Genomic DNA, 57,613 nt, shown 5'->3' with positions numbered 1-57,613 from the left:
TTATTCATCAAATTTTTGTTATCAGTTGAGAAAAATAAGTGCAAATATATTTAGTTAAGAATTATGAATTATGAATTATGAATTATGAATTATGAATTATGAATTTAGGATGAAAGTGACAACCACTTTCTAAAAATGATTTTAAAAAATCTATTAATATAATTTGCTTTGGAAATTTATAAAAAAGTACGTTGAGAATTACTAGGAACGAAGTGAGTAGCAATAACCACAACTGTTCACTATTCACTCTTAACTTTTAACTAAAATAATTTGTTAGTTACTGATAAAACATTAATTTGAATTTTCTCATTTGATAAATGAATAAGTTTAAGATTTAATTTGGAACCCTATAGCACATTAAGTAGTTGTATATGAAAATAATAGGGAGATAGCAATGAATATTTTTACAATTGGTCATTCAAATTATACGATGGAAAAACTGATAAATATGTTAAAATACTTTAAAATTGATTGTGTAGTAGATATTAGGGGAACGCCTTACTCTAAATATAATGTTCAATTTAATAAAGAGGTTATAGAAAAATCTTTAAAAGATGCAGGTTTTATTTATATTTATATGGCAAAAGAGTTAAGCGCAAAAAGAGAAAATAAAACTTCATATAACAAAGAAGGTTATGCAGATTTTGAAAAAGTTATTTATGAAGATGAATTTAAAAAAGGAATTGAAAGATTGAAACTAGGGTGTGAAAAAGGATATAATGTAGCAGTTTTAGGTGCGATGCAAGATCCTATAAGGTGTCATCGCAGTATATTAGTTGGCAGAGCTTTAAGAAAAGTAGGATTTAGTGTTAAACACATATTAGATGATTATTCCTTGGCTACTCAAGAAAAAATAGAAGAAAAGTTATTAGAAAAATATTTTTCTAATAGGGATCAAATAACGATAGATTCACTAATTGGAAAGAATATTACAAAAGATGATATGGTTTATGAAGGATATAAATTAGCTAATAAAGAAATAGGATATAGAATAGAAAATTTAAAAAATAGTAATAATTAATTTGAAATTTATTAGTTAAACATCAAAGAATAATCTTTGATGTTTTTTTATACAATAGTTTCTGTGAAATTTCATTAAATATATTGACTAAAATAATTATAGGAGTATAATAGTTCGCATAGGAACTATTTAGTTCTTATGCGAACTAAAAGGAGGGTATTTTATGAAAGACACTATGAATTCTTTTCAAATAGCCATGTTAATTAAAGAAATATATTCAATGACAACTAATAGCATTAGTAATAGTTTAAAACCATGTGGACTAACACATCAACAGATTATGGTAATGAAATTAATAGGTCATAAAAAAAAGATTACTATTTCTCAATTATGTGAGGAAATGTCTTTAGCAAAAGGAACTGTTTCGGGAATTGTACAAAGGTTAGAAAATGCAGGGTATGTAAAAAAAATTAAAGATGATAAAGATAAAAGAAATACATATGTAGTTTTTTCAGAAAAAGGATTAGAGTTTGCTAAAGAATTTAGAACATCTATAAACAATACTTTTGATAAGCTATTTGAAAGTTTAAGTATTGAAGAGCATAAAAAAATAGAAGAAGCTCTTAAATTATTATCTAAAAAAATGAAAGAGAGTGAAGAATAATGGATATAAAATTAATTTTTGCAATAATAACAATTACATTGGCATTAGTATTTTATACTACAGGTGTATTTGGGGAAAGAAAGTCTAAAATGCTTCAAAAAAAGCATGTGGTTATATTTTGGTTAGGGTTAGTATGTGATACAGTAGGTACATTAACCATGGGGCAGATAGCCAAATCTCAAACAAACAGTATCTCAACAATATCTCAAAACATACATGGCATTACAGGGGCTTTAGCTATATTTCTAATGTTATTTCATGCTTTATGGGCAACATGGGTTTTATATAAAGATGATAAAGATAAAAAAGTATCATTTCATAAGTTTAGTATATTTGTTTGGTTAGTTTGGTTAGTACCTTATGTAGTAGGCATGGTTATTGGAATGAGTAATTAAGTGTACATATAGATATTTAAAATAATTGATAAAACATAATTTTAAATCCAATAAAAACTATAATAACTAATATTAAAGCTAAGAATCAGATAAAGACAGGATTCTTAGCTTTAAATTTGTTAATACATAAAAAGCAATATTTTTAACTTATAGATAATAAATGTATAATAAATGTATGTTTAAATTTATTGTAATAAATACAGGGGGAACTTATGAAAATACTAAGTGTAAAAGATGTGCATTACAAAAGAGAAAATACTAATATACTTAATGGAGCAACCTTTAATGTGGATAAAGGGGATTGTATATCCATTATAGGGCCATCGGGAAGTGGAAAAAGTACATTGCTTAAAATTTGTGCGGACTTATTACCGATAAATAGAGGGGAATTATATTTTAAAGGAGAGAATTATTTAAACTATAATCCTTTAGAAATTAGAAAACAAATAAGTTATTGTGTTCAATTACCATATTTATTTGGTACAAGTGTTTATGATAATTTAGAATTTCCATTTAAGGTACGTAAAGAACCTTTTGATAGATATAGGGTTATAGAGCTACTTAAAAAGTTTAATCTAGAAGAGGAATTTTTACAAAAAGATATAGTTAATTTATCTGGTGGAGAAAAGCAAAGGGTTTCAATTATAAGAAATTTAATTTATATACCCGAAATAGTGTTATTAGATGAAGCTACGTCAGCTTTAGATAAAGAAAATTCTAAGTGTGTTGAAAATTATATTAAAGAATTAAATATTCAAGGGCTAACTGTTTTATGGGTTACTCACAGCTTAGAACAAAGCACTAGCATTTTTAATAAAAGAATATTGGTTTCAGAAGGAAAAATAGATAGAATGGAGGTTATTAAATAATGAGTACAATGTCACTTATTATAGCATCATGCTTGGTTGCAATACCTATATTTATATCTTATAAAGAACATTTAAATTTAGAAAAAGAAATATTGATAAGTATTTTAAGAGCAATTATTCAATTGGTCATAGTGGGGTATATTTTAGATATAATATTTGGGTTGGAAAAGCCAATATTTACAATTTTGTTAATATTAATTATGATTATAAACGCAGCTATAAACACTAAAAAAAGAGGTGAAGGAATAAAAAATGTGGTTTTAATATCTTTTATATCTATGGTTTCTGGAACCATAGTAACTATTACTGTACTTGTAGCATCAAAAGCTATAGTATTTACACCTAATGAAGTTATACCTATAGCAGGTATGGTGGTAAGCAATTCTATGGTGGCTATTGGATTAAGTTATAGAAATTTAATTAATTCTTTTAATATAAGAAGATCAGAAGTAGAAGTTAAATTGTCTTTAGGTGCGGATATTAAAGAAGCGTCTAGAGATATTTTGAGAGAAAGCATAAAAATGGCACTATCTCCAACTATTGATTCAGCTAAAACTTTAGGAATAGTTTCATTGCCAGGAATGATGACTGGACTTATTTTAGCAGGTACTGCTCCACTTATAGCAATTAAATTTCAAATAATGGTTACTTTTATGATTCTATCTTCATCATCGATATCCACAATGATAGCTACATATATGAGTTATAAAGACTTTTTTAATGATAGAAAACAATTAAAAATATAGTTATAAAAAACTGTTTTAAAGTAGAATTAAAATGTTACTTTAGAACAGTTTTTTATATTATAGTAAATTTTAAATTAGAATAAAGTTTGAGAATATAGTGAATTAAGATTTTTACAATAAATTGAAATGGATGGTTTAAAATAGTAAATATATGTTAATGATATAAATAAATATATATTATAAAGGGGATGAAGTCAATGAAAATAGTTGATTTAAGAAAATACGACTTCTACTTTGGAAATGTGACAAAAGTAAATGATGAAGAGTTTATATTTGGACATATGAATAAAGAATGTGGAAATGTCTATCTTAATTTTTATAAATATGATTTGATTAAAGATAGCATTATAAAACTAAATAAGTACGGCATACCAATGTATGATTTTGCAACTACACTAAGTACTATTGTAGAGGATGGATATATTTATACTAATGTTTTAGGAATTTCCAATTACTATGATTTTTATAAGATGTCTATTCAAGATGGTACTGTAGAAAAGTTATATAGCTTTGATAAAAGTGGAATAATAAATATGTTAAACAGCAGATATGTCTTAGCTTACGGAGAAGATTATAAAGATGATGAAGAGATGTATGAATCTATATATGAAGAAGATGGAATTTTATATTTAATAGATTTAATTGAAAGAAAGACATATGTTATAAAGGATAATGTAATTAGGCTTGAAGATGGTGGATATTTTAAAGTTTACAAGTATAATAATGAGGAATGGATAGTTTTTGAAACAGATCAAAATATAAACGATAATTCAGTAAAACTACATATTCATAAAGATGGTTATGGTGTTAGTTTAATGAGAATTAGTGTGAATCAATTAGTAGAGGATGTTAAAAATAATGAAGAAAGTTTAAAAGTAACACCTATAATGGAATGTACAGAAAATATTGGAGTAAGATTTTTAGAAATGGATAATGATAATATTTATTTTAAAGCCACTGATTTTAAAAATAACATTGAAAAAATTTATGAAATAGGTAAAGAAAAATTTCATATAAATAAGATTAAAGAGTATGATTTTGAAGTAGACAAAGAAGGAAGAAAATACACAGTTTATGATATTAATAGTAAACAATTGATTTGTAAAAAGTTAAAAGGAGAGAATGTTTTTTATTGTGAAAAAAGTAATAAAGAAGTAGCATCTAAATGGGAAAAAGAAGAGTTTATAAAAATTATAGATAATAATATGATATTAGAGTCTGTATATGAAGATAAAATAAGGGTTATAAATTTAGAGGATTTAAGTGAAAAAGAGTATGAAAATAGTTATGAAATAATAGGAAACAACCTTATACTATTTGAAATTATTTAAAATCGAATAACATGTTTTGCGGATAAAAGAAATATACTGTATTAAGTATATTTCTTTTGTTTTGAGGTGATATTATGAAAAAAATAAATATAAAATTAATTTTATGGGTAGTATTTTGGATAATAGCAGGATTATTTGTATATACTGCGTATAATGTACTTATAGGTTTTACTATTTAAAAAACAGAATTATATATAATTCTGTTTATGATATAATGTTTTAGATAATTTAATTATTATATACGGAAGATGAGGAGTTAAACAAATGAAGAATAAGTGGAAAATTAGAACTATAATAAGCTTGCTATTAGTGTTTATGGTAAGTTTTTTAATGATTGGTTGTGAAATAGAAGGGGATATTTCAGATAGAAAAAACACTAAAGAAAATAATTTAACTGTAAGTTTTATAGATGTAGGACAAGCAGACAGTATTTTAATACAATGTGGAAATGAGACTATGTTAATTGATGCAGGAAATAATGATGATGGGAAAATAGTAGAAAATCACTTAAAAAAGATGAATGTATCAAAAATAGATTATTTAGTAGGAACGCATCCACATGAAGACCATATAGGAGCTTTGGATTATGTGATAGATAATTTTAAAATTGGTACTGTTTATATGCCTAAAAAGACAGCTACAACTAAAACTTTTAAAGATGTTGTAAATTCTTTAAATAAAAAGGGATTAAAACCTATAGCACCTAAGGTAGGGGAGACTTTTAATATAGGTTCAGCAAAGGCTACAATTATTGCACCAGCAGAAGATTATAAAGATGCCAATGAGTCTTCTATAGTTATAAAAATTCAATATGAAGATACAAGTTTTCTATTTGCCGGAGATGCAGAAACTCTTTCAGAAAATGATATGCTTAAAAGTGGAACAGATTTAAGTGCAGATGTTTTAAAGTTAGCACATCATGGATCACGTACTTCTTCTAGTGATAAGTTTTTGGATAAGGTAAATCCTAAGTATGCAATTATAAGTTGTGAAAAAAACAATGATTATGGTCATCCACATATAGAAACTATAAATAAAATGAAAAATAGAAATATTATAGTACATAGAACAGATGAAGAGGGTACAATAATTGCTACCAGTGATGGTAAAAATATTAGTTTTGATAAAAATAATGGAACTTATAGTGAAGGTGCAAAAGTTAACCTAGAACAAAATGATGAAAAAGATATAGAGGCAGATAGTATATCAGAAAATAAGAATGAAAATGATATGAAGGTTTATTTTACTGAAAAAGGAAAATCATATCATTTAGATAAAGATTGTTCTAGTCTTAAAAATAGTAAAAACATATTAATGGGAACATTAAAAGAAGCAAAAGATAAGGGGAAATCTGATCCTTGTGATAGATGTGCATTATAATATAAATAAAAAAACAGAATGACAAGTAAAAAGTCATTCTGTTTTTTTATATTGAATTCTTATTGTCTAAGATCTTTTTAGTTTTAGTTTGTTTTGTGAAGTTCCAAATGTTAATAATTAAAACTTTAAATATATTATATATAGGTACTGCAACAAATGCTGCAAAAAAACCTCCAAAATATACACTAGCAGTAATAACAATTATAGTTGTTAAAGGATACATGTTAAGTTGGTTTCCTGTTATATTAGGAGTTATTACATTTCCTTCTAATTGCTGAACAATTATCGCTAATAGTACTACTTTTATAACCATAGGGAAACCCATACCTAATGCTAAAATTAGTGCTGGAAATACTCCAAGTACTGCACCTAAAAAAGGTATAAATGAGGTTATAAATGAAAAGAAAGATAATACGAAAGCGTTAGGCATTCCAAGTATCAAATAACCAATAAACATTAAACTGCCAAGTATAAATGCTACCATTACTTGAGCAGAAATGTATTGTTTTAAAACAGTATCAATGTCTTTAAGAATTTTTATGATAAATGTTTTAGATTTGCTAGGTAAAAAATTGCAAAGGGAGTTATATATCTTATATTCATCTTTTAATATGTAAAACATTATTATAGGAATTAATATAAGTTGCGCAAAAAAGTTACCTACAGAGCCAACTACAGAAAAGGCACCCATACTAATATCTAAAAATGAGGTTGTTATAAATGATGATAATCTACTTAGCATATCATTAAATTTAAGAATATCATTTAGTTGTGGAAATAAATAGCTATACTTATTAGCCAAATTTTCTAAAGTTTGATTTAAAGATTCTATTAGTGAAGCTCCCTCATTAGCTACTACTGAGCCTGTAAATATACTCATCATAACAATTAAAACTATTATAGAAACTATAGTTATAATCGTTGCTAAAGCATTAGGCACATTATGATCTTTTAAAAATCTATTTATTGGTCTTAGAATATAGTAAAGAAATATAGCTAATATCATAGGTATCAGCATAGCATCCTTTAAGCTCACAAGTGGAGTTAATATGAAATTAACTTTTGTTAATAAAAATATACCTAATAATATTAGATTTAAAATTACTAGATAATATATAGGTTTTTTATTTACCAATATGTACACCTCCTTATAAAATTTATTATATAAATATAGAAAAACAATCTCGCATTTAAATTTATTCAATAATTTAAAAATATTTTCATACAAAATATGGTGTTGAATTTTAAGTATTTCCGAGGATGTCTTACTATTTTAAGTATCCAAGTTTTCAAATAATTATTTTAAAAGTAAACTTGGAATTTGATATTATACCAATTATAGCAAAAGCTTTTTATAATTTAAACTGCTTTTAAGTTATAAAAGTTATTTATCTTTAAAAATTAATTATTTTAAGGATAAATAACTTTTATAATTAATTAAAACATATCTTTTTTATTGAAAAGTAGTGCTACACATACAGTGATAACTAATATTATTAATACAGTGATAAAAAAACCAAATTTACCATCAGTGAATGGGATTCCACTAACATTCATACCAAATACACCAGAAATAAGGGTTGGTATAGAAAGTACAATTGTAACAGATGTTAAAAATTTCATAACCATATTTTGATTGTTAGAAATAATAGAAGCAAAAGTTTCTGTAGTACTACTTAAAACATCACTATATATGTTACACATTTCAATTGCTTGACGAGTTTCTATTATTACATCTTCTAATAAATCAGTATCTTCATCGTATTTTTTTAACATTTCTAATTTAAGTAACTTTTGCAATGTAACCTCATTAGATTTTAAAGATGTTGAAAAATATACTAGTGATTTTTGTAAAGATAAAAGTTGAAAAAGTTCCCTATTTCTTATTGATTTATAAAGACTCTTTTCTACTAATAGGCTCTTTTTATTTATTTGTCTTAGATATAATAAGAAATATTTAGCTGCTCTAAATAAAATTTGCAACATAAATCTTGAACGTTTAAAGGAATAAAAAGATTGGATTTTTCCTTTTTCAAAATCACATATTATATTACTATCTTTAAGAGATACAGTTACTATAGTATCTTTTGAATGTATGATTGCTAAAGGATAAGTATCATAAGTTAACGAGTTATCATCTATATCAGTAATAGGAATATCAATAATAACTAAAATGCAACCATCTTCAATTTCAATACGGGAGCCTTCTTCTTCATCTAATGCTGCTTTTAAAAAATCTAATGGAATATTAAGTTTACTAGATACAAAATGAGCTTCTTCATCAGTGGGGTTAATCATATTAATCCAGCATCCATTTTGAATAGTATTTATTTTATTTAAATTACCGCTAAGCTCACTTTTGTAAATTGAAAGCATAAATTAACACCTCATTATTAAGAGCCTAGGAAAATTATATACTTTTATTATATTATTGACAATAATTACTCAATAAATCATAATAATTATTATTATAATAAATATACATATATATATATGTATATAGGGATACAAGTTTAAATGAAAAATTATAAGTGAAAATTTTGATTTAAATTAAGAATAGTAAAAAACTAGTCACTAATATAGTTTTTTATTTATATAAAGATTTCTAGAGTGATAGATGTATATAATAAAACTTTAGATTAGAGCCTTATATACGTAGTTTTTCATGTTTACTAATTAATTAAATGGAGGCTTAGATGAGCATTGTTCAACTTTTGTGGATAGCCATTGCTGTTGGATTAGATGCATCAGCAGTAGCATTTGGAATTGGTTTAAATGAGAAGGTAGAAATGAAAGATAAATATTGTTTAACATTATCCTTTGGTTTCTTTCAATTCTTATTTTCCTTCATAGGTGGAAGCCTTGGAAAAACTTTTTCAGACAATATAATAACAGTACCAACTATTATAAGTGGAATGGTTATAGCTATAGTTGGTATAATGATGATTAAAGAGGGCATGGAAAACCAAGGAGAATATCCACTGCTAAGTGGAAGAATATACTTTATAATTGGAATATCAGTGAGTATAGATGCAATGGTTGTAGGTTTTATAACTTTAATAAATATTACTTATGGTATTTTAATGATATATAGTTTAATTATTGGAAGCATTGCTTTAATTATGAGTGTAATATCCTTCATAATTTCAAAATATTTAGGCAGAATAAATTTAATAGGTAAATATGCAAACTATATAGGTGGGGTGATATTAATTTTATTTGGATTAAAGATGATTTTTTTATAAGAGAGGATGAAGAGAATGATTAATGAATTAAAAGGATTAAAATCTTATTCAGCATTTAAGTTTTTTAGAGAAATGAATGAAATTCCAAGAGGATCTGGTAATGAAAAAGCAGTAAGTGATTGGCTTGTAAAATTTGCAAAAGAGAGAAATTTAGAAGTTATTCAAGATGATGCTTTAAACATAATAATTAAAAAACCAGCAACAAAAGGATATGAAAATTCAAAAGGAATAATACTTCAAGGTCATATGGATATGGTTTGTGAGAAAAATAAATCCACAGAACATGATTTTGAAAAGGACCCTATTGCCTTTATTATTGAAGGGGATATATTAAAAGCGGATGGAACTACATTAGGGGCAGATAATGGAATTGCAGTAGCTTTTGGTTTAGCAATATTAGATTCAAATGAAATACAGCATCCACCAATAGAATTAGTAGTGACTACAGAAGAAGAAACTGGTATGGGTGGTGCTATGAGTTTAAATCCTGAAAATTTAGATGGAAGAACACTTATAAATATAGATTCAGAAGAAGAAGGTAAATTTTTAGTAAGTTGTTCAGGTGGTGTTAGAGTAGATATTTCAATACCAGTTAAAAAAGAAGAATTATGTAGTGATAAAGAATTGCTGAAAATATCTGTAAAAGGATTAAAAGGCGGACATTCTGGAATGGAGATTAATAAAGAAAGAGGAAACTCTAATAAATTAATAGGAAGATTTTTAATGGATTTAAATTCTATTATAGATTTTAAATTAGCTGATATAAATGGTGGAGCTAAGATGAATGCTATTCCAAGAGAAGCAGAAGCAACTATAGAAGTTTCTAAAGAAGATATATCTAAAGTAGAAGTCAAAGTTTCAGAATGGTTTAAAACATTTAAAAATGAATTCCAAGGAATAGATGATGATATAGAATTAATTTGTGAAAAATCCACAGAAAATATAGAAAAAGTTTTTGATTTAGATTCAACGCTAAAAGTGTTAAGAATGTTATTTTTAATTCCTAATGGAGTTCAAACCATGAGTATGGCTATAGATGGTCTTGTTCAGAGTTCAACAAATATAGGTGTTGTTACAACTGAAAACAACTCTGTTAAATTTGACAGCGCTGTAAGAAGTTCCGTTAAATCATTAAAAAAAGCTATATGTGATGAAATGATAGTTTTAACAGAAATGATAGGTGGAACTATTGATTTTCAAGCAGATTATCCAGAATGGCAATATAAATCAGAATCAGCAATAAGAAATATATTTACAAAAGTATATAAAGAAATGTTTAATAAAGAAGCAGAAATAACAGCAATACATGCTGGACTTGAGTGTGGATTAATAGGAGATAAATTTAATGGAGAATTAGATCAGATTTCTTTTGGTCCCAATATATTTGATGTGCATACACCAGGTGAACATTTAATTGTATCTTCAACAGAAAGAATGTTTAATTTCTTAGTAGAAGTATTAAAAGAAGCAAAATAATTATAGTTTATATAAAAATAAATTATATTATTTAAGATAAAATTGAATATTTAAAATGTTAAATGAAAATTCATTTTTCTTATATTTTTTAATAATTTTAAAATAAGGTTAATAAACTTTTTGTGATAAAATAAGTTAGAATTTCATTATTGAAATTCTAACTTTTAATTAAAAAAGATAATAGTTTAAACTATTATCTTTTTTAATTAGTGGAGTTTTATAAATTATTTAAAATATAGGAGGTATTTTTATGGTAAATATTTTATTTGGATTAATTGCTATAATTTTGTTATTAGGCTTAGCTGTTTTATTTTCAAATAATAGAAAAGCAATAAAGTATAAAATAATTATTCCAGGAATCTTAGTTCAAGTATTTTTAGCAATTTTTGTATTAAAAGTGTCAATAGGCCAGAAAATTTTGATGGCAATAGCAAATGGACTAAATAGTATATTTAACAATGGATTTGAGGGTATAAAATTTGTATTTGGAGATTTATCTTTAGGATTTGTATTCGCTATTAATGTATTAGGACTAATAGTATTTACTTCAGCATTAGTTTCTTTGCTATATTATCTTAAAATTTTACCAATTATAGTTAATATAGTTGGTAAAGCGGTATCAAAAATTATGGGTACAACTTTAGGTGAAAGTTTTAATGCAGTAGGTAATATATTTTTAGGTGGTACAGAAGCACCTATACTTATAAAACCTTATTTGAAATCTATGACCAAATCTGAATTATTTGCAGTAATGGCAGCAGGATTTGGTAGTGCATCAGCAGCTATACTTGGAGGATATTCTATGATGGGGATAGATTCGAAATATCTTCTTATAGCTATATTTTCCGTTCCATTTAGTACTCTTATGGTTTCTAAAATATTATATCCAGAAGCAGAAGACGTTGAGATTAAGGAAATAAAAATAGAAAATAGTACAGCAAAAAATGTATTTGATGCAATAGGTGAAGGAACAGGTCAAGGATTACAGTTAGCATTAAATGTTGGTGCTAGTCTTATAGCTTTTATAGGATTAATGGCATTGATAAACAGTGTTTTGGGTGTAGTGGGGTTAAGTATAACATCTATATTAGGATTTTTACTAAGACCATTAAGCATATTATTCCATATTCCTTCAAGCGAAGCAGCAAGTTTTGCTTCTTTGATTGGGACTAAGATGGCAGTAAATGAATTTGTTGCATTTAGTGATATGTCATCTATAATAAATACACTTTCACCAAGAACTATAGCTGTATTATCAGTTGCGTTATGTAATTTTGCTAATTTATCATCTATAGGTATTCAAATTGGAGGATTTTCAATTTTAGCACCTGAAAGAAGAGAAGAAGTTACAAAAAATGGATTAAGGGCGTTGCTTTCGGGAACTATATCTACATTAATAACTGCAGCTATAATAGGAATGATAGTATAAGTACATATAATAATGACTGTTTTAAAGTAGGACATAGATTTCTATTTTGAAACAGTTTTTTATTAATATTTTTTATTAGTAAAAAACATAATAATTTATAATTATGGAATTTGTTGTTTAGTTAAAGAAAGATGTGTAAAATATACTAATGAATATAATTTATATCCTTATATAATATTAAATAATAGATTAATGTTCTTTAAAATTTTGTGTAATATATGTGTAAGAATATGCATAACGGTATCGATAGCGTTTATTTACACAAATATACTTGGAATTTTTGAACTGTTATTTTTAAAATATGTCTAAAATGATATAATTATTGTAAGTATATTAGTTAAATAATATATTTAAAAAAGAATTAAGGTGATATATTGGATGTATGTAAAGATCTTAAAGAAAAAAATTTAAAAGTTACAAAGGCTAGAGTTAGTATATTAGAGTTGCTTTTTAAATCAGATAAATGTTTATCAGCTAATGAAATATGGGAAAATATTAGAAAAACATTAATAGGAATAGATTTATCAACTGTATACAGAAATTTAGATGTATTAGTAAATAAAAATATAATTGAAAAAGATATTTTAGACAATAATATATATGTTTATTCTATTCAAGAGGATATTCATATGCATACTATAATTTGTGAGAGATGTAATAAAGCTTTTGAAATTGAATGTCCTATGCCTAAGCTTAGGGAATATATTAGATTGAAAACAGGTGTAATAATTACAGATCAATGTATAAATGTAAAAAATGGAATATGTAAGGAATGTAATAAAATAAATGAGAAGTAAAAATTTATTTAAGGAAGATAGTATTGAACTACCTTCCATATACCATTTTTATTTAGTTGAAGTTCTAGTTTGTATTCAATAATGTTATAAGGTGCTTTATCAATAATTCCTGTTACTTTAACAATTGCAATACGATTGTCCATAAACTCTATAGTAGAGCTTTCAAGTTTGAATAGTTTATATTTATTAAATAGACCTTTAGTGGTATATTTTTTTATGGCATAGTTTATATCTTTGCAATTATTTTCACAATAATTATTATAAACAGTTAATGAAAGAAATAGTATTACAATTAAAAATAATGTTATAATGATATACTTATTTAATTTATAGCTATTATTAAATTTGAGACGTATAAAAATCACCTCTAATATAATTTTTACATTAAATATAATATTAAATATAATACAAAATATGCATAAAGGAAGGTATTTTAAATGGAATTTTCATCTTTAGTACTTATGGAAAGAGAAAAAGAAACAAATTATTTAGTTAAGGAATTAGGAAGTTATGAAGTAGGGGAAGGGGCTGAATATGTTACCAAATTATTTTATGATGGTGACGAAATAAATTTATACTTCGATACTCAAAGGGATGTAGAAGAGTGGGAATACACAGCGATATATGATGTTTTTAATGAAGGTAAATTTGAAGAGAAAGGATTTAATATAGACGTGTACGATGAAGAATATAACCCTACATGGATAATTAAATTCCAATATGATGAAGAACATGAAATAATAAAAGAAAAATTAGAAAAAATATGTTTATTAATAAAACAAGAGATGGAAAAAGCTTTTAGTGAAATAAAAACTATGAAAATAGATTAAAAATAAATTTAAAGGTGTTAGGGTAGGGGAAAGATGCGTTTAGAGTATATTGGAAATGTAACCGACTCGGAGGTTTTAGGTAAAACTGTATTTGATAATGATGGTAGAATACTATTAAAATCTGGAGTTAAATTGACAAAAAGATACATAAAGAATCTTGAAAAATTAGGAGTTTATTATATATACATTGAAGATAAAAGGTTAGATGATGTAGATGTTGAAGACTGTAAATTAAATGTATTAAAACAAGACACGGTTAAATCTTTGAATAAAGTTATGAATAATGTAGGAATGTTTAATAAAACAACCACAAAAGAATATTTAAATAGGGTGACAGATTTAATTAACTATATATTAGATGATGGAGATATAAATAAAAGTTTATTTGATATTAAGACCTATGATAATTATACTATGATACATAGTGTAGATACTGGTGTGATGGCGGCATTTATGGGAATTGGTATTGGACTTAAGAAAAATGAATTAAATGATTTGGTAGTAGGTGGTATACTCCATGATGTTGGGAAAGTAAAAGTTCCAATATCAGTAATAGATAAGAAAGGGCCATTAACTTCAGAGGAATTTGAAGAAATAAAAAAACATCCATTATATGGCATAGAAATTTTAGAAAAAAATATAGCTATACCAGAAAGTGCATTAAAAATTGTAGAGCAACATCATGAAAAAGTTAATGGAAAAGGGTATCCATATGGGTTAAGTGATTTACAAATAAATAAAAAAGCTAAAATTGTATCTGTATGTGATGTTTATGATGCTGTAAGTAGTGATAGAAGCTATAGAAAAAGATTTTCACCTAAGGAGGCTTATGAACTTATATTATCGGATTCTGGAAGAAGTTTTGATGAAGATGTTGTAAGAACCTTTAGAAAAGTGTTTTCTGTTTATCCATTAGGGAGTTGTGTAAAATTATCAGATGGAAGAGAAGGGTATGTAATAAAACAAAATGAAAATTTCCCTGATAGACCAATTATTAGGATGTTATATGATTATAAAACTGGAATGCCAATCAAGTTTTATGAAATTGATTTATTAAAAGAACTAAATTTAGTTATTGTAGCTGTAGTTTAGTTATGATATTCTATTAAAACAACATTTATAGGATAAAGATTATTATAATATCAAAATTTAGGAGTGAGTGTATGAAAGTAAACAAAGAGCAGGTCCTAGAAAATTTTAAAAAAGGTCCTAGTGTAACATATTTACTGATAATGATAAACATTATTATGTATATTATCACTGCATTTACGTCTTTTTATTATTTTCATGGTGGAATATTAAATATAGATACGAGAGCAATTATTGTACTTGGTGGTATGGTGAATCTTTTAGTTAAAAATGGAGAATATTATAGGCTGTTTACTGCTGGATTTTTACATGCATCAGTATTACATTTAACATTGAATATGATTGCATTGAATGCCATAGGAAGTATTGTTGAAAAAATATTAGGAAAAGGCAAATTTATAATAATATATATTTTATCTTTGATGTTTGCATCATATGGAAGTTATGTAGTTGCTAATGTAAAACTTGGAGTAGGTATATCTGTAGGTGCATCTGGAGCTATATTTGGACTTTTAGGTTCTTTATTAATTATTGTATTTTTAAATAAAAAAATCTTTGGGAAAACTGTATTAAGAGGAATAACAGAAGTAATAGTTGTAAATTTATTAATAGGTTTTTTTGTGCCTAACATAGATATAACAGCTCATATAATAGGTGGAATCGTTGGAGCAATAATAACTTTTATAATAATTATAATTGAAAGAAAAAAGTTAAGAAAACAATAATAGAATAATTATTAGACATATTATAATAGACAATAAAAGATAGTAGAGTTACTGCTATCTTTTACTATTTTTTATTTGTGAAATATATAAATATGAGTAGGGGAATGGTATGCGTTTTGAGTTAATAACCAATGTGAAAGAAAATGAAATATTAGGGAAAAGCATATTGGATACAAGTGGAAGGATTTTATTGAAATCAGGAGTAAAACTAACAAATCAATATATAAATAGACTTGAATCTTTAGGCGTTATATATATATATGTAAAAGATGAAAGACTGGAAGATATAGAAATAGAAGATACAATGTTGAGTGGGTTAAAACAAGATATAATTAAGTGTTTAGGGAAGGTTATGAAAAATGTGGGATCATTACCCCAAACACATGTGAAGGAATATGTTGAAAGTGTTAAAGAAATGATAGACTATATAGTTGAGTTAAAAGACATAAATAAGAGTCTATATGAGATAAAGACACATGATAATTATACTATGCTTCATAGCGTAGATACAGGTGCTAATGCTGCATTTATGGGGTTAGCATTTAGAATGAATAGGGATATGTTGAATGAATTAGTTATAGGCAGTACATTACATGATATAGGAAAAGTAAAGGTTCCTATAAATATAATAGACAAAAAAGGTCCATTAACAAAGGAAGAATTTGAAGAAATAAAAAAGCATCCTATATATGGTGGAGAGGCCATAAAAAAAAGCTTTAATATATCAAATTCAGCGTTACGGGTTATATTAGAACATCATGAAAAAATAGATGGTTCTGGATATCCATATGGGTTAAAAGATGAACAAATAAGTATATACAGCAAAATAACAGCGGTTTGTGATGTGTTTGATGCGTTAACTAGTGATAGAAGTTATAGAAAAAAATTTAATCCAGCAGATGCTTATGAAATGATATTATCAGGATCAGGAACAAGTTTTGATAAAGATGTTGTTAAGAAATTTAAAAATGTATTTTCTATTTATCCCTTAGGTTGTAGAGTAAAACTTTCTAATGGCTATAGTGGGTTTGTAGTAAGACAAAATCAGGGGTTTCCGGATAGACCAATAATAAGAGTTATGTGTGAAAATAATGAAAAAGTACTAGGAAGTTATTATGAAATAAACTTATTAAGGAAAACTGATGTTATTATTATTGGAGCATTTATGTAAATATATTAAAATACCATATAGAAAATGTTATAAGTAAGGAGTTAGAATATGGCAAAAGTAAAAAAAGTATATGCAATTAAATATGGATATGATAATTTGAAAAATTGTGAAGTGAAAAACATCATAGTAGATAATTGGAATGAATGTTCAAGGTTAATAAAAGGGGTAAAGGGAGCACAGTATAAGAGTTTTGAAATATTACAAGAGGCAAAAGACTATTTGAGTAATGATAAAAAACTTTTAAAAAAAGGGGTAGATAAATATCCAATGGATATATTACATATATATGTAGATGGAAGTTATAATTCAAGTAGTGAAAAATTTTCTTATGGGTTAGTGGCAGTTAAAAATAATGTTATAGAGTATATGGAAAGTGGTGCATCAGAGGATACATCTCAAAAACAAATAAGACAAATTGCAGGAGAACTAAAGGCTACGATACAAGCAGTAGAATATGCTAAGTTAAAAGGAGAAAAAAAAATAGTTATATTTCATGATTATGAAGGAATATATCATCATGCATTAGGAACTTGGGAGAGAAAAGATTCATCATCAAAAGAGTATTATAATGCTATAAATAAATATATTAATGAAGATAAAATAGAAATTGTATTTGTAAAAGTTGATAGCCATACAGGGGATGTATACAATGAAATAACTGATAGTATAGCTAAAAAAGCAATTGGAGTGCCATTAACTGATGCAGTAAATAAATATATAAAAGAAAATGAAATAGCTGTAAGTGGTATAGAAGAAGAAATAAAATTAAAAGGGATAACTAATGAAAGGTATTATTTCAATATAAAAAATATTAAGGAACCGTCCAAAGAAAATAATATAGAAATAGAAAATTCAATAGATATGTTAGATAGAAATGAGTTAATAATTAAAAGAAAAGAAATAAAAGAAATTTATTTGAATTTAGGGACAGACAAATTAAAGTCAAAACTTAATAAACTAAAAAAACAGGAGCTAATTAATTTGCTAATAGAATTTGTTAAATTAGATAATGAATAATAAAAGTATAAGGTGGATGGTAACATATGAATAATATAGACGTTAAACAATTGATGGAAAAAATAATTAGCAAAGAAAATATAGTTGTATTGGATGTTAGAAGTAGAGTTCAATATAATGAAGATCATATTAAAGGAGCGATAAACATTCCCATGTCCAATTTAGCTATAGAGGCAGATAATTTAGATATAGATAAAGAAATTGTAGTTTATTGCAATAGCGGAAAAGTTAGTATTGGAGCAACACTTTTTCTTTTAGATAAAGGATTTAATGTAAAAAATTTAAAAGGTGGATTTGAAGTGTATAAAAAAATTACTAATTAAATATTATATGAAATGTTTAGCTTATATTGGATTCAATAAATCATAGTATAATTAAAACTTAGGTTATTAATTTTAAATTTTATTTATTTAGGAATTAATTTGATAAAATCGTACAAAATAGTACTATTAGATTTAATATGTATTAAATTTTTTAGGAGGGATAAAGTTGAAATTAATAAAAGTGATGGCAAAAATGGTTTTGACTGCAACAGTGACTATGGTAGCTATAGAATCTATGAAACCTAATATAAATAGAAGAACAAAAAGAAAAATAAAAAGATGTATGAAAGTTACTAAAAGTATGATAGATACATTTTATAATAATGCTATGCTATTATTGGATTAAAAATATCATATATAATAAAAATACTTTTAAATTTAAAATTTAAAAGTATTTTTAATTTTAAACATATTAACAAAAAGTTAATAAAATAGTTTATAATAATAAATATAACAAATAAATTATAATTTAATTATAATTTGTAAAAAAACATAAAAAAAACTAAAAAATTGTTATAATTAATTTTAGAATCTTAAAAATGGATTAAATATTTTGTGCTACTATAATATTTTATGTAATAAATATATATCTTTTAATATATTTATTTCATAAAATAATAGTTTATCTATAAATTTTATGAAAAAATCAGATGTTTCTTTATAAAAATATAAATTTAAAGAATAAGTTCAGAAAATCTACAAAAATTGTTAAAATTTCTATATATTCTTAGGAAATCTTTTATACATATGTTATAATTAAATATGAAAATTTATAAAATTCAATAAATTATAAAATTAATATAAAATAACTAAAAATTATGTTAATAATGGTCAATTAACAATAATAAATTACTTGTAAAGGGTGCGTGATTTATGAAGATATTATCTTTGGGAGAGAAAGTTAAGCTTAGAAGGAAACAGCTAGATTTAACATTAAAGAACTTAGCAGGGGATAGAATAACTGCAGGACAGATAAGTTTAGTAGAATCAGGAAAGTCTAATCCAAGCATGGATTTATTAGAATATTTAGCAAGTGCTTTAGATGTAACAGTAGAGTATCTAATGGAAACAGAGGAAACACAAGCTCAAAAAATATGTACCTATTATGAAAATATAGCTGAGTCTAAAATATTAATTGGAGAATTAGAAGAGGCTCAAAATCATATAGAAATATCTATAAAATATGCAGAAGAATATAAATTAGAGATGCAAAAGGGGAAAAATTTATATTTAAAAGGTCTCATTCATACTAAAAAGGGTGAGTATGATAAGGCTCAAGAGGATTTACTTACTTCAAATAATATTTTTATAAAGAATAATTCAGTAGATAACATAATAGCTACATTCATATTATTAGGTAAAATAACTTTAGAGTTAAAAGCATATCATTCAGCTTATAGTTATTTTCAACAGGCAGAAAAAGTGTATGAAGATAGTAATATAGGCAATGATTTTTTAATTGGAGAAATTAATTATTATATATCATTAACGTATTTTAAAATAGGAGAAATGGACAAGTCTTATGAATATGCTTTAAGAGCCGAGGAGACCTTTAAAAATTTAGACAACAAAAAAAAGTATGGTAAAAAGATGTTAGAGTTAGCACAACAATATTGCGAAAATAATAATATTAATGAGGCTATTAAATATTCGGAATATAGTTTAAAGATATTTAGTGGGCTAAAGGATAATTATTACTTTTCAAAAATAGAAAATAATTTAGGGAAAATATTTTCAGATTTTAATAGTCTAGAACAATCTTTTGATCATTTATATAGGGCAAAGGATATGAGGGAGAAGACTAAAGATTCTAAAATAATAGAAACACTATGTAATATTTGTGATAACTATATAAAACTAAAAAATGAAACTAAAGCAAAAGAAACTTTAGATGAAATATTAATGCACATAGAAAAAGGAGAAGAAAAATCTTTATGTGATTACTACTTATTAAAATATAAAGTGGAATTATTAGAAGGAAAGCTAGAAAGTGCAGAAAATACTTTAATTCAAACTCTTAATTACGTAAAGAAATTGAACTTCTTAAAAGAATATGCAGAAATATCTTTAATATTAGGGAAATTTTATGTGGATAATGGCCGAGAAAATGAAGCTGAGAAATGTTTAAATGATGGTATAAAAGTTTTAAATGAATTAAATTTTTTAGAGAATTAGTGAGTAGGTGAGAAGATGACATCAGAAATATTATCTATAGGAGAGAAAATAAAAAGGTCAAGAATATACAAGGGGTTAACTTTAAAAGAAATTTGTGAAGAGAAAATTTCAGTTTCTAAAATGAGTTGTATAGAGAATAATAAAGTAGATGCTGAAGAATGGATATTAGAATATATAAGTGAAAAGTTAGAATTAGATATTAACTATTTAAAACATGATGTAAAAAAGCAGTTAATAGACAATATTGAAGTTTTTCGAAGCTGTAAAGAAACCAATAATTATTATGACGAGTATTTTGATGATATTGAATATAATCTAGAGTACGCTGAAAAATATGCTTATTATGAGTTATGTTGTGAAATAATGCATTTGTTCTTTTCTGCGCATATATTTAAACGTAATTTTGATGAGTTAAGAAAACTTATACCGCGATATTATGATTTTTGTAAAAGGGCGCACAATGAATTATATCAACTAAAATATTATGTTGATGTAGGCGTGTATTTATCTTTAAATGGAGAACAAAGACAAGCTATAAGCTATTACAATAGCGTAAGAACTAGATTAAAAGAATTAGATGTAGAAGACAAACTGGATCTTATAAGAACAACTTATAATGAAGGTTCAGCTTATATGATGTTAAGTGAATATGAAAAGGCGTCAGAAATTTGTGAAGAACTAAAATCTATGATTAAATATTGTGAAAATAAAAAAATTGAAGGAGCAATATATAATTTATGTAGCTTATTAGCATTACATTTAGAAAATTATGATGAATTTGAGGCATATAAAAATAAGGTTTTTAAGCTATATAAAAATGATTACGAGAAATATGCTAGTTGTTTGCATAATTTTGGAGAAGTTTTAATAAGAAATAAAAAAATAGATTTGGGAGAAAATTGTATTAGAGAGAGTTTGAAAATATTTCCAAGGGAAAATAAAGAAAAGCTATGTATATTTTTAATAGCAAATTTAGAAGCATTAATTGAAAATAAAATGTTAGGATTGGCAAAAGAAGTTTCAAATGAACTTTTAACTTATGCTATAAATTTAGATAGTTCCAAATTTATAGAGAGTGCATATTATTATAAAGCTATATTGTTACAGTTAGAAGGAGACTATGCTGCTTCAGAAACATATATGAATTTATCATTAGATGCACTGTTAAAGTGTGGTTATAAGGATAAAATATATAAAAGATATTTACAAATGGGAAACATGTATCATAAGTTAGGGGAAGTATCTGAATCAATAAAATTTTTAAATTTAGCAATGCAATTAGAGAAAAAAATTTAATTAGAAAAAGCTATGAAATTAATTTAATTTCATAGCTTTTTGTTATTTGTTTAGTTCTCTATCAATAATAAATTCTTTAGCTTTAATTTCGAAAGTATCATCTAATTTTGTTAAAGCAACTTCAGCATCTTTATATTTATTATCTAAAGCAATTTTAAGCAGTCTGTCTGCTAGTTCAGGATTTTTTGATAATAAACTACCATGGAAGTAAGTGCAGTATGTATTTTTGTAGATGCAACCTTCTTTTTTATCGTCACCATTATTACCATAACCTGCTTTTACTGAACCAAGTGGTTTTAATCCATTTGTATAAGTTCTTCCTGAATGATTCTCAAAGCCTACATAGGTTTCATCAAACTCTTCATTATATATAACTGTATTGCCTATAAATCTCGTATTACCAGCTTCAGTATATATATCTAGAGCGCCTAGACCTTCTAATTTGTCACCTTCAGGTGTTGTATAATATTTACCTAAAAGTTGGTAACCACCACAAATACATAAGAATACTTTCCCATTTTCTATATAAGATTTAATACTATCTTTTTTATAATTTATTAAATCGGTGGATACAATTGATTGTTCATAGTCTTGGCCACCGCCAAAAAATACTATATCATATTTATCTGCCTCAAATTCATCACCAACAGAAACATTTATTATATTAACTTTTATGTCCCTTTGATTAGATCTATGCTTTAAAATTAAAACATTACCAACATCACCATAAACATTTAACAAATCAGGATACAAATGACATATATTTAGTTCCATTAAATCACCTTGCCTTACCATATTTTATCGATATAACCTTTGTTGTGAAGAGTTTTTCTTATATTAAGCATAGCTGTATAAGTAGCTAAAATATAAGTAGTTTCAGTATCTAAAGATTTTATATGTTCTATTAGTCTATCTCCGTCATCACATAATGTAAATTTATTAGTATCAAATCCAGCTATTTTTAATCTTACAGCCATATCATATAATCTAGTTCCAGAAATTAAAATATTATTTATATCTAATTCATTTAATTTTTCAAAGTTTACATCCCATATCCAAGAAACATCTCGACCATCTGCATACTTGTCATTAAGCAATAAAGCAAGATTAATTTCTTTTTTATCTAACATTATTGTATTTACCGCTTGATCATATCCAGCAGGATTTTTAACTAAAATTATTTTGACTTCTTTTCCATCTATGTTTATTGTTTCTTGTCTTCCAAAACTTGTAGATTGATTTTCAAGTGAAGAAAATATAATTTTATCATCTATACCTAATTCTTTTCCGATAGAATAAGCACACAGACCATTGTAAATGTTATATTCTCCGGCTTGATTTATAGTAAGTTGATTATTGTTTACAATGACTGTAGAGCCTTTTGGATTTAAATCTAAAATTTCTTCAACTTTATATTTTAGGTCGGGACGTTTATATCCGCAATTTTCACAGTAATAATATCCTAAATGATTATAAGTTACAAATTCATATTTATAAGGTGACTTACAACATTTACAGAATTTATTATCAGAGTTCATAGAAAGAGTTATATCTTTATTTATAGGAACTTCAAAACCATAATAAATAACAGGGTTTTTTACATCTAATTTTCCAAAAAGAGATTCATCACCATTTAATACTAAAGTAGTATCAGGAGTTTTTTCAACACCGTTAAATATTTTAGAAAATGTAGTATGAATTTCACCATATCTATCTAATTGATCTCTAAATAGATTAGTTACAGTTATAATTTTAGGCTTAACATCTTCAGTTACTATTGGTACATAAGCTTCGTCAACTTCAATAACAGCATATTTATCTTTATTACTCTTAAAGAATTTATAATTATCAATAAAGCAAGAAGTAATTCCTGCAACCATATTAGCACCTGTATTATTAGTGATAACATGATTGTTATCACTTTTTATTATGTTATAGATCATATTAGTAGTTGTTGTTTTACCATTTGTTCCAGTAACTAGTATAACATTGTAGTCTTTAGCCACTGTTTTTAAAATGTGTTTGTCAAACTTTAGCGCAACTGCACCTGGAAAGTTTGACCCTCCCTTAGAAAGCAACTTAGAAAGAAATTTAGCGGTTTTCGCTGTAATTATACTTAAAAAAGAATTAATCTTAATTTTAAACACTCCCTTAACTTAAATTATCTTTAGATTACAAATTATATTTGTCTTTTACAATATACTATTTTAAAAAATATGTAAATAATAAAATGTGAAATTTTCAAATAAAATACTAATAATTGATAACTAAATTATATATACGAGTATTATAACATTTTATAAAAAGCTTTTCTATACTATGAAGTTTTTGAAAATGTTTAATAAAAATTAAACATATAATAAAAAATATGCACTCAATAGTATATGGTAAGTTAAACAAGTGGATTTTTTTATGTAGCTTTGGTAAAATAATGTTGATTTAATGTTTATAAGGAGGTTTTTTATGAGGAAAAAGCTATATGGCAATAAAAATATGCTACTCGTTGCTATAATAGGCCTATTAGCTATATTAATCGTATTAATTGTAAAAAATAAAACCGATTTAAAAAAATATAGTGAAAAAGGAAATGAATATTTTTATTCATCTAACTTTGAAGAATCCATAAAAGTTTATGAATCAATAAATAAAACGGATAAAAGGTCAGCAATTTGGCCAGCAAAGATAAGTGAATTATATTTACTACAAGATGACAATGAAAATGCCGAAAAATATATGAAAGTTGCAATGGAAAAAGAAGATAAAAGTGGAGATGCTCACTCAATTTTATTAAATAATGAATTTTTAAATTTAAAAGAAAAATTTGTTGAAAATAGAATTAGCGAAGAGGATTACACTGAAATTTTTAAGCATGCAAAAGAAGATTTAGATATGTATCCTGAAAATAATGACATAAAGAGAGTGGCTTTTGCCATATATTTATTTCATGGAGATAGTATAAATGCAAAAAAAATAATAGATAGTTATGCTACTAAAAGTTTTACAGCATCTGAGCTCTGTGATAAGGCAATGATGTATTTTCAGCTAAATGATTCAAAAAGTGCATTTTCAACATTAATTGAAGCTTATGAATTAGATAAAAATGAGATGAAAATATATGATGTTGTATATGAGGCATATATGTCTAATGGAAATGTTTTAAATGAACTTATCAATTTAGAAAATGAAAATAATAGTGAATTATTTTATAAATTAGCATTGATTAAAATATATGTATCAAATATTGATTTAAATAAAGGTGAAGATTTATTAAATGAAATAGGAGGTATGAAGATAGAAAACAACTTTATAATTCCTCAATTATTAATGGTAGAACTTTTAAATAATAAATGCGAATTTGATAAAGAAGAGAAGATAATATATGATTTATTAAATAATCATAGTGATAATTATAAAGTAAATTATTTAACAGCTTGTTATTGGTTAAACAAAAATGATATAGAAAAGGCAATTAAATATTTTAAGATCGCAATAAAACAAAATGAAAAATATTTGCCACTATATACTAAATTAGCTCCGGATATATTAGAAATGAAAGGTGAACCTAATAAAGCAATTCCATATTTACATTATGCAATATACTATGAACCATATAATCCCTTAACATATGTTAATAGTGGTTATTATAATTTATATAGTATGAACAATAGTGTTAATGCTTTAGAACACTTTAAAATAGCTCAGGTGTTTAATGAAGATGATTTAGAACTTAAATATCAAACAGCATTAGTATATTTATCAAATCATAATTATAATGAGGCTATAGAGATGTTAAATATATGTATTGAAAAGGATAGTAAGAATATAAAATATCATAGAACATTGGGAACTACTTATGTTATATCAAAGAGACAAGATGAGGCTATAAAAGAAATTAATATAGCTTATGAATTAGATAAAAGTAATATATTAACTTTAAATAACTTGGGTTGTTATTATATTACTGTAGAAGGGGATATAGAAAAATCATTTAAAAATATAGAATTAGCATTTAAAAGTTTAAAAGAAGAGCATGATGAATATACAGTAAAAACAATAACGGAAAATTATAATAAAATAATAGACTTAAAGAAAAAATATGAAAAAGGAAAAGAAAACGAAGTTATAGAAATACCAGACTTTGTTATGTTTTATTAGTGAATTAATTTAAAATTTAAATTTAATAAAAACATCTTAAAATAAAAATAATTTATTTTAAGATGTTTTTTTATTGCATAAATGTAGTAATTTATAAAATAAAAAATTTTCTGTTAATTTAAGGAATACATAGTGTTATAATTAAATATAAAGTATATTTAGAAAATTATATTTTGTATTTGGAGGGTTAAAATGAATAAAGAATTTTTTAAAAAAAATAGGAAACAATTTTTAGAAGAATTGAATGATAATTCAATAACAGTACTATTCTCAGGAGATTCTCCTTTTAAATCAGCAGATTATAAGTATAGATTTGAACCTAATAGAAATTTTTACTATATTACTGGGTTCGAAAGAGAAAATGCAATTTACATGGTATTAAAAGAAAATGGTAAAATTATAGAAAATTTTTATATTGAAAGACAAGACCCGGAAATGATTAAATGGATAGGAAAAAAACCTACTATAGAAGAAAGTAAAGAAATAACAGGAATAGACAACATTAAATATAATGATAACTTTAAAGAAGATTTTTCAAGGATAGGTCGTGTAAGTAGTTGCTGCTATGAAACAATTTATTTAGATTTAGAAAAAAGAGAGTATGATACAATATCTACAAAATCGAATGAGTTTGCTATAGACATTATAAAAAAATATCCTTATCTTACAGTGAAAAATGTATACGGCAAAATAGCAGATTTAAGAGTTGTAAAAAAACCAGAAGAAGTGGAGTTAATAAAAGAAGCCATAAAAATAACTAAAGAAGGTATATATTCTATATTTAAGAATAGTAAAGAAGAAATATCAGAATGTGAATTAGAAGCACATTTTGATTATGAGCTAAGGAAAAGAGGTATAAGACATACTGCATTTGATACTATTATAGGTTCAGGTATAAATGGGACTATACTTCATTATGTAGAAAATAATTGTAAAATAGAAAAAGATAGCCTAGTGTTGCTAGATTTAGGAGCACAATATAAATTATACAATGGTGATATTTCACGTACTTTTCCAGCCAGTGGTAAGTTTACAGAAAGACAAAAGGCAGTTTACAATGCAGTATTAAATGCAATGAAAAAGGTTGAGGCAACCGCTAAAGCAGGAATAAAAATGGCTGATTTAGAAAAAGTAGCTATGGATGAACTAGGAAAGGGTTGTGTAGAGTTAGGGCTCATAAAAGATAAGTCAGAAGTAAGAAAATACTATTTCCATTCAATTGGACACTACTTAGGTTTAGATACTCATGATGTAGGAACATATGACAAAGTTTTAGAAGAAGGTACAGTTATAACAAATGAACCAGGAATTTATATAGAAGAAGAAGGAATAGGAGTAAGAATAGAAGATGATTTATTAATAACTAAAGATGGATGTATTAATTTATCTAAAGATATAATAAAAGAAGTAGAGGAAATTGAAGAATTTATGGCAGAAAATAAGCAATAAAAGAGAGGATTATCCTCCCTTTTATTGCTTTAAGTTTACTATTTTACTTTTTAAATTAATAGAAGATCTTATTTTTTCATATTCTTCTTCGATTGCATGGAACATTACAGTTAATGTTTCAAAAACTATTTCTGCATTGAAATTATTGTTAAAAGGTATGCTAGATTTAGCATTAACTACGTTATCATTTTCATAAAATGATATATATTTATATGTTGAATTTAATTCATTAAATAGCTTATAAAGTTCAATTTTGTTATCTTCTTGTGGGATACTTGTGATATGAAATATATAAATATCAGCTAAGGTATCATCATCAGTTAATGAAATAACAGCTCTTTTTTCAATTCCTCCACCTAAAACCGGTCTTTCAACACCATTTATAGTTAATTTTTCTGGAAAAGAAAAAATAGTTACATTATCTATATTCATTCCTTTATTCATCGGTATTTTTCTAGTCTCAAGAAAACCTTCAAAATTTGTAGAATTATTTCTCATTAATAAAATCCCCCTTAAATGTAGAAATAAATTATGTGATTATTCAAAAAATGGGCATGTATTTATATCATTATCTCATAAAGAATAAAATAAGTAAATAAATATTATATTATAAAATATTAAAAAATATTACCAAAATGTGGATAAAACTGTTGATAATGTGGAAAACTTAAACCGGTATTTAAAATAAAAAAATAAAGAAGCGATATGCTCCTTTATTTTTTATCAAAATTAACTTTAGAAACTAAATAATTTTGTAATTCAGTATTTCTTTCTTTATCCATTGGAGGAACACCATCAAGTTTATATTTTATACCTAAAACTTCGTACTTATTCACTCCAAGAAGGTGATAAGGTAAAAGATCTATTCTGTCAACATTAGGTATTTCCTCATTTATTATTTTAGCTAATTTATCCATATGTTCTATTGAGTCAGTATACCCAGGAACTACAACATGTCTTATCCAAACTCTACAATCACTATTTTTAAGTGCTTTTATAAATAAGTTAACTCCTTCGGTGTTAGAGCCAGTCAATGTTAAATATCCATCACTATCTTCATGTTTTAAATCAAGCAAAACTAAATCAGTATACTTTAAAATTTCTTCATAATTTCCATTGCCATATCCAGCAGTATCTATTGTTGTATGTATACCCTTAGCTTTACATTTTTTTAGAGCTTCTAGTAAGAATTCAGGTTGAACTAGAGGGTCACCACCAGAAAATGTAATGCCACCACCAGATCTTTGAAAAAATGGCTTAAATCTCTCAACTTTAGCTACTAAATCATCAGCAGTCATTTCTTCGCCACCATTTAAGGTCCATGTGTCTGGATTGTGGCAATAAGCACATCTTAATTTACAACCTTGCATAAATACTACAACTCTTATACCTGGACCATCAACAAGTCCCATACTTTCAATTGAATGAATTTTTCCTTTTACCATAATTATTCTTCTCCTTATAAGGCTTTATTAGTTTTATATGTGTTATTGAGATATATTAAAAAAACTATTAAAATATTGTAGGGATAAAGAGTATCCATTTATACATAAAAATTTTAAAAAATAAAAAGCCATTTTAACTTAAAAGCATCTAAGTTTTTAGCTTCTTTATATAATAACTTTTTTAATATATCAGAGTTGCTTTAAATACAAGCAACTCTGATAATAGTCATAGTAATATTAAATTAGATTGATTTGTGGAATGTTCTGCTTATAACTTCTAATTGTTGAGCTTTAGTTAGTCTATTGAAGTTAACTGCATATCCAGAAACTCTGATTGTTAGAGTTGGATATTTATCTGGATTCTCCATAGCATCTAATAGAGTTTCTCTATTTAATACGTTAACGTTTAGGTGGAACGCACTTTGAGAGAAGTATCCATCCATGATTGATGCTAAGTTGATTTTTCTTTCATCTTCAGTTTTTCCAAGTGCATCTGGAATTATAGAGAATGTGTTAGAAATACCGTCTTGGCAAGCATTTCTATATGGTAATTTAGCAACTGAGTTTAATGATGCTAAAGCACCGTTACAATCTCTTCCATGCATTGGGTTAGCTCCTGGAGCAAATGCTTCACCAGATTTTCTTCCGTCTGGAGTAGCTCCTGTTTTCTTACCATAAACAACGTTAGAAGTTATTGTTAATGCAGATAAAGAATGTTCAGCATCTCTGTAAGTTGGGTGTTTCTTTAACATTTCAGAGAATACATTTAATAATTCTACTGCTAAATCGTCAACTCTATCATCGTCATTTCCGTATTTAGGGAAGTCTCCTTCGATTTCGAAGTCCATAGCTATTCCTTCTTCATTTCTTATAGGTTTAACTTTAGCATATTTTATAGCACTTAATGAGTCAGCAACAACTGATAATCCAGCAACTCCGAATGCCATGAATCTCTTAATATCAGTGTCATGTAATGCCATTTGTCCAGCTTCATAAGCATATTTATCATGCATGAAGTGAATTGTGTTCATTGTGTTTACATATAACTCAGCAATGTATTCTAAAACATTGAAGTAAGCAGCTTTGATTGTTTTGTAATCAAGTACTTCATCAGTTATTTTGTTTAATCCTTCGATTACAACTTTTCCTTTTTTCTCATCAACTCCGCCGTTGATAGTGTATAGTAAAGCTTTAGCTAAGTTTACTCTAGCTCCGAAGAACTGCATTCTCTTACCAATCTCCATAGCAGATACACAGCAAGCTATACCATAGTCATCTCCGTATATTGGTCTCATTATATCATCATTCTCATATTGGATTGCTCCAGTTTGAATTGACATTTTAGCACAGTACTCTTTGAAGTTCTTAGGTAATTTTTCAGACCATAAAACTGTCATATTTGGTTCTGGTGCTGGATCTAAGTTAGTTAATGTGTGTAAGTATCTGAAAGAGTTTTTAGTTACTAATGGCTGACCATTTACAGATACTCCAGCGATAGACTCAGTTATCCAGTTAGGATCTCCAGCAAATAATTCATTATATTCAGGAGTTCTTAAGTGTCTAGCAAGTCTTAATTTGATTATGAATTGATCAATTATTTCTTGAGCTTCAGCTTCAGTTATAACTCCTGCTTCTAAATCTCTTTCCATGTATATATCAAGGAATGTGCTTGTTCTGCCTAAAGACATTGCAGCACCATTATTCTCTTTTATAGCAGCTAAATATCCAAAGTATACAGCTTGAACTGCTTCTTTAGCATTTGAAGATGGCTTAGATATATCTACTCCATAAGATGAAGCCATAGCTTTTATTTCACTAAGAGCTCTTATTTGCTCATTAACTTCTTCTCTTTTTCTTAGTAATTCTTCTAAAGCAGGTCCTACTAAAGCATTTAAGTCAGCTTTCTTTTGCTCTATTAAGAAATCTATTCCATAAAGAGCAATTCTTCTGTAGTCACCTATAATTCTTCCTCTACCATAAGCATCTGGAAGACCAGTTAATAAACCAACACTTCTAGCAGCTCTTGTTTCTTTACTATAAGCATCAAAAACACCTTGGTTGTGAGTTTTTCTATATTTATTGAAGTATTTTGTAATATCTTCATTTAATTTGTATCCATATGCTTCTAGTGATTGCTCAACCATTCTGAATCCTCCGAATGGGTTAACAATTCTCTTAAGTGGAGCATCTGTTTGTAATCCAACGATTACTTCATTATCTTTGTCGATATATCCTGGTGCAAAATTGTTAATTCCAGAAACTTCATTAACCTCTACATCAATTATACCTTTTTTTATTTCTTCTATTATTAGAGCATGAGCTTTTTCCCAAACTTTTTCAGTCTTTGGAGTCATTCCAACTAAGAAAGACTCGTCTCCCTCATATAATGAATAGTTTTTTTGAATGAAATCTCTAACGTTAATTTCTTCTTTCCAAAGCTCACCTTTGAAATTTTCCCATTGTTTAAACATTTACTATTCCTCCTTAATATATTACAAGTGATTACGGTTTAAATCATCACATTTTAAAGAAATAAAATATAATGATAATAACTTTTTTTGTTGTAATTTATATTTAAGTTTTGCTTCTGTTACAATTGTATTACTAATACAGAAATAAATCAATATGTTTTCAAATTGTCAGAAAAAATAATTTCAAATAACAATTATTATTCAATGCAAAAACAATGTAAAACTTTAGGAAAATAGGGAAAAATGGAGTAAAGGTAATATCAAAATTTATTAAATTAAATCATAAATAAGGAAAAAATGTTTTTAAATGTAAAAGAATAGCTTGATAAATGAACAGATTGTTAAAAAAAACGCAATAAAAAAATATAACAGTTTGAAAAAAACTAATACAGTTAATATAACAGGTAAAAGCTATTTTAAATAATAAGTTTCAACCTAGAATTAAGTATTACCTTGAAATCTAATGATAAATTTTAAAATAGTATAATATTTAAAGAATAATTTTATTGATTTCAAAAGAGATAACAGTTAAAAAAATAAGTAAAATTTAACACAATATAAGTAATTTGGTAATAAGTTTATATATGTTAATATTATTTTAAATTTATCTATTATGGGTAAAATAGTGTAGAGATAAAATTTTAGACATAAATATACTAATTATATTAAAATAAGGTATAATAAGAAAAGAAAAGTTTAAAACTTAAATATAAGCATTGATTAAATGAGTGAATAATATGAATATTTAAATAAATTTTAAATATTTCTTAGGAGGTATTAAAATTGGGTAGAAGAAAGCCAAGTATGTTTAGTAAAAATTATGAAAAGCAAATGAAAAAAATGAAAAGAAGAAAATACATAATTTTAATATTAGCTTGTGCTTTTTTAGTTGGTGCAATAATTTTTTTAAGCACACCTATAAAAGATAAAGTTGCTAATATAGTAAAATCCAATATTAATGTATCTAAAGATGAAAATAAAGACGAAAATAAAGACGATGTGGTTAAAGAAAATGATGATTCTAATAAAAATGTAAGCAAAGAGGATAGTCCACAGAATGAAAAAGAATTGATAAAAGATGTATTAATAGAAGGAAAAAAATTAAAATTAAACTTAGATAGTAAAAAAGAAAAAATTATTTCTTTTGAAGGTATTGAAAGTTTAAAAGGGGATGTAAGTCCTAATGGAAAAAATATAGTTATTTTGAATAAAGATAGTCAAAATATGTATTTAGTTGATTGGAATGGAAACATTAAAGATGTAACCCAAAAGGAATATATTTCTGATGAAAATATATCTTTTTCAAAAGATAAAGTTATATCAGAAAATCAAGATTATATTTGGGCTGATAATCCAAAGTTTATAAATAATAATTTAATAGCATATACAAGTTATCTACCTTGGGTAATTTCAGAAAAAAATCAATATATATGGACTTTAGATATCAATTCTCTTAATAGAAATCCACATTATGAAATTTATGGAAAAAATATAAAGATGGGTAATATACAAGAAAAAGGGTTGGTTATAAACATAGATGATAAAGTTTTATTTATAGATTCACAAGGTAATATAATTTATTAATAGGAAAAATTGTAAATAATCTTGTAATTAGATATAAAAATATTGTATAATTTGAAAAAGCTTGATAAATTTCAAATTATAAACTATGATTGAAAAATAAATAGAAAATCTATTAAACAATATAATATTAGTTTGTTATAATTAGAACAAGTTAATAATTAATCTACCTAATTTGAATAATATGTGTTATAATTTATTAGGTTAATATTCATTTATATATAGTAGGAGGAAAAAGAAAAATGAACGTTAAAGTGGAAAATTTACCAAAAAGCGTTGTAAAACTAACAGTAACAGTAGAAGCAGAAAAATTTAATAGCGCTGTAAAAAAAGCATTTGCAAAAAACTCTAAGAAGTTTAATATACCAGGATTTAGAAGAGGTAAAGCACCTTATGCAATAGTAAAAAAATATTATGGAGAGTCAGTTTTATTTGAGGATGCATTAGATATAGTTTATAGAGAAACATATCCAGTAGCATTAAGTGAAAATAAAATAAATCCAGTAGATTACCCACAAATAGAAATAGAGCAAATTGGAGAAGGAAAAGATTTAATATACATAGCTAATGTACCAGTTGCTCCAGAAGTAAAACTTGGAGAATATAAAGGATTAGAAGTTAAGAAAAACGAATATAAAACAACAGATGAAGATGTTGAAAATAAAATAAAAGAAATGCAACAAAAAAATGCTAGAGTAGAAGTTAAAGAAAAAGCTATTGAAAAAGAAGATATAGCTGTTATAGACTTTAAAGGATTTGTAGAAGAAGTTCCATTTGAAGGTGGAGAAGGAAAAGATTATGAATTAGAAATTGGTTCAGGTACATTTATAGACAACTTTGAAGATCAGATAGTTGGATTAAAAGCTGGAGACAATAAAGAAGTTCATGTAACATTCCCAAAGGAATATGGAATAGAAGAATTAAATGGGAAAGAAGCAAAATTTGAAGTTGCAGTTAAAGCTGTAAAAACAAAAGAGTTACCAGCAATAGATGATGAATTTGCAAAAGAGGTTTCAGAATTTGAGACTTTAGAAGAGTTAAGAAATGATATAAAATCTAACTTGGATAAATCAAATGAATTAAGAACTGAAAGAGAATATGAAGAGGCTGTTATATCTGCAGTTGTTGAAAATGCAACAATAGATATCCCAGAATCAATGGTAAATAGAGAAATAAGCGGAATGCTAAAAGATTTAGAAACAAGATTACAATACCAAGGATTAACTCTTGAAAAATACTTCCAATTCACTAACACAAATGAAGAAGAGTTCAGAAATCAAATGAACGAAGTAGCTACAAATAAAGTTAAAACTGAAATGGTAATAGATAAAATTGCTGAAGTTGAAGAAGTTAAAGCTACAGAAGAAGAATTAAAAACTAGAGCAGAAGAAATAGCTAAAATGTACTATGGTGCAGAAGATGCTGAAAAAACAGCTGAAATGTTAATGGAAAGCCAAAAGGTATACCTAGAAGTTCAAGTTCTTGCTGAAAAAGTAAGAAAAATGTTAGTTGAAACTAGCAAAGCTACTAATTAATAGAATAACAAATTTTGTTAAAATATGATTAATTGCCAGATTTTTTTCTGGCAATTAATTTTAATAATATATAAATTATAGTTTAAACATTAAATTTATGGACAGAATTAGTTAGTGTAGTATTTGTATTATAAATATAGTACAAAAAGGAGGAAGTTGTATGAGTTTAGTACCAATGGTAGTAGAGCAAACTAATAAGGGTGAAAGATCTTATGATATTTATTCTAGACTTTTAAAAGAAAGAATAATATTTTTAGGAGAAGAGGTAAACTCTGCTACTGCAAGTTTAGTAGTTGCTCAATTATTATTTTTAGAATCAGAAGATCCAGATAAAGATATTTATCTTTATATAAATAGTCCTGGAGGATCAATAACAGATGGAATGGCTATGTATGACACTATGAACTATATAAAACCAGATGTTGTTACAATTTGTACAGGATTAGCTGCATCGATGGGAGCATTTTTATTATCATCTGGAGCTAAAGGAAAAAGATTTGCTCTTCCAAATAGTGAAATAATGATACATCAACCATTAGGTGGATTTAAAGGGCAGGCTACAGATATAGATATACATGCAAAACGTATAATAAGAATAAAAGAAACATTAAATGAGATATTAAGTAAAAATACTGGTAAGTCCCTTGAAGTAATTAAAAAAGATGTTGAAAGAGATTACTTTATGAGTGCAGAAGAAGCAAAAGAATATGGATTAATTGATGAGGTAATAATTAAAAAGAAATAGCATTTTAGAGAGGTGTAGACATGCCAAGAAATGATGAAAAGAAAAAATTTAAATGTTCTTTTTGTGGAAAAAGTGAAGAACAGGTAAAAAGACTTATAGCTGGACCAGGGGTTTATATATGTGATGAATGTATAGAATTATGCTCAGAAATCATAGTAGATGAAAGAGAAGACAGTGTTCAAATGGACATGGAAACTCTTCCGAAGCCAGCAGAAATAAAAAAATATTTAGATCAATATGTTGTTGGACAGGATGAAGCTAAAAAATCTTTATCAGTTGCTGTCTATAATCACTATAAAAGAATAAGTTCTAATGTTAGTGAGGGGGATGTTGAACTTCAAAAAAGTAATATTTTATTATTAGGACCAACAGGTTCAGGTAAGACATTACTTGCACAAACTTTAGCTAAAATGTTAAATGTACCTTTTGCTATAGCAGATGCTACTACATTGACAGAAGCTGGATATGTAGGTGAAGATGTTGAAAATATCTTACTTAAATTAATTCAAAATTCTGATTATGATGTAGAAAAGGCAGAAAAGGGTATAATATATATTGATGAAATAGACAAAATAGCAAGAAAATCTGAAAATCCATCTATAACTAGAGATGTATCAGGTGAAGGTGTACAGCAAGCATTATTAAAAATTCTAGAAGGAACAGTAGCATCTGTACCACCTCAAGGCGGAAGAAAACATCCACATCAAGAGTTTATACAAATTAATACTTCAAACATTTTATTTATATGTGGTGGAGCATTTGATGGCTTAGATAAAATAATATCTAGAAGAACTCAAAAATCATCAATGGGATTTGGTGCAGATGTTCAAACTAAAGAAGTTAAAGATATAGGAGCATTATTAAAAGAAATAATGCCAGGAGATTTGTTAAGATTTGGTTTAATACCAGAGTTTGTTGGAAGATTACCTATAATAGTAACTTTACAAGCTTTAGATGAGAGCGCGTTGGTTAGCATATTAAGTGAACCTAAAAATGCGCTTGTCAAACAATATAAAAAGCTATTTGAAATGGATGATGTATTATTAGATTTTGATGAAGAAGCATTAAAACAGATAGCTAATGAAGCAATTAAAAGAAAAACTGGAGCAAGAGGTCTTAGGGCTATAATAGAAGAAACTATGAAGGATATCATGTTTGAAATTCCTTCAAGAGAAGAAATTGAAAAAGTTATAATAACTAAAGATACTATAAAGACTAAAGAGCCTGACGTTGTTATAGCTGAAAGTGGTAAAAGAGAACCTTTAAAAATTGAACCAAAAGGTAAATCTAAAAGAGGTTTAGAACCAGCATAATATTAGAAAATAATAGTAAATATTTTTAATATATATAAAGGCACTATATGTTTTATAGTGTCTTTATTTTTTTGTATAATTGTTTTAATTTCATATTAAAATGTATATTTTATCCTTATGATAGCTAAGAATTTTATTTGATGAATAAGAATATTAAAGGAAAATATGAAAATAATAGTAGTATAAAAGGGAATGTGTGTACTTTTATACTACTATAAAAAAACTAAGATTCCCTAAATAAAAATTTATGGAGGATAATGTACATGATTATGGAAAATTCAACGATTTTTATTATTTTAACGGTTCATTCTATAATTATTTTTTCATTAATAATTTATATGTTTTCAAGTAAGAGCGGCATAAAAAATTCTTCATCAAATGTTAATGGCAAAAAAGAAGAGGCTCAAAAATTGGAAGAAATGAAAAGTATATCATTAACTATGCCTCTTTCAGAAAAAAGCAGGCCAACAGATTTTAATGAAATAATAGGGCAACAAAAGGGTATAAGAGCTTTAAAAGCGGCTATATGTGGACCTAATCCACAACATGTTATAATTTATGGACCACCAGGTATTGGTAAAACAGCAGCGGCAAGATTAGTTTTAGAAGAAGCTAAAAAAATAGAAAATTCACCTTTTGGTGGTTATTCTAAATTTGTAGAAATAGATGCAACCACAATAAGATTTGATGAAAGAGGAATTGCTGATCCACTTATAGGATCTGTTCATGACCCTATATATCAAGGTGCCGGACCTTTAGGGGCAGCTGGGGTACCGCAGCCTAAAATGGGAGCTGTATCTAAAGCTCATGGTGGAATTTTATTTATAGATGAGATTGGCGAATTGCATCCAATTGAAATGAATAAATTATTAAAAGTTTTAGAAGATAGAAAAGTATTTTTAGATAGTGCTTATTATAATTCAGAAGATAATAACATGCCACAATATATAAAGGATATATTTGATAATGGGTTTCCAGCAGATTTTAGACTTATAGGTGCTACAACAAGAAATCCAGAAGAAATACCTCCAGCTATAAGATCAAGATGTGTAGAAATATTTTTTAGAGCTCTTACACCAGAAGAAATAGAAGTTATCGCAAACAATGCTATGAAAAAACTAGAATTAAGTTTAGAAGAAGATGCAGCAAAGTTGGTAGGATTATATTCTTCAAATGGAAGAGATGCAGTTAATTTAATTCAATTGGCATCAGGAATAGCTATAAATGAAAATAGAAGTTATGTAAGTGTTGAAGATGTTGAATGGGTTATTGAAAATGGTCATTATAGTAAGAGACCTATAAAAAAAGTAAAAACTGTACCTATGATAGGAAATGTAAATGGTTTAGCTGTATATGGAGCTAATATAGGAGCATTAATGGAAATAGAGGCAACAGCAATGAAAGTTAAGTCTCGTATGGGAAAGATTAAAATAACAGGAATAGTTGAGGAGGAGGAAATTAAAGATAATAACAAGAAAATAAAGAGAAAGAGTACAGTAGCTTCTTCACTAGAAAATGTAATTACTGTTATTGAAAAAACTTTTTCGCTGAATGTAAATGAATATGATATACATGTAAATTTCCCAGGGGGAACTCCAGTAGATGGTCCATCAGCAGGGGTAAGTATAGCTACTGCTATATATAGTGCTATAACTGGAAATAAAGTAAATAATAAAGTTGCTATGACTGGTGAAATATCTATTTATGGTCTTGTGATGCCCGTAGGAGGAGTAAGTTCTAAAATTCAAGCGGCTATAAAAGCTGGAGCTACAAAGATAATTATTCCTAAAGAAAATTGGCAAGAAAGTTTTAGTCAGATTAAAGGTGTTGATATTATACCAGTAAGTCATATAAAAGAAGTAATAAGAATTTCAATAGTAAACCAAGATTATGAAACAGTAGATATGAATGTTCAAGGTGACTTAGATATATTAACTGCCAAATCTATATAGTTAATAAAATATAAGGTATATTCAATTAAGTAACAGTTCTCTTACATATTTAATTGAAAGCATATATATTTAAAGAATATACAATTGGTGTTACTTATCAATTGAAAAAAATCTTAATTATGGTTATAATATATTAGTCTATTTATATACTTTTTTAAATGATAAGCGATGAAATAACATTAATTTATAGAAATGAGGGGAGAAAATGGAGAATAATATAATAAAACTTCCTTTAATACCTTTAAGAGGATTAAGTATTTTCCCATATAATGTATTAAATTTTGATGTGGGAAGAGAAAAATCTATAGTTGCCCTTGAGACTGCTATGACTAAAGATCAAAAAATTTTTTTAGTTTCACAAAAAGATGCTAAAGTTGAAGATGTAGAAAAAGATGATATACAACAAATAGGAACTATATGTACAGTGAAACAATTAGTCAGATTACCTGAAAATTACATAAGAGTGTTAGTTGAAGGTGAATGCAGGGGGAAATTAATAGATTATATAAAAGATGAAAGCAGTATTTTAGGTGAAATAGAAATTATAGAAGATAAAATACCTAGAGAAGATATGGTAGAGTGTCAAGCTTATGTCGCATCTATACTAGAAAGTTTTCAGGATTATTTAGAAGTTACTAATCAGTCCATGGATATAATGATAGATTTAGATGATGAGGAAGATCTAGGAAGAATATGTGATACTATAGCATCCTATATGCTATTAAAACAAAGTAAAAAACAAGAATTACTAAGTGCAATTAATATTAAAGAACGTTTAGAAAAGTTGTTAACAATTATAAAAGGTGAGTTAGAAATTGTAGCACTAGAAAAGAAAATAGGCACAAAAGTGAAAAGTAAAATTGGAAAAGTACAAAAGGAATATTATCTTAGAGAACAAATAAAAACAATTCAAGAAGAATTGGGAGAAGATGATGAAGAGTTAAAAGAACTTAGAGAGTATGAATCTAAGATGGTAAAAGCTAAGCTTCCTAAAGAAGCAAGAGAAAAAGCATTATATGAGATTAAAAGATTAAAAAGCAGTGGAGCATCTTCTCAAGAAGGTCTTAACACAAAAACTTACTTAGATGTGCTGTTAGGTCTACCTTGGGGAACAATAACAAAAGATAATTTAGACATAAAAAACGCTAGAAAAGTATTAGATGAAAAACATTATGGTATGGAAGATGTTAAGGAAAGAATAATAGAATATTTAGCAGTAAGAAAAGTTAGCAGAGGATTAAAAGCCCCAATACTATGCTTAGTTGGACCACCTGGAGTTGGAAAGACTTCCATAGCTGAATCTGTTTCAGAAGCCTTACAACGTAAATTTGTAAGAATGAGCTTAGGTGGAGTAAGAGACGAAGCGGAAATAAGAGGTCATAGAAAAACTTATGTAGGAGCTATTCCAGGTAGAATTATAAATGGTATGAAAAAAGCAGGATCTAAAAATCCAGTATTTCTTTTAGATGAGATAGATAAAACAGGAATGGATCATAAGGGAAATATAGAAGATTCACTATTAGAAGTTTTAGATCCAGAACAAAACAATAGTTTTAGGGATCATTATTTAGAATTAGATTTTGACTTATCAAAAGTATTATTTATAACAACTGCCAATTCACTTGATACTATATCTAGACCACTTTTAGATAGAATGGAGATTATAGAAGTAAGTGGATATACTTTAGAGGAAAAGTTTAATATAGCTAAAAGGCATATAGTTCCTAAATTATTAAAAGAACATAATGTTAAAGAAAGTCAAATTAAGATACATGATTCTGCAATAAAAAAAGTTGTAGAAAATTATACTAGAGAATCAGGAGTTAGAAGTTTACAAAGAAAATTAGCTACAATGATAAGAAAAGCTATAACTGAACTTGTAGAAAAGGATAAAGAAAAAATAGCAATTACATCTAATCATGTAACTAAATATTTAGGTGTAGAAATATTTAGCTATGATGATATGCAACAAGATGACAAAATAGGGGTAGTTACTGGTTTAGCTTGGACAGCGTATGGTGGAGATACTCTTCCTATAGAAGTAATGGTTATGGATGGAAATGGAAAACTTGAACTTACTGGTAAGTTAGGTGATGTGATGAAAGAATCTGCAAAAGCTGCATATAGTTATGTAAGATCTAATGCAAACAGATTTAGTATAAAAAATGAGTTTTATAAGAACAAAGATATTCATATACATGTACCAGAAGGGGCAGTACCTAAAGATGGTCCATCAGCAGGGATAACAATGACTACAGCTATGGTATCAGCGTTAAGTAATTCAAAAGTAAAACATAATGTTGCAATGACTGGCGAAGTAACTTTAACTGGAAAAGTGTTGCCTATTGGAGGACTAAAAGAAAAAAGTCTAGCTGCATATAGGATGGGTATAGATACTATAATAATGCCAAAAGACAATAAAAAAGATATAGATAAACTGCCTAAGAGCGTTAAAAATAAGATAAAATTTATACCAGTAGAAAATGTAAATGAAGTACTAAAGAATGCTTTAGTTATTGGAGAGATGAATAATGGAAATTAAACAATCAGAATTTGTTATATCAGCAGTGAAACCACAACAATATCCTACTGATAATAGAATAGAATTTGCTTTTGTGGGACGTTCAAATGTTGGAAAATCATCACTTATAAATACTTTAACAAATAGAAAAAAATTAGTTAAGGTAAGTGGTACGCCAGGAAAAACTAGATTAATAAACTTTTTCTTAATAAATAATGAATTTTATTTTGTAGATTTGCCAGGCTATGGATATGCAAAAGTATCTAAAAAGGAAAAGGATAGCTGGGGAAAAATGATGGAGAAATATTTAATAGATCGACCACAGCTAAAAAAAATAGTGCTTTTAGTTGATTCTAGACATAAGCCTACTAATGATGATGTTATTATGTATAATTGGGTAAAACATTATGGGTACAAGGTCATAATTGTAGCCACTAAAAGGGATAAATTAACCAATAATGAGGCAGCCAAAAGTAAAAAACTTATAAGAGAAACTTTAAAAATGGATAAAGAAGAATCAATAGTTTTCTTTTCATCATTAAAAAAAGAGGGTAAAGAAAATTTATTAGAAGAATTAAGTAAAAATATAGAATGGGAATAGTTAATAAGTATTTATGATTATATAAAATTAAATATTTATTAACAACTTAGAAATTTTAATAAATGTAAAAAACACATACTTTATATAAAATGTACCCTTTGTAAAGGACATCTTTAAAAAAGCCTATGCAACGTTGAGAAGATGATTTCTGTATTGAACAGGAGTCATCTTTTTTAAATTCCATTGATATCTATAATTGTTGTAATAAATCATATACTGATTAATTTCTTTCTTTAATTCTTCTAAAGTTTCACAAGATTTTATGTATGCTTCGTCTTTTAAATGACCAAAGAATGATTCTTGAGGTGCATTATCCCAACAATTACCGCGCCTAGACATTGATTGTCCTAGTTTGCATTTCTTAACTAATTTTTGAAAAATTGGACTAGTATAATGAACACCTTGATCTGAGTGGATAAATGCATCTTTAGTTAATTCCACAGTTCTATTTTTTTTCAACTTATGTATAGTATTAAGTGCTATATCTAATTTTAAGCTTTCAGACAAATTGTATGCTAATATTTCATTTGTAGAAGCATCTTTAATTGTTGATAAATACGCCTTCTTACTTTTACCATAAAACAAATAAGTTATATCAGTTAATAAAACTTTGCCTGGTATATTCTGCTTAAAGTTTCTCTCTAAAATATTAGGCAAAACCTTATGCTCTTGCGTTGCCTTCATCATTTTTCTATATGGGTTAGCCTTTCTAATTGGGCAAATAATATTGTATTTTTTCATTATTCTTCTAATACGTTTTAGATTGTATACGATACCAAACTGACCTGCTAATGTCATTTTTATTTGCCTAGCTCCTTTTTTACGGCCCTTAAAATTATAAGCCTTTAAAATGTTATCGCGGATTAATTCATCTTTTTTATCACGTACAGACCTATAATCCTGTGATTTGCACGAAAAATAATTGTAATATCCTGATCTAGATACTTCAGATATTTCACATAGATGACTAATCATATTTTTAAGTTTATATTTTTCAAGCACTGATTTTATAATAATAAATTTTTGCTCAGATACTAGTGCTATTTCTTTTTGCTCAGCCCCCTTTCTAAATACTGGATTTTTTTTAATAGTTCATTCTCAGCTTTCAATAAGTTATTTTCAGCCTCAAGACGTTTATATCTTTCTTCTATAGATAGTTCTTTATCACTTGTTCTTCCAGAATTTGATTTTCTTGTATCGGTTAATCCACACACACCATTTGTCTTATAAGCACTTCTCCACCTATTTCCACAAGATTTAATTCTCTCAATTCCAAGTATATCTATATCAAATCCACATTCTTCGAATATTTGTCTAGGAAATTTTCCTTTTTCATTTTCAGAGATAAATATACTTTTAAATTCATCAGTATATGTAATTCCTTTTATGCTTACCTTTTTAACATATTTATTTTTAGATAATATTTTCAATTCTTTCTTTGTAAATAATTTATTGCTCATATTATATTCTCCTAATCATATTTATTATAATTATACACAAAAATACCCTACAGATAGACTTTTTTTACATTGTCTACTCTATAGGGTACATTTTAATAAAAGTATGTGTTTTTTTTGAGTTTAAGAGAGTTTACTAATAAAAATCGACACGGTAGTAATTAAGTTCATCATCATATGAATAGATACCGAATACCAAAATCCTTTATTATGCATGAAATAACAGGTTAACAAACTAAGAGTAAATAACGTTAAAAATGCACTTAGGCTAAAATGCATTAATGCAAAAATTAAACTTGTTATTATAGCAGAAATTATTGGATGAATAAACTTATTTAAGAATTTCTCAAAGAAAAGGTATCTAAAAACAAATTCTTCTAAAATAGGAGCAAAAATAACTGTAGATGGAACTGAAATCAAAAATTTAAGGAGTGTATAATCTGATAATATTTGTACTACGTCTTGTTGTTTAGCAGTTACTCCAATCAATTTTAAAATTATATCCCAAATTAAAGCAGCTATAATTGAAATAGCAAAACTGAAAAGTGCATATTTAAAAGCTAAGATGAAATTAGTATTTCCAATACTAAAATTATACTTAAAATAATCTTTATCACGTTCATTTTTCATATACATAATAACTAATACAACTGCAAAAAAAGGCAATGTATTAGCATGCATTGGAGGAATTAATAGTACTACTAATGTATAGATGATAATCATAACAATGGACTTAAAAGAAAAAATAGAGAACTTTTTATAATCAACTCCTAACTTATAAATGAAAAAAATAAATGGAAGAAAATACACTAATAGTATTATAAAAATATCAATAATTAATGGTAATAACAATAAAAACACCCCTTATGTAAATATTAATTGTGCTAAACTTTATGGACTAATATAAAATATTGATTTGTTTTTAATTCTAGGATTCCAAGTTGACTTTTAAAATTATTTATTCCAAAACTTGGATACCTAAAATAGTGAGACATGCTCCGAATTACTTAAAATTCAACACTACATTTTGCATAAGAATATTTTAAAGTTATTGAATAAATTCAAATGCGAGCTTGTTTCCCTATCAATATAATAAAATTAAATTAAAAATAAATCTATAATATATTGTAGCATTAATATATTAACCTTAGAACAGATTTTATGATTCAATTTTTTCTAATTAAAATATTTATTATAAAAAATAGTAATATTATGTAACAAAATATGGCCTATGTAAATAGTATATTATTAGAAAACAGAAGAATTAATTGAGAAACAAAAGAATGTAAAATTAACGAAATAAATATAAATTAGTGTCAAAAAAGGAAAAAAATCATAAGATGTAGTGTACAAAAGAAATAAAAAATATATCTAAAATAAAAGGAGGACAATATTTTATGGATATGAATGCTTTATTAAACTTAATTTCCAGTTTAAACAATGGAGAAAACACAGAAAATAATGCAGAAGGATATAGCTCAAATTGTGAATGTGATAAAGGTGGATCTAATCACAACCATAACTGTGGTGGAAATAATAACGACGGATGTGGATGTGGAAACAGAAGAGGAAATAGTATTTGGATATGGGTATTCTTATTAATAATATTCTGGTGCTTCTGTGGATGTGGCGGAAATGGATTCGGATGTGGTGGAGCTCAACCAATGCCTCAACCAATGCCTCAACCAATGCCAAATCCATGCTGTAACCCATGTTGCGATCCATGTGCATGTTGTGAACCATGCTGTGACCCATGTTGCTGCTGCAATAATAAAAAATCTAAAAAATCTAAAAAAGAATATGTTTGTTGCTATATTCCACAACAAATACTTCCACAACAACAAGTTTCTAATTGTGGATACGGATTTGGTGGCGGAAATGGATGCTTCGGCGGTATGTGGTTCTGGTGGATAATAATAATATTCTTCCTATTTTGTGGATGTGGATTTGGTGGAAGAAGATTCTGCTAAAATATAAAAATAATTTAAAGTGATTATGTAAAATTTAACAAGGAGGGATAAATATGTTTGGATGTGGAAATAATTTTGGAAATTCTAATAGCTGTTGCAATCCATGCATTATATTATTGATAATAGCCATATTTAATTATCAGGGATTGTTAAATACTAGAAACTGTAAAGACAACTCATCAAGAAATGCATTAGTATTATTATTCTTGTTCTGGTTGTGTTCAGGTTGTTGTGGCAATAACTATAATAACACTATGAATAATAATGTTAGACCATATATGCCATATATGCCATACAGACCAGCTACACAAACTATGTCATGTATTCCAGTTTGTTGTGTAGAAAGACAAAAACCTAAATGCAAACCTTGTTGTTGTTGCTGTAGATAATTTAGCATCTGTAAATTCAGAGTAAAAGGGGTAGATACTATGAGATGCAATAATGGCATGGGATTATTTTTACTATTATTAGTAATAGTAATATTAAACCAAGGAAATCTATTAAATACCAATTGTAGAGATGGAAGGTCAACAATGACCATAATTTTATTAGTGTGGCTATGGATGTGCTTTTGCAGACGTTCAAGTAATAATGTAGCATATAGCCCATACAGAACAATTTGCTGTTGTTAATATTTTACAACTAAAGATAAAATATAAATTGCGTTAAAGCCATGGCCCAAGGTGGGGGGTTTTGCAGAAAGATAAGATTTTTAGCAGTCCATGTGAATACATGGATTGCTTTTTAAAGTAATAACACAATTACAAATTATTACAAAAAAATACATAAAACTTAGCCTAATATTAAATTTTAAATAGATAGTGTAGAATTTCATTATAAATTTGATTTGAAGTGTTTGAGAAGTAAAGAGGTGATTGTATGGGTAAACATAAAAAAAGAAGAGGAGAAGAAAAATATTCAACAAATTATAATAGTTATGAAGGTCCTATAAATCAACAGATGCACATGGGAATGAATCCTAACATGGGAATGAACCCAAATATGGGAATGAACTCGAATATGGGAATGAACCCAAATATGGGAATGAACCCAAATATGGGAATGAACCCAAATATGGGTATGGATCCAAATATGGGTATGGATCCCAATATAGCACAGGCAAATAATGAACAGATAAGCGGTTCAAATCCTCAGATGAATCAATGGAATAATGTAAATAGTCAAGGGTATAATATGAATTCTCAAGGAAATTCCCAACAATTTATGCCACCTAATCCATTTTCAAATTTCTTTGGAGGTGGACTAAATCAAGGAATGATGTCCATTTTGTCTGCTTTAACGGGAATGGGAGGTGGAGGATCACAACCACAAGGAGACTTTTTATCTAATTTAATATCTACATTTATTGGTGGAGGAGGAAATCAAGGAGGATCAAACTTTAATAATAATGATAATTCCAATCAGCCTAATATTCAAAATATGATGCCACCAGGATTTAATTTCAATGAGATTGTTAAAATGGTTAATAGTTTTATGAATCAAAATGAACCACAGAACAATCAAAACAAACAAAAAAGCTCAAATAACTCAAATAATCAAAGCAATAACAGTTCTATGAGAAAAGAACAAAATAATATGCAATCAGAATTTGAAAGTATGTTTAATAATATATCAGAAAATGATGTAGCAGCATTTCAAGGAATAATATCAAACTTTTTTGGCATGGCTAGAGATACTATAAATGAAAATATGCCAAATATAGAAGAGTTTTTTCAAGATGCCGATATAAGTGAAGTATTAAATACTTTGAATAATAATGATATGCAAGATGTTGATTTGGATGGATTAGATTTAGAGTTGAATAATTTAAGTTTAAACTCTCTCAATGAAAATTTAAATAGCAATGGTGAAATTATAGATGTAGAAGATGTAGTAGAAGTAGATGAAAAAGAGAAAAATTCAAAAATTAAATCACATATATCAAGAAAATTTAGTGAAGATGAACTTTATGATATAATAAAAATACTTATTCAGTTAATAGAACCATATAAGTTAGAATTATTACAAAAATTTTTAAAAGAAAATAAAAAATAAAAGTGAATAAAAATTATGAGGATGGGTAACATATATAATGTAATAGGAGTTAAAATCTCCATTAACTAAAGATATTTATCTTTAGTTACCCCCCATCCCCCTTGGGACCTTGAATGGTCCCAATTTTTTTTTGAAAATTAGCAACTTAAATCTAAAGAAGTAATTTTATAATCAAAAGAATCATCCAATCTTGTTAATATGATATCAAAAGTGAAATTTCTAATTTTGCTAGGGTCATTTGGATTTATTCCCTTGAAATTTAAAGTCCAACTAACATCTTTAGGAAGTCCTTTTTCATCATAAGTTATATCTTTAAAAAAGCAATCTTGAAAGATATAATTTAAATTGTTATTGGCAACTGTATAAATATAAGTTATAGAATTATCGTTTAATGTAGGACTAAAGTAGTTAGGGATTTCTAGAGAATCATAAGGAAAGCTTTGAATCAAGTTTATAAAATCACATATAATACTGTCTCCTATATAATTTTTTTTATATACATAGGGAAATTCTTTTAAAGAATTGTTTGATACAATATAACTATGCAAATCCATATATCCGCTACTAAATTTACCACTTATAATTTTAGGAGTTTTGTTGTTTGAATTATCTATAAGACCCAAAATATTATTTTCCTTTGAAAAAACATTTTCGTAAGAACCATTTTTAAATATGAAAATGGTTTGAAGTGGATTTTCTCCAATTGAAGATTGAGTAAATAGTTCTTTAGTATTGTTTCTAGAAATATCTGCTATAGTAATTCTCATAGGCCAATAACTTTTATGCTCACCTAAAGTAGAAAAGTCTTTTGAAGGGTTTAAGCTTAAACTATTTTCTCCATTTAAATTAATTTGAATCAGATAATTTTTATCATTAGTCTTGATGTATAATGCATCTTTACTACCATTGCCATCTAAGTCCTCATTAATAACTGAGTTGTTTACAGTAGGAGAAAATGTAGGCAACGTAGTGTCATTATTATTTGAAGTTAGTAAGTATATAGAAAACAAGATTGTACATATAATACATAAGTATAGTAGCTTATTTTTAAAAAGTCTTTTAAACCTCATAAAATGTCCTCCTAAATAAAAATAGATTTTACATTCCTATTTATGAATTATATGAGTTTGAAAAAAATATATGCAAAAAAACTGATAGCTTTAAGCTATCAGTTTATTTTGTTTCGTTTTTTTCCTCTAACTGTGCTGAATTTTTACATTCACTACATAAGCCATAAAAGTAAACTTGGTTTAAAAGAACTTCATAATCTGTATAATCCTTTATATCATCATTTAAGTGTACAAAAGATATTCCATTGACATCATCAACTCTAGAGCATTTAATGCACTGTATATGAGGATGTGGACAAACGGATGCATCATATCTGAAATTTCCTTCTCCTACATTTAACTCTTGAACAAGATTTACAGACACTAAAACTTTTAATGCCTTATAAACAGTTGCAAGACTCATAGTAGGATAGTCTTCTTGCAGAGCTTTATAAATAGTTTCTGCAGAAGGATGCTCTGTAGTAGAACATAAATATTTATAAACAGCTATACGTTGAGGTGTAAGTTTTAATTTTTTTTCTTTGAAGATTTGTGTAAAATTTAGCATAACTATCAACCTCGTTTTATGATTAATACTATTATATAATAAAAATTATTAATTATCAATAAATATTGAATAAAAATACTTCAAAATTAAAAGAAAATAATGTAAATTCATTATTTATAAATCTTTTTTTGAGAAATACAATAATAGAAATAAAAAATTGATATTAAATTATATGGGATTCAAAATCATATTTTAATCTATAAATTGTAAACTTTGTATAACTCTAAAATTTAGTACATACTTGTAGGTAAGTTAATTAATAGTATATTTAAAATTAATTTTTAAAATCATTTATTTCAAAACTTGGATACCCCAAATAGTGAGACATGCTCTGAATCGCTTAGAATTCAACACTACATTTTGTATGAAAATATTTTAAAGTTATTGAATAAATTTAAATTGGAGCTTGTTTCCCTATATATGTAGTAAGTATTATTTGAATAATTTTAATATATTATACTTTTAAATTTGTAAAAACAACAAATATAATAATAGCATATATATGTAAGATAAAAAATACTTTTTGTAAACTAAATAATAATTAGAAAAATTATAAAATTAAAAAACTAATAATATTACTGGAATTTTAAAATAAAATTATTAAAATTAACTTATAATATATTCATTTATTAAAAAACTCTCATATATTAATAATATATGAGAGGAGGGGCATATACTGTGAAAAAGACCTATGTATTAGATACTAACGTTATATTATATTCATCTTCAGCTATATTATCTTTTGGAAAAGGTAATGTAGTAATACCGGAGGTAGTTCTTGAGGAATTAGACAACTTTAAAAAGGATAAAAGTGACTTAGGCGAAAACGCGAGACATGCAGGAAGAATGATAGACGTCTTAAGAAAAAAAGGTTCTTTGATAGAAGGGGTTGAATTGCCTAATGGTGGAAAAATAAGAGTGGAGATGAACCATCATGAAACAGAGATACCACCTTCATGGAATAAATCAAAGGCAGATAATAGAATAATACAAGTGTGCAAAGGATTAAAAGAAAGCGGAGAAGAGGTTATATTAATAACTAAAGACATATTTGAAAGAATTAAAGCAGATACGGTGAATATAAAAAGTGAGGATTTTTATGATACAGAGGTGTCAGAAGATAAACAATATACAGGAAGAATTGAACTTTATATACCATCAAGTAAAATAGAAGAATTTTATAAAAATAGAGTTATAACTAAGGATGATTTTTTAGCATATGATGAAGAAAAAGAAGATTATTATAAGCCGGAGTTATATATTAATCAATTTATATTGATGCATGCAATGGAGAATTCAAGGCAGACTGCATTAGGACGATTTGATGGAAAAAATATAGTTCCACTTTATTATAAAGATGTAAAACCAATGGGGTTAAGTCCAAGAAATATAGGACAAAAATTTATGATAGAAGCATTATGTACAGATAGTTCCAAAGCACCATTAGTAATTATAAAGGGGCCAGCAGGAACGGCAAAAACATTATTTTCTTTAGCTGTAGGACTACAAAAAATTTTTGAGGAAAATAAAGGTGAATATAGAAGAATATTAGTCTGTAGACCAAATGTAACAATGGATGAGGAAATAGGTTTTTTACCTGGAACAGAAGAAGAAAAAATAGCTCCATTTATGAGACCTATATTAGATAATTTAGAAATATTAGTTGATTCTGATGAAGTTGAAAGGTACAAAAATGAAAAAGAACTTCAAGATAAAGTAAGAGAAATATTTGATCGTAGAATAATAGTAACAGAAGCAGTAGCTTATCTTAGAGGGAGATCTATAGTGAAAAATTGGGTTATTATAGATGAGGCTCAAAATTTATCACCTAAGCAGATTAAGGCTATAACAACAAGAATTGGTAGTGGTAGTAAATTAATTTTAGTAGGGGATCCAGACCAGATAGATCATCCTTTTATGAACTCTAGATCAAATGGGTTATGTTATGCATCAGAAAGAATGAAAGGTAGTGAACTTTGCTATCAAATAACTTTAAAATTTGATGAATGTGAGAGATCTCCATTAGCATTTGAAGCTGCTAAAAAGTTATAGTATAAAAAGTTCGATTACAAGATTTTTAAATTTTGTAATCGAATTTTAATTGATTTTTTTTTATTTCTACGATATTATATTAGTGTTTTACAATATTATTAAACATTGACTATATAATATTTTAAAAGGAAGATTATAATGGAAAAAAACAAAAACAAAAACAAGAACAAGTCTAAAAAGTCTAGAAAAGTTATAAAAAAGAAGAAAAAATTTAAGCGAGTAATTGGATTTTTAGTTTTTCAATTAATATTTACATGTTCAACAGCACCTTACATAGCGTATTACGGGCCATTTGAAAATGTTAGAAACACATTAGTTACCACAGCAATGACTACATTAAGTCACCAATGGATTGCCACCAAGTTTTTAAGTGAAGAAAAAATAAATGAAATTTTGAAGGAGCAGGCAATTACAACTTTAGCTCAAAATAAAAATGATAGTAGTGTCAAAGTAGAAAATAAAAATGACCAGACTATATTATTAGAAGAGGTTCAAACAAGTAAGTATAAGGGATATTTACTAACAATAAAGGACCCAACTAGAGTTAAAGTAGGATTTAGCTCAAAACTTAGCACAGAAGGAACTACAGAAGGACAATTAACAAGTGAAATAGCAATGAATAATAATGCTATTGCAGCCGTTAATGGTGGTGGTTTTACAGATGAAGCTACAGGGTCACTTTGGACAGGCACTGGAGGAATTCCTACAGGTATAATTATGAGTGGTGGAAAGACACATTTTAATGATATAGAAGATAATGACTTACAAAGAGAAGTTGTAGCTATAACTCAAGAAGGTGTATTACTTGTTGGGAAATATAGTTTTAATGAGCTTTTACAAAAAAATGTAACAGAGGCTGTAAGTTTTGGACCAGCATTAATTGTAGATGGACAAAAGGCAATAAACTCTGGTGACGGAGGATGGGGAATTGCCCCTAGAACTGCTATTGCGCAGAAAAGAGATGGAACAATATTATTGTTAGTAATAGATGGAAGGCAGGCTAATAGTTTAGGAGCCACACTAAAAGATGTACAAGACATACTATATGAATATGGGGCATGGAATGCAAGTAATTTAGATGGTGGATCATCATCAACAATGTTTTACAATGATGAAATTATAAACAGTCCATCAGATTCGTTAGGAGAAAGATCTGTTCCATCCGTTATATATGTAGAAAGATAGGACAAGGAGAAGTATATGAAAGCGATAAAAAAATTAACACTTTGGATAGTCATTTCTTTATTTGTTCAATTTTTGGGCTTTTATTATGTAGATAGTAAGTTTTTAAGCTCTGCTAGTAATGTAACTATAAAAAAAATAGAAGATTTTGATACAGATGAAAAAGAATATGAAGATGTTGATGTGAAAATATCTGATAATGCAAGTAAAATCCAATTTTCTCATAACTGTAAATATCTATCTTACATAGAAAAAAATCATTTATATGTAGAGGAAATAAAGTCAGAAAAAATAAAAAAAGTACAGTTAGAAGATAATTCAGAAATTAGTTATTATAAATGGTTACCGGATAGAGATAGAATGTTAATTGTAGAAAAAAACTCTGGATATAATGGAATAAAACTAATGGTATCCTCTTATGATGTAAAAAAGGATGAGAAAATATTAATTAAAGATTTTAAGGTTTATGATGAAAATATAGAAGTTAGCGATATAGAATTATCGACACTTACAGGACTTACATACATAAAAACTGTGGATAGTGATAATGTTAGTAGTATTTATAGAATTGATAGAATGGGAGAAGGCTCAAAGATTGAGACTGTACCTAAATATATAAGTAACATGTCATTACTAAGAACAGAAGATATTTTATATTATGAAGGTGAAGTATATAACAAAATATATTCATCTCAAGATAATAAGGAAATAAATATAGACGATGTGGACAAATTAACACTTCTAGGTACCGATAATGAAAAAAATATATATGTTGGTAGTTTGAAGAATGATTTGGTTGAAAGTATATATTATAAAACAATAGAAAGTAAACAAAATTTATCTGAAGAGACGGATGTAGAGAAGTTAGAAGATGAAAAAAATGAATTTGTTAATGATTATGAAAATGACTTTACACAAATAAAAATGACAAGCCCATCAAAAAGTGAAAATATATTTATAAATAGTGAAGGAAAAATTTATGTTCATGATAAAACAAGAAAAACTGTGACAAATGAAATAGATAAAAGTATTACAACATATAATGGTGAGTTTTTATCATTTAGAAATGATGGGATAATGGTTAAAAATGGACAAAATATTTCTGTAATAAAATATAAAAAATAATAATATATTTAATATTAGTTTATTTACAATAAGAGTAAGATGGTTAAATCTTACTCTTATTTTTAAATTCAACTGTAAGAACATAGTGAAAAGTACTTTGAATTATAGAATTTTAAAAAGTGCTATACATACATAAATAGGTGGCTAATTTTTTTTAGGTGATTATTGAAATGATTAATTATAATATGATAACATAAGAATAATTAGCTAAATGTTCAATAAAACTTGAAGGAAGGGGATGAAAATATGAAGGATGAATTATTGAGAATTGTACTAATGCTTCCAGCAATATTGGTAGCTATTACATTTCATGAATATGCTCACGCTAAAGTAGCAGTTATGTTAGGTGATGAAACTCCTAAATATCAAGGAAGATTAACTTTAAATCCATTTTCACATATGGATTTTTTAGGTTTTCTTATGATGATAATTATTGGTTTTGGATGGGCAAAACCTGTACAAACAAATCCTAGTGCACTTAAGAATTATTATAAGGATGATTTAAAAATATCAATAGCAGGACCTTTGGCAAACCTACTTTGTTCTATAATTTTTATGTTGCTTTTAGTATTGGTAATTAAATTACCTATAAAAAATGAAGATTTACACTTAATATTAAATACTATAGTATATAGGGTTTCATATTATAATTGTTTATGGATGTTTTTAAATTTAATACCTATACCAGGATTTGATGGGTTCCATATAATAAGGGATTTATTTCCTAAACAATTTTTAAAGATTCCTAATCAATTTTATAGATATCAAAATATAATTTTTATATTATTAATAATACCTATATTTGGAGGTAAATCTATATTTAGTTTTATAGTAGGTTATCCTACAGAAGTAGTTATGGAAGCAATAAGTAAATTAGCGTTCTCTATTTTATAGATAAAAGGATCGATTGCATAAATATTGTTATTGATCCTTTTTTATAAAATAATATAAATGAAAAATGACATTAAGATAAAAAAATAAGGAGAGATAAAATGAAAATAGCAGTAATAGGAAGTGCCAATGCAGATTTAGTAACTAAAACTAACAAATTACCTAAACCAGGAGAAACATTAATAGGAGAGAGTTTTTTTATAGGTGAAGGTGGAAAGGGTTTAAATCAAGCAGTTGCTGCATCACGAATAGGTGGAGATGTAAATTTTTTTGGAGCTATAGGAAAAGATACTCATGGAGAATTTTTATTAGAATCTATGAAAAAGAATAACCTAAAGGTAAAGAATATTAAAATTTGTGAACAAATTAAAACTGGAATAGCTAATATTATGTTATGCGATGGAGAAAATTCAATAGTTATAGTTGCAGGTGCTAATAGTAAGTGTAATATAGAATATATAAAGTCCATTAAAGAAAAAATATTAGAATGTGATATTATAGTACTTCAATTAGAAATACCTTTAGATACAGTAGAATTTATTATAAATCTTGCATATAAAAATAATAAAAAAATAATTTTAAATCCAGCACCAGCAATTAAACTTTCAAAAGAAATTGTAGACAAAGTAAGTTACATAATACCTAATGAGCATGAGTATAAAGTTGTATTAGATACAGAGAATGCTATGGAAAAAGAATTGAAAAAATATCCAAACAAACTTATAATAACTAATGGTGAAAATGGTGTTTGGTATTTTGACGGAAAAGAAGTAGTAAATATACCTGCAAAGAAGGTTAAGGTTATAGACACAACAGGAGCAGGAGATACTTTTGTAGGAACTTTTGCAGGTGCTATAGCTAATAAATTTGCATTAAAAGAAGCTATAGAGTTTGGTGTTAAGTGTTCGGGAATCTCAGTAACTAAATTAGGTGCACAAGGTGGTATGCCTTATTTGAAAGATTTGTAAAAATAAAATAATGGGATAAATTCTAAGGATTGTAACATAAGTTACAAACAATAATTAAGTAAAATGGTATAATAAAAGTAAATTTAATAAAACTAATAATAAGTTAAAAATATATTCTAAAGGAGTACTGTAAGATTATGAGTAGTCATTATGGTAATTTACAAAAAATAAGAGATGGAAAAAGAACATATGCTATTACTCCTCATATACCAGGTGGATTTTTAACTCCAAAAACTTTAATGAAAATTGCTATTGTTGCTGAAAAATATAATGGAGTTTTAAAAATAACATCAGGTCAAAGAATTATGATTACTAATTTGAAAGAAGATGACTTAAGTAGCATTTGGAACGAATTAGAAATGGAGCCAGCAGTTAAAAATCAATATTCAGTAAAAAATGTAGAAATGTGTCCTGCAGGATTTTGTAAAAGATCTAAGCATAATACTATAGGGTTAGGAATGAAAATTAGCAATGCATTTCACGGTGTTGACATGCCTAATAGAACTAAAATTGGAGTAGCAGGATGTAGAAATGCATGTGGTAGTGTGTATTCAAAAGATATTGGGGTGTTAACAGATTATAATGGGAAACTTATAGTTTCAGCAGGTGGATCCTCAGGATATCATCAAAGATTAGCTAATGTAATAAAATCAGAGCTTTCAGAGAATGAAGCTTTCGAATTAGTTAAATCCATATTAGATTATTATAAAGAAGAAGCTGAATTCGGTGAAAAGTTAGGATTTTTTATAGATAAAATAGGTGTTGAGAATTTTCGAAAAGCAGTTATAAATAAGGCAAATTTAGAATATACAAAAGAAAATAATATTATTTAAAATATAAGAACTCAGGATAAGTAGAAAAAAATTCACTACAGTATCCTGAGTCTTTTAGCGCTTTCCTTTTACTACAAGAACTATCACAAGAACTAGTACAGAAACAAGGGCAATTGTTCCTCCCGGTGCACAATTCATAATATAAGAAAGAAATAATCCGGATATTATATCTATAAATCCAAAAATTATAGATAATATCATAGTTTTCTTAAAGCCACTATGATATTGAAGAGCAGTAGCTACAGGTAGTGCAATCATAGAAGAGATTACTAAGATACCCATAACTCTAATGGAAACAGAAATAGTAGCTCCTACTAATAAAGCAAATATATAATTTATTTTAGTAACATTTATATTATTTATTGATGCACCTTCTTCATCAAAAGTTATATAAATAAGTTTATTATAAAGCTTATATAAGGTTATTATAGAAATGATGCTTAATATAAGCATAGTGAATAAGTCTTGTTTAGTTACTGTCAATATGCTTCCAAAAAGAAAAGAATTTATATTTGTGTTAGTTTTTCCACTACTAGATAAGGAAATCCCAATTCCCACACTTAGAGTTAATATTATAACTAAAATTAAATCTGCCTGTTTTTTATAATAATTTCGTAGAATTTCTATTAAGATAGCACAACAACTTGTAAATATAAAAGCACATAGTATAGGGTTAAAACCTGTTACCAGACCAATAGCTACACCAGCAAAAGAGCTATGAGCTAGTGTATCCCCCATCATAGAATAGCGTTTTAACACTAGAAAAACACCTACTAGAGGACAGAGTATAGATATAAATATAGCTGCAATAAATGCATTTTGCATGAATTCGTAATGAAACATTTTAATCCTCCAAAATAATAAAATTTATGTATAAATATTATACATTGTAAAGTTTATGATAAAAAATCAAGATTATCATTAGTTGAATGAAGTAGTGCGTTTCCATCTTTAACATATAAAATATGAGATGAATTTTTAATAGCCAGTTTAATGTTATGTTCTATAGATAAAATTGTTACTGATTCCTCTTTATTTAATTTTGTAATAATAGAGTACAAATCTTTTGTACTTTGTTCGTCTAATGCAGTAGAAGGTTCATCTAAAATTATCAAATCACTTTTACTTATTATTGCTCTTGCAATAAGGATTTTTTGTTGTTGACCTCCAGACAAACTACCAATTAAGCAATCCTTGAAATTATACATATTTACTGATTTTAAAGCATTGATTATGCAATCTTTATCTTTAATTTTAAGGACCTTTCTATGAACATCTAAAACCTCATAAACAGTTATAGGGAAACCAGCATTTAAGTTAGTTATTCTTTGAGGTACATAGGATATATTTTTACTACTTAAAGAAATAGAGCCCTTACTGGGCTTAATTAGATTTAAAATAAGTTTAATTAACGTTGTTTTTCCACTGCCATTTTCACCAATTATAGAAATATAACTACCACTTTTTATATTTAAATTTATATCCTTTAATAAATAATTTTTGTTACAGTTATATGAAAAGGATAATGAATCTATTGAAATCATAAAAAACCTCCAAACATCTTATTAAAAAAGACATAATTACTATAATTATATCCAAAATATGTAATAAAAAACGGAAAAGAAAAAATAAATTGAAAAATAATACTTTGATTGAATAAAAATAAATCTTTTGTACAAAATTTATAATGAATTTTTATTTAGGGTGTGTCTGAAAACTAATTAGTGCAAAAGATTTAAATTTTAGATATAATAATATCAAAAAAACTATGAGGTA

Annotated in this window: 52 protein-coding genes; 39 read left to right on the top strand and 13 right to left on the bottom strand. The window is 26.5% G+C overall.

The window, feature by feature from the left end; translation table 11 throughout:
* The first annotated feature begins 394 nt into the window (after window positions 1–394).
* The 7 genes from AZI32_RS09170 to AZI32_RS09140 all read left to right on the top strand — a co-directional run bounded on the left by AZI32_RS09170 (window position 395) and on the right by AZI32_RS09140 (window position 6,346).
* Window positions 395–1,021, top strand: coding sequence for a DUF488 domain-containing protein (locus AZI32_RS09170; RefSeq protein ID WP_061995558.1), 627 nt, complete (start codon window positions 395–397; stop codon window positions 1,019–1,021).
* A 163-nt stretch (window positions 1,022–1,184) separates the two neighbouring features.
* Window positions 1,185–1,625 carry a MarR family transcriptional regulator gene (locus tag AZI32_RS09165; protein ID WP_061995557.1) on the top strand — a complete coding sequence of 147 codons (441 nt, stop codon included), beginning with the start codon at window positions 1,185–1,187 and terminating at the stop codon, window positions 1,623–1,625.
* The gene (locus AZI32_RS09160; RefSeq protein ID WP_061995556.1) at window positions 1,625–2,020 is read left to right on the top strand and encodes an HsmA family protein; all 396 of its coding nucleotides are present in this window, start codon (window positions 1,625–1,627) and stop codon (window positions 2,018–2,020) included. Before AZI32_RS09165 ends, AZI32_RS09160 begins: the two co-directional genes overlap by 1 nt.
* Window positions 2,021–2,232: 212 nt before the next feature.
* A complete protein-coding gene (locus AZI32_RS09155; RefSeq protein ID WP_061995555.1) occupies window positions 2,233–2,889 on the top strand; it encodes an ATP-binding cassette domain-containing protein in 657 nt (218 codons plus the stop codon).
* The gene (gene fetB, locus AZI32_RS09150) at window positions 2,889–3,635 is read left to right on the top strand and encodes an iron export ABC transporter permease subunit FetB (RefSeq protein WP_061995554.1); all 747 of its coding nucleotides are present in this window, start codon (window positions 2,889–2,891) and stop codon (window positions 3,633–3,635) included. Before AZI32_RS09155 ends, fetB begins: the two co-directional genes overlap by 1 nt.
* 197 nt (window positions 3,636–3,832) lie before the next feature.
* Window positions 3,833–4,966 carry a hypothetical protein gene (locus AZI32_RS09145; RefSeq protein WP_061995553.1) on the top strand — a complete coding sequence of 378 codons (1,134 nt, stop codon included), beginning with the start codon at window positions 3,833–3,835 and terminating at the stop codon, window positions 4,964–4,966.
* Window positions 4,967–5,230: 264 nt separating this feature from the next.
* A complete protein-coding gene (locus tag AZI32_RS09140) occupies window positions 5,231–6,346 on the top strand; it encodes a ComEC/Rec2 family competence protein (protein WP_061995552.1) in 1,116 nt (371 codons plus the stop codon).
* Between the two features lie 46 nt (window positions 6,347–6,392).
* Here AZI32_RS09140 and AZI32_RS09135 read toward each other — a convergent pair whose 3' ends face one another.
* Together AZI32_RS09135 and AZI32_RS09130 are read right to left on the bottom strand one after the other, a co-directional pair.
* A complete protein-coding gene (locus tag AZI32_RS09135; RefSeq protein ID WP_242865288.1) occupies window positions 6,393–7,490 on the bottom strand; it encodes an AI-2E family transporter in 1,098 nt (365 codons plus the stop codon).
* Window positions 7,491–7,783: 293 nt separating this feature from the next.
* Window positions 7,784–8,722, bottom strand: a complete 939-nt coding sequence (locus AZI32_RS09130) for a magnesium transporter CorA family protein (RefSeq protein ID WP_061995550.1) — start codon at window positions 8,720–8,722, stop codon at window positions 7,784–7,786.
* 320 nt (window positions 8,723–9,042) lie between these two features.
* On the opposite strand from AZI32_RS09130, the gene AZI32_RS09125 reads away from it, so the two are divergent.
* From AZI32_RS09125 to AZI32_RS09065, 13 genes are all read left to right on the top strand, one after another.
* Window positions 9,043–9,591 (top strand): manganese efflux pump, encoded by a 549-nt coding sequence (locus AZI32_RS09125; protein ID WP_061995549.1) that lies wholly within the window; start codon window positions 9,043–9,045, stop codon window positions 9,589–9,591.
* Window positions 9,592–9,606: 15 nt separating this feature from the next.
* Window positions 9,607–11,067 (top strand): aminoacyl-histidine dipeptidase, encoded by a 1,461-nt coding sequence (locus AZI32_RS09120; RefSeq protein WP_082761204.1) that lies wholly within the window; start codon window positions 9,607–9,609, stop codon window positions 11,065–11,067.
* Window positions 11,068–11,317: 250 nt separating this feature from the next.
* Window positions 11,318–12,496, top strand: coding sequence for a nucleoside transporter C-terminal domain-containing protein (locus AZI32_RS09115; RefSeq protein WP_061995548.1), 1,179 nt, complete (start codon window positions 11,318–11,320; stop codon window positions 12,494–12,496).
* A gap of 374 nt (window positions 12,497–12,870) precedes the next feature.
* Complete coding sequence (locus AZI32_RS09110) at window positions 12,871–13,293, top strand: Fur family transcriptional regulator (protein ID WP_061995547.1); 423 nt, start codon at window positions 12,871–12,873, stop codon at window positions 13,291–13,293.
* 437 nt (window positions 13,294–13,730) lie between these two features.
* Entirely contained in the window at window positions 13,731–14,123 is a 393-nt protein-coding gene (locus tag AZI32_RS09105; RefSeq protein ID WP_061995546.1) for a DUF6762 family protein, read from the top strand.
* Window positions 14,124–14,156: 33 nt separating this feature from the next.
* A complete protein-coding gene (locus AZI32_RS09100; protein ID WP_061995545.1) occupies window positions 14,157–15,215 on the top strand; it encodes an HD-GYP domain-containing protein in 1,059 nt (352 codons plus the stop codon).
* A gap of 71 nt (window positions 15,216–15,286) precedes the next feature.
* A complete protein-coding gene (locus AZI32_RS09095) occupies window positions 15,287–15,937 on the top strand; it encodes a rhomboid family intramembrane serine protease (RefSeq protein ID WP_061995544.1) in 651 nt (216 codons plus the stop codon).
* A gap of 109 nt (window positions 15,938–16,046) precedes the next feature.
* Entirely contained in the window at window positions 16,047–17,108 is a 1,062-nt protein-coding gene (locus tag AZI32_RS09090; protein WP_061995543.1) for an HD-GYP domain-containing protein, read from the top strand.
* A 48-nt stretch (window positions 17,109–17,156) separates the two neighbouring features.
* Window positions 17,157–18,125 (top strand): ribonuclease H family protein, encoded by a 969-nt coding sequence (locus AZI32_RS09085; protein WP_061995542.1) that lies wholly within the window; start codon window positions 17,157–17,159, stop codon window positions 18,123–18,125.
* A gap of 26 nt (window positions 18,126–18,151) precedes the next feature.
* On the top strand, window positions 18,152–18,448 hold the full coding sequence (locus tag AZI32_RS09080) for a rhodanese-like domain-containing protein (protein WP_061995541.1): 297 nt from the start codon (window positions 18,152–18,154) through the stop codon (window positions 18,446–18,448).
* A gap of 166 nt (window positions 18,449–18,614) precedes the next feature.
* On the top strand, window positions 18,615–18,794 hold the full coding sequence (locus tag AZI32_RS09075; protein WP_061995540.1) for a hypothetical protein: 180 nt from the start codon (window positions 18,615–18,617) through the stop codon (window positions 18,792–18,794).
* Between the two features lie 527 nt (window positions 18,795–19,321).
* Window positions 19,322–20,623 (top strand): helix-turn-helix transcriptional regulator, encoded by a 1,302-nt coding sequence (locus tag AZI32_RS09070; RefSeq protein ID WP_061995539.1) that lies wholly within the window; start codon window positions 19,322–19,324, stop codon window positions 20,621–20,623.
* 15 nt (window positions 20,624–20,638) lie between these two features.
* Window positions 20,639–21,919: a helix-turn-helix transcriptional regulator gene (locus AZI32_RS09065; RefSeq protein WP_061995538.1), complete on the top strand. Its 1,281-nt coding sequence runs from the start codon at window positions 20,639–20,641 to the stop codon at window positions 21,917–21,919.
* Window positions 21,920–21,961: 42 nt separating this feature from the next.
* Here the strand turns inward: AZI32_RS09065 and AZI32_RS09060 are convergent, their stop codons facing one another.
* Together AZI32_RS09060 and AZI32_RS09055 are read right to left on the bottom strand one after the other, a co-directional pair.
* Entirely contained in the window at window positions 21,962–22,693 is a 732-nt protein-coding gene (locus tag AZI32_RS09060) for a type 1 glutamine amidotransferase (protein ID WP_061995537.1), read from the bottom strand.
* Between the two features lie 14 nt (window positions 22,694–22,707).
* The gene (locus tag AZI32_RS09055; RefSeq protein ID WP_061995536.1) at window positions 22,708–24,066 is read right to left on the bottom strand and encodes a Mur ligase family protein; all 1,359 of its coding nucleotides are present in this window, start codon (window positions 24,064–24,066) and stop codon (window positions 22,708–22,710) included.
* Between the two features lie 316 nt (window positions 24,067–24,382).
* Between AZI32_RS09055 and AZI32_RS09050 the strand changes: the two genes are divergently transcribed.
* Both AZI32_RS09050 and AZI32_RS09045 read left to right on the top strand, forming a co-directional pair.
* A complete protein-coding gene (locus AZI32_RS09050) occupies window positions 24,383–26,074 on the top strand; it encodes a hypothetical protein (RefSeq protein WP_061995535.1) in 1,692 nt (563 codons plus the stop codon).
* A gap of 192 nt (window positions 26,075–26,266) precedes the next feature.
* Window positions 26,267–27,523 (top strand): aminopeptidase P family protein, encoded by a 1,257-nt coding sequence (locus AZI32_RS09045; protein WP_061995534.1) that lies wholly within the window; start codon window positions 26,267–26,269, stop codon window positions 27,521–27,523.
* 21 nt (window positions 27,524–27,544) lie between these two features.
* Here the strand turns inward: AZI32_RS09045 and AZI32_RS09040 are convergent, their stop codons facing one another.
* The 3 genes from AZI32_RS09040 to pflB all read right to left on the bottom strand — a co-directional run bounded on the left by AZI32_RS09040 (window position 27,545) and on the right by pflB (window position 31,439).
* The gene (locus AZI32_RS09040; RefSeq protein WP_061995533.1) at window positions 27,545–28,021 is read right to left on the bottom strand and encodes a YbjN domain-containing protein; all 477 of its coding nucleotides are present in this window, start codon (window positions 28,019–28,021) and stop codon (window positions 27,545–27,547) included.
* A gap of 215 nt (window positions 28,022–28,236) precedes the next feature.
* The gene (gene pflA / locus AZI32_RS09035; RefSeq protein ID WP_061995532.1) at window positions 28,237–28,968 is read right to left on the bottom strand and encodes a pyruvate formate-lyase-activating protein; all 732 of its coding nucleotides are present in this window, start codon (window positions 28,966–28,968) and stop codon (window positions 28,237–28,239) included.
* Window positions 28,969–29,210: 242 nt separating this feature from the next.
* Entirely contained in the window at window positions 29,211–31,439 is a 2,229-nt protein-coding gene (gene pflB / locus AZI32_RS09030; RefSeq protein WP_061995531.1) for a formate C-acetyltransferase, read from the bottom strand.
* Window positions 31,440–32,222: 783 nt separating this feature from the next.
* Here pflB and AZI32_RS09025 point away from each other — a divergent pair.
* The 7 genes from AZI32_RS09025 to yihA all read left to right on the top strand — a co-directional run bounded on the left by AZI32_RS09025 (window position 32,223) and on the right by yihA (window position 41,687).
* Window positions 32,223–33,023 (top strand): hypothetical protein, encoded by an 801-nt coding sequence (locus tag AZI32_RS09025; protein WP_061995530.1) that lies wholly within the window; start codon window positions 32,223–32,225, stop codon window positions 33,021–33,023.
* 239 nt (window positions 33,024–33,262) lie between these two features.
* Complete coding sequence (tig, locus tag AZI32_RS09020; RefSeq protein ID WP_061995529.1) at window positions 33,263–34,555, top strand: trigger factor; 1,293 nt, start codon at window positions 33,263–33,265, stop codon at window positions 34,553–34,555.
* A gap of 160 nt (window positions 34,556–34,715) precedes the next feature.
* Window positions 34,716–35,300 (top strand): ATP-dependent Clp endopeptidase proteolytic subunit ClpP, encoded by a 585-nt coding sequence (gene clpP / locus AZI32_RS09015; protein ID WP_061995528.1) that lies wholly within the window; start codon window positions 34,716–34,718, stop codon window positions 35,298–35,300.
* A 20-nt stretch (window positions 35,301–35,320) separates the two neighbouring features.
* Window positions 35,321–36,613 (top strand): ATP-dependent Clp protease ATP-binding subunit ClpX, encoded by a 1,293-nt coding sequence (gene clpX / locus AZI32_RS09010; protein WP_061995527.1) that lies wholly within the window; start codon window positions 35,321–35,323, stop codon window positions 36,611–36,613.
* A gap of 269 nt (window positions 36,614–36,882) precedes the next feature.
* The gene (lonB, locus tag AZI32_RS09005; protein WP_061995560.1) at window positions 36,883–38,565 is read left to right on the top strand and encodes an ATP-dependent protease LonB; all 1,683 of its coding nucleotides are present in this window, start codon (window positions 36,883–36,885) and stop codon (window positions 38,563–38,565) included.
* A gap of 205 nt (window positions 38,566–38,770) precedes the next feature.
* The gene (gene lon / locus AZI32_RS09000) at window positions 38,771–41,107 is read left to right on the top strand and encodes an endopeptidase La (protein WP_061995526.1); all 2,337 of its coding nucleotides are present in this window, start codon (window positions 38,771–38,773) and stop codon (window positions 41,105–41,107) included.
* Window positions 41,097–41,687, top strand: coding sequence for a ribosome biogenesis GTP-binding protein YihA/YsxC (gene yihA, locus AZI32_RS08995; protein ID WP_061995525.1), 591 nt, complete (start codon window positions 41,097–41,099; stop codon window positions 41,685–41,687). The genes lon and yihA overlap by 11 nt, the downstream gene beginning before the upstream one ends.
* A 123-nt stretch (window positions 41,688–41,810) precedes the next feature.
* Here yihA and AZI32_RS18005 read toward each other — a convergent pair.
* Together AZI32_RS18005 and AZI32_RS08980 are read right to left on the bottom strand one after the other, a co-directional pair.
* Window positions 41,811–43,147 (bottom strand): IS3 family transposase gene (locus AZI32_RS18005; protein WP_157450878.1). Its coding sequence is split into 2 segments (ribosomal slippage): window positions 41,811–42,754 and window positions 42,754–43,147, totalling 1,338 coding nucleotides; the frame shifts between segments, so codons are not numbered across the junction.
* Between the two features lie 120 nt (window positions 43,148–43,267).
* Window positions 43,268–43,996: a type II CAAX endopeptidase family protein gene (locus AZI32_RS08980; protein WP_061995523.1), complete on the bottom strand. Its 729-nt coding sequence runs from the start codon at window positions 43,994–43,996 to the stop codon at window positions 43,268–43,270.
* 545 nt (window positions 43,997–44,541) lie between these two features.
* On the opposite strand from AZI32_RS08980, the gene AZI32_RS18955 reads away from it, so the two are divergent.
* From AZI32_RS18955 to AZI32_RS08965, 4 genes are all read left to right on the top strand, one after another.
* Entirely contained in the window at window positions 44,542–45,114 is a 573-nt protein-coding gene (locus tag AZI32_RS18955; protein ID WP_061995522.1) for a hypothetical protein, read from the top strand.
* 53 nt (window positions 45,115–45,167) lie between these two features.
* Window positions 45,168–45,503 carry a hypothetical protein gene (locus AZI32_RS08970; RefSeq protein ID WP_061995521.1) on the top strand — a complete coding sequence of 112 codons (336 nt, stop codon included), beginning with the start codon at window positions 45,168–45,170 and terminating at the stop codon, window positions 45,501–45,503.
* A 39-nt stretch (window positions 45,504–45,542) separates the two neighbouring features.
* Window positions 45,543–45,746 (top strand): hypothetical protein, encoded by a 204-nt coding sequence (locus AZI32_RS18410; protein WP_157450877.1) that lies wholly within the window; start codon window positions 45,543–45,545, stop codon window positions 45,744–45,746.
* 247 nt (window positions 45,747–45,993) lie between these two features.
* A complete protein-coding gene (locus AZI32_RS08965) occupies window positions 45,994–47,169 on the top strand; it encodes a hypothetical protein (protein WP_061995520.1) in 1,176 nt (391 codons plus the stop codon).
* Window positions 47,170–47,306: 137 nt separating this feature from the next.
* On the opposite strand, the gene AZI32_RS08960 is transcribed toward AZI32_RS08965, so the two are convergent.
* Both AZI32_RS08960 and AZI32_RS08955 read right to left on the bottom strand, forming a co-directional pair.
* Entirely contained in the window at window positions 47,307–48,239 is a 933-nt protein-coding gene (locus AZI32_RS08960) for a hypothetical protein (RefSeq protein WP_061995519.1), read from the bottom strand.
* Window positions 48,240–48,342: 103 nt separating this feature from the next.
* Entirely contained in the window at window positions 48,343–48,786 is a 444-nt protein-coding gene (locus AZI32_RS08955; protein ID WP_061995518.1) for a Fur family transcriptional regulator, read from the bottom strand.
* A gap of 678 nt (window positions 48,787–49,464) precedes the next feature.
* Here AZI32_RS08955 and AZI32_RS08950 point away from each other — a divergent pair.
* The 6 genes from AZI32_RS08950 to AZI32_RS08925 all read left to right on the top strand — a co-directional run bounded on the left by AZI32_RS08950 (window position 49,465) and on the right by AZI32_RS08925 (window position 55,837).
* The gene (locus tag AZI32_RS08950; RefSeq protein WP_061995517.1) at window positions 49,465–50,838 is read left to right on the top strand and encodes a PhoH family protein; all 1,374 of its coding nucleotides are present in this window, start codon (window positions 49,465–49,467) and stop codon (window positions 50,836–50,838) included.
* A gap of 138 nt (window positions 50,839–50,976) precedes the next feature.
* Entirely contained in the window at window positions 50,977–52,023 is a 1,047-nt protein-coding gene (locus tag AZI32_RS08945) for a phosphodiester glycosidase family protein (RefSeq protein WP_061995516.1), read from the top strand.
* Between the two features lie 15 nt (window positions 52,024–52,038).
* Window positions 52,039–53,145, top strand: coding sequence for a hypothetical protein (locus tag AZI32_RS08940; protein WP_061995515.1), 1,107 nt, complete (start codon window positions 52,039–52,041; stop codon window positions 53,143–53,145).
* A gap of 246 nt (window positions 53,146–53,391) precedes the next feature.
* Window positions 53,392–54,039, top strand: a complete 648-nt coding sequence (locus AZI32_RS08935; protein WP_061995514.1) for a site-2 protease family protein — start codon at window positions 53,392–53,394, stop codon at window positions 54,037–54,039.
* A 98-nt stretch (window positions 54,040–54,137) separates the two neighbouring features.
* The gene (rbsK, locus tag AZI32_RS08930; protein WP_061995513.1) at window positions 54,138–55,004 is read left to right on the top strand and encodes a ribokinase; all 867 of its coding nucleotides are present in this window, start codon (window positions 54,138–54,140) and stop codon (window positions 55,002–55,004) included.
* Window positions 55,005–55,141: 137 nt separating this feature from the next.
* A complete protein-coding gene (locus tag AZI32_RS08925; RefSeq protein ID WP_061995512.1) occupies window positions 55,142–55,837 on the top strand; it encodes a nitrite reductase in 696 nt (231 codons plus the stop codon).
* Window positions 55,838–55,891: 54 nt separating this feature from the next.
* Here AZI32_RS08925 and AZI32_RS08920 read toward each other — a convergent pair whose 3' ends face one another.
* Together AZI32_RS08920 and AZI32_RS08915 are read right to left on the bottom strand one after the other, a co-directional pair.
* A complete protein-coding gene (locus AZI32_RS08920; protein WP_061995511.1) occupies window positions 55,892–56,680 on the bottom strand; it encodes a metal ABC transporter permease in 789 nt (262 codons plus the stop codon).
* A gap of 53 nt (window positions 56,681–56,733) precedes the next feature.
* On the bottom strand, window positions 56,734–57,381 hold the full coding sequence (locus tag AZI32_RS08915) for a metal ABC transporter ATP-binding protein (protein WP_061995510.1): 648 nt from the start codon (window positions 57,379–57,381) through the stop codon (window positions 56,734–56,736).
* Window positions 57,382–57,613 lie beyond the last annotated feature (232 nt).

The sequence above is a fragment of the Clostridium sp. ATCC 25772 genome (assembly GCF_001573875.1).
In the GTDB taxonomy this organism is placed as follows: domain Bacteria; phylum Bacillota; class Clostridia; order Clostridiales; family Clostridiaceae; genus Clostridium_J; species Clostridium_J senegalense.
Note: the sequence above shows the minus strand (reverse complement) of the source record. Positions and strands in the feature narration are given on the sequence as shown.

Coding starts and splice junctions, on each gene's coding strand:
- AZI32_RS09170 (WP_061995558.1), top strand. CDS start 395: ATGAATATTTTTACAATTGGTCATTCAAATTATACGATGGAAAAACTG.
- AZI32_RS09165 (WP_061995557.1), top strand. CDS start 1,185: ATGAAAGACACTATGAATTCTTTTCAAATAGCCATGTTAATTAAAGAA.
- AZI32_RS09160 (WP_061995556.1), top strand. CDS start 1,625: ATGGATATAAAATTAATTTTTGCAATAATAACAATTACATTGGCATTA.
- AZI32_RS09155 (WP_061995555.1), top strand. CDS start 2,233: ATGAAAATACTAAGTGTAAAAGATGTGCATTACAAAAGAGAAAATACT.
- fetB (WP_061995554.1), top strand. CDS start 2,889: ATGAGTACAATGTCACTTATTATAGCATCATGCTTGGTTGCAATACCT.
- AZI32_RS09145 (WP_061995553.1), top strand. CDS start 3,833: ATGAAAATAGTTGATTTAAGAAAATACGACTTCTACTTTGGAAATGTG.
- AZI32_RS09140 (WP_061995552.1), top strand. CDS start 5,231: ATGAAGAATAAGTGGAAAATTAGAACTATAATAAGCTTGCTATTAGTG.
- AZI32_RS09130 (WP_061995550.1), bottom strand. CDS start 8,722: ATGCTTTCAATTTACAAAAGTGAGCTTAGCGGTAATTTAAATAAAATA.
- AZI32_RS09125 (WP_061995549.1), top strand. CDS start 9,043: ATGAGCATTGTTCAACTTTTGTGGATAGCCATTGCTGTTGGATTAGAT.
- AZI32_RS09120 (WP_082761204.1), top strand. CDS start 9,607: ATGATTAATGAATTAAAAGGATTAAAATCTTATTCAGCATTTAAGTTT.
- AZI32_RS09115 (WP_061995548.1), top strand. CDS start 11,318: ATGGTAAATATTTTATTTGGATTAATTGCTATAATTTTGTTATTAGGC.
- AZI32_RS09105 (WP_061995546.1), top strand. CDS start 13,731: ATGGAATTTTCATCTTTAGTACTTATGGAAAGAGAAAAAGAAACAAAT.
- AZI32_RS09100 (WP_061995545.1), top strand. CDS start 14,157: ATGCGTTTAGAGTATATTGGAAATGTAACCGACTCGGAGGTTTTAGGT.
- AZI32_RS09095 (WP_061995544.1), top strand. CDS start 15,287: ATGAAAGTAAACAAAGAGCAGGTCCTAGAAAATTTTAAAAAAGGTCCT.
- AZI32_RS09090 (WP_061995543.1), top strand. CDS start 16,047: ATGCGTTTTGAGTTAATAACCAATGTGAAAGAAAATGAAATATTAGGG.
- AZI32_RS09085 (WP_061995542.1), top strand. CDS start 17,157: ATGGCAAAAGTAAAAAAAGTATATGCAATTAAATATGGATATGATAAT.
- AZI32_RS09080 (WP_061995541.1), top strand. CDS start 18,152: ATGAATAATATAGACGTTAAACAATTGATGGAAAAAATAATTAGCAAA.
- AZI32_RS09070 (WP_061995539.1), top strand. CDS start 19,322: ATGAAGATATTATCTTTGGGAGAGAAAGTTAAGCTTAGAAGGAAACAG.
- AZI32_RS09065 (WP_061995538.1), top strand. CDS start 20,639: ATGACATCAGAAATATTATCTATAGGAGAGAAAATAAAAAGGTCAAGA.
- AZI32_RS09060 (WP_061995537.1), bottom strand. CDS start 22,693: ATGGAACTAAATATATGTCATTTGTATCCTGATTTGTTAAATGTTTAT.
- AZI32_RS09050 (WP_061995535.1), top strand. CDS start 24,383: ATGAGGAAAAAGCTATATGGCAATAAAAATATGCTACTCGTTGCTATA.
- AZI32_RS09045 (WP_061995534.1), top strand. CDS start 26,267: ATGAATAAAGAATTTTTTAAAAAAAATAGGAAACAATTTTTAGAAGAA.
- AZI32_RS09040 (WP_061995533.1), bottom strand. CDS start 28,021: ATGAGAAATAATTCTACAAATTTTGAAGGTTTTCTTGAGACTAGAAAA.
- pflA (WP_061995532.1), bottom strand. CDS start 28,968: ATGGTAAAAGGAAAAATTCATTCAATTGAAAGTATGGGACTTGTTGAT.
- pflB (WP_061995531.1), bottom strand. CDS start 31,439: ATGTTTAAACAATGGGAAAATTTCAAAGGTGAGCTTTGGAAAGAAGAA.
- tig (WP_061995529.1), top strand. CDS start 33,263: ATGAACGTTAAAGTGGAAAATTTACCAAAAAGCGTTGTAAAACTAACA.
- clpP (WP_061995528.1), top strand. CDS start 34,716: ATGAGTTTAGTACCAATGGTAGTAGAGCAAACTAATAAGGGTGAAAGA.
- clpX (WP_061995527.1), top strand. CDS start 35,321: ATGCCAAGAAATGATGAAAAGAAAAAATTTAAATGTTCTTTTTGTGGA.
- lonB (WP_061995560.1), top strand. CDS start 36,883: ATGGAAAATTCAACGATTTTTATTATTTTAACGGTTCATTCTATAATT.
- lon (WP_061995526.1), top strand. CDS start 38,771: ATGGAGAATAATATAATAAAACTTCCTTTAATACCTTTAAGAGGATTA.
- yihA (WP_061995525.1), top strand. CDS start 41,097: ATGGAAATTAAACAATCAGAATTTGTTATATCAGCAGTGAAACCACAA.
- AZI32_RS18955 (WP_061995522.1), top strand. CDS start 44,542: ATGGATATGAATGCTTTATTAAACTTAATTTCCAGTTTAAACAATGGA.
- AZI32_RS08970 (WP_061995521.1), top strand. CDS start 45,168: ATGTTTGGATGTGGAAATAATTTTGGAAATTCTAATAGCTGTTGCAAT.
- AZI32_RS18410 (WP_157450877.1), top strand. CDS start 45,543: ATGAGATGCAATAATGGCATGGGATTATTTTTACTATTATTAGTAATA.
- AZI32_RS08965 (WP_061995520.1), top strand. CDS start 45,994: ATGGGTAAACATAAAAAAAGAAGAGGAGAAGAAAAATATTCAACAAAT.
- AZI32_RS08960 (WP_061995519.1), bottom strand. CDS start 48,239: ATGAGGTTTAAAAGACTTTTTAAAAATAAGCTACTATACTTATGTATT.
- AZI32_RS08955 (WP_061995518.1), bottom strand. CDS start 48,786: ATGCTAAATTTTACACAAATCTTCAAAGAAAAAAAATTAAAACTTACA.
- AZI32_RS08945 (WP_061995516.1), top strand. CDS start 50,977: ATGGAAAAAAACAAAAACAAAAACAAGAACAAGTCTAAAAAGTCTAGA.
- AZI32_RS08940 (WP_061995515.1), top strand. CDS start 52,039: ATGAAAGCGATAAAAAAATTAACACTTTGGATAGTCATTTCTTTATTT.
- AZI32_RS08935 (WP_061995514.1), top strand. CDS start 53,392: ATGAAGGATGAATTATTGAGAATTGTACTAATGCTTCCAGCAATATTG.
- rbsK (WP_061995513.1), top strand. CDS start 54,138: ATGAAAATAGCAGTAATAGGAAGTGCCAATGCAGATTTAGTAACTAAA.
- AZI32_RS08925 (WP_061995512.1), top strand. CDS start 55,142: ATGAGTAGTCATTATGGTAATTTACAAAAAATAAGAGATGGAAAAAGA.
- AZI32_RS08920 (WP_061995511.1), bottom strand. CDS start 56,680: ATGTTTCATTACGAATTCATGCAAAATGCATTTATTGCAGCTATATTT.
- AZI32_RS08915 (WP_061995510.1), bottom strand. CDS start 57,381: ATGATTTCAATAGATTCATTATCCTTTTCATATAACTGTAACAAAAAT.